The organism is Streptomyces sp. NPDC048275, assembly GCF_040652275.1.
Classification (GTDB): Bacteria; Actinomycetota; Actinomycetes; order Streptomycetales; family Streptomycetaceae; genus Streptomyces.
In genome coordinates, this window is sequence record NZ_JBEZLR010000020.1 from 1 (window position 1) to 55,859 (window position 55,859).

Annotated in this window: 56 protein-coding genes, 1 tRNA gene, 1 rRNA gene, 1 pseudogene and 1 riboswitch (1 of these 60 running past the window's edge); of the genes and pseudogenes, 18 read left to right on the plus strand and 41 right to left on the minus strand. The window is 70.1% G+C overall.

Annotation, left to right across the window (positions count from 1 at the left end; genetic code table 11):
• Both AB0D57_RS14655 and AB0D57_RS14660 read right to left on the minus strand, forming a co-directional pair.
• Nucleotides 1–84 (minus strand): 16S ribosomal RNA (locus tag AB0D57_RS14655); the annotation flags it as partial.
• Nucleotides 85–748: 664 nt separating this feature from the next.
• Entirely contained in the window at nt 749–1,297 is a 549-nt protein-coding gene (locus AB0D57_RS14660) for a MarR family transcriptional regulator (protein WP_362071615.1), read from the minus strand.
• Nucleotides 1,298–1,448: 151 nt separating this feature from the next.
• On the opposite strand from AB0D57_RS14660, the gene AB0D57_RS14665 reads away from it, so the two are divergent.
• Entirely contained in the window at nt 1,449–2,723 is a 1,275-nt protein-coding gene (locus AB0D57_RS14665) for an MFS transporter (protein ID WP_362071617.1), read from the plus strand.
• 78 nt (nt 2,724–2,801) lie between these two features.
• On the opposite strand, the gene AB0D57_RS14670 is transcribed toward AB0D57_RS14665, so the two are convergent.
• The 3 genes from AB0D57_RS14670 to AB0D57_RS14680 form a co-directional block, all read right to left on the minus strand.
• Nucleotides 2,802–3,617: a methyltransferase domain-containing protein gene (locus tag AB0D57_RS14670; RefSeq protein ID WP_362071619.1), complete on the minus strand. Its 816-nt coding sequence runs from the start codon at nt 3,615–3,617 to the stop codon at nt 2,802–2,804.
• 311 nt (nt 3,618–3,928) lie between these two features.
• A complete protein-coding gene (locus tag AB0D57_RS14675; protein WP_362071621.1) occupies nt 3,929–5,590 on the minus strand; it encodes a SpoIIE family protein phosphatase in 1,662 nt (553 codons plus the stop codon).
• 298 nt (nt 5,591–5,888) lie between these two features.
• Nucleotides 5,889–7,268 (minus strand): NAD(P)/FAD-dependent oxidoreductase, encoded by a 1,380-nt coding sequence (locus AB0D57_RS14680; protein ID WP_362071623.1) that lies wholly within the window; start codon nt 7,266–7,268, stop codon nt 5,889–5,891.
• 374 nt (nt 7,269–7,642) lie between these two features.
• Here AB0D57_RS14680 and AB0D57_RS14685 point away from each other — a divergent pair, with 374 nt between their 5' ends.
• The gene (locus tag AB0D57_RS14685) at nt 7,643–8,422 is read left to right on the plus strand and encodes a helix-turn-helix domain-containing protein (protein WP_362071625.1); all 780 of its coding nucleotides are present in this window, start codon (nt 7,643–7,645) and stop codon (nt 8,420–8,422) included.
• 414 nt (nt 8,423–8,836) lie between these two features.
• Nucleotides 8,837–10,870 (plus strand): sigma-70 family RNA polymerase sigma factor, encoded by a 2,034-nt coding sequence (locus AB0D57_RS14690; protein WP_362071627.1) that lies wholly within the window; start codon nt 8,837–8,839, stop codon nt 10,868–10,870.
• Nucleotides 10,871–10,885: 15 nt separating this feature from the next.
• On the opposite strand, the gene AB0D57_RS14695 is transcribed toward AB0D57_RS14690, so the two are convergent.
• Both AB0D57_RS14695 and AB0D57_RS14700 read right to left on the minus strand, forming a co-directional pair.
• Nucleotides 10,886–14,326, minus strand: a complete 3,441-nt coding sequence (locus AB0D57_RS14695) for a BTAD domain-containing putative transcriptional regulator (protein WP_362071629.1) — start codon at nt 14,324–14,326, stop codon at nt 10,886–10,888.
• A gap of 132 nt (nt 14,327–14,458) precedes the next feature.
• Nucleotides 14,459–16,555, minus strand: a complete 2,097-nt coding sequence (locus AB0D57_RS14700) for an asparagine synthase-related protein (protein ID WP_362071631.1) — start codon at nt 16,553–16,555, stop codon at nt 14,459–14,461.
• Nucleotides 16,556–17,315: 760 nt separating this feature from the next.
• Between AB0D57_RS14700 and AB0D57_RS14705 the strand changes: the two genes are divergently transcribed.
• From AB0D57_RS14705 to AB0D57_RS14720, 4 genes are all read left to right on the plus strand, one after another.
• On the plus strand, nt 17,316–18,740 hold the full coding sequence (locus tag AB0D57_RS14705; protein WP_362071633.1) for an MFS transporter: 1,425 nt from the start codon (nt 17,316–17,318) through the stop codon (nt 18,738–18,740).
• 108 nt (nt 18,741–18,848) lie between these two features.
• The gene (lhgO, locus tag AB0D57_RS14710; RefSeq protein WP_362071635.1) at nt 18,849–20,102 is read left to right on the plus strand and encodes an L-2-hydroxyglutarate oxidase; all 1,254 of its coding nucleotides are present in this window, start codon (nt 18,849–18,851) and stop codon (nt 20,100–20,102) included.
• A 243-nt stretch (nt 20,103–20,345) separates the two neighbouring features.
• On the plus strand, nt 20,346–21,194 hold the full coding sequence (gene trmB / locus AB0D57_RS14715) for a tRNA (guanosine(46)-N7)-methyltransferase TrmB (protein WP_362071637.1): 849 nt from the start codon (nt 20,346–20,348) through the stop codon (nt 21,192–21,194).
• 63 nt (nt 21,195–21,257) lie between these two features.
• Nucleotides 21,258–22,619 carry a PrsW family intramembrane metalloprotease gene (locus AB0D57_RS14720; RefSeq protein WP_362071639.1) on the plus strand — a complete coding sequence of 454 codons (1,362 nt, stop codon included), beginning with the start codon at nt 21,258–21,260 and terminating at the stop codon, nt 22,617–22,619.
• Between the two features lie 31 nt (nt 22,620–22,650).
• Here AB0D57_RS14720 and AB0D57_RS14725 read toward each other — a convergent pair whose 3' ends face one another.
• From AB0D57_RS14725 to AB0D57_RS14745, 5 genes are all read right to left on the minus strand, one after another.
• Complete coding sequence (locus AB0D57_RS14725) at nt 22,651–23,595, minus strand: aldo/keto reductase (protein ID WP_362071641.1); 945 nt, start codon at nt 23,593–23,595, stop codon at nt 22,651–22,653.
• A 104-nt stretch (nt 23,596–23,699) separates the two neighbouring features.
• Nucleotides 23,700–24,743 carry a M23 family metallopeptidase gene (locus tag AB0D57_RS14730; protein ID WP_362071643.1) on the minus strand — a complete coding sequence of 348 codons (1,044 nt, stop codon included), beginning with the start codon at nt 24,741–24,743 and terminating at the stop codon, nt 23,700–23,702.
• A gap of 11 nt (nt 24,744–24,754) precedes the next feature.
• Nucleotides 24,755–24,910: riboswitch (cyclic di-AMP (ydaO/yuaA leader) on the minus strand.
• Between the two features lie 254 nt (nt 24,911–25,164).
• Nucleotides 25,165–26,229 (minus strand): PP2C family protein-serine/threonine phosphatase, encoded by a 1,065-nt coding sequence (locus tag AB0D57_RS14735; RefSeq protein WP_362071645.1) that lies wholly within the window; start codon nt 26,227–26,229, stop codon nt 25,165–25,167.
• A 438-nt stretch (nt 26,230–26,667) separates the two neighbouring features.
• Nucleotides 26,668–26,741 (minus strand) — tRNA-Met (locus AB0D57_RS14740).
• An 86-nt stretch (nt 26,742–26,827) separates the two neighbouring features.
• The gene (locus AB0D57_RS14745) at nt 26,828–27,970 is read right to left on the minus strand and encodes a dihydrofolate reductase family protein (RefSeq protein WP_362071647.1); all 1,143 of its coding nucleotides are present in this window, start codon (nt 27,968–27,970) and stop codon (nt 26,828–26,830) included.
• A gap of 69 nt (nt 27,971–28,039) precedes the next feature.
• Here AB0D57_RS14745 and AB0D57_RS14750 point away from each other — a divergent pair, with 69 nt between their 5' ends.
• The 3 genes from AB0D57_RS14750 (at nt 28,040) to AB0D57_RS14760 (ending at nt 30,525) form a co-directional block, all read left to right on the plus strand.
• Entirely contained in the window at nt 28,040–28,549 is a 510-nt protein-coding gene (locus AB0D57_RS14750) for a MarR family transcriptional regulator (RefSeq protein ID WP_362071649.1), read from the plus strand.
• Nucleotides 28,550–28,708: 159 nt separating this feature from the next.
• Nucleotides 28,709–29,335, plus strand: a complete 627-nt coding sequence (gene ribA / locus AB0D57_RS14755) for a GTP cyclohydrolase II (RefSeq protein WP_362071651.1) — start codon at nt 28,709–28,711, stop codon at nt 29,333–29,335.
• 965 nt (nt 29,336–30,300) lie between these two features.
• Entirely contained in the window at nt 30,301–30,525 is a 225-nt protein-coding gene (locus tag AB0D57_RS14760) for a hypothetical protein (protein ID WP_362071653.1), read from the plus strand.
• Here the strand turns inward: AB0D57_RS14760 and AB0D57_RS14765 are convergent.
• Nucleotides 30,522–30,824, minus strand: a pseudogene (locus AB0D57_RS14765) (IS200/IS605 family accessory protein TnpB-related protein); the annotation flags it as partial. The gene AB0D57_RS14760 and the pseudogene AB0D57_RS14765 sit on opposite strands and share 4 nt — an antisense overlap.
• A gap of 108 nt (nt 30,825–30,932) precedes the next feature.
• Here AB0D57_RS14765 and AB0D57_RS14770 point away from each other — a divergent pair.
• Both AB0D57_RS14770 and AB0D57_RS14775 read left to right on the plus strand, forming a co-directional pair.
• Nucleotides 30,933–31,478, plus strand: a complete 546-nt coding sequence (locus AB0D57_RS14770) for a sigma-70 family RNA polymerase sigma factor (protein WP_362071655.1) — start codon at nt 30,933–30,935, stop codon at nt 31,476–31,478.
• The gene (locus AB0D57_RS14775) at nt 31,459–32,466 is read left to right on the plus strand and encodes a CU044_5270 family protein (RefSeq protein ID WP_362071657.1); all 1,008 of its coding nucleotides are present in this window, start codon (nt 31,459–31,461) and stop codon (nt 32,464–32,466) included. Before AB0D57_RS14770 ends, AB0D57_RS14775 begins: the two co-directional genes overlap by 20 nt.
• Nucleotides 32,467–32,534: 68 nt before the next feature.
• On the opposite strand, the gene AB0D57_RS14780 is transcribed toward AB0D57_RS14775, so the two are convergent.
• Entirely contained in the window at nt 32,535–32,753 is a 219-nt protein-coding gene (locus AB0D57_RS14780) for a hypothetical protein (RefSeq protein WP_362071659.1), read from the minus strand.
• Nucleotides 32,754–32,818: 65 nt separating this feature from the next.
• On the opposite strand from AB0D57_RS14780, the gene AB0D57_RS14785 reads away from it, so the two are divergent.
• Entirely contained in the window at nt 32,819–33,061 is a 243-nt protein-coding gene (locus AB0D57_RS14785) for a hypothetical protein (RefSeq protein ID WP_362071661.1), read from the plus strand.
• Between the two features lie 107 nt (nt 33,062–33,168).
• Here AB0D57_RS14785 and AB0D57_RS14790 read toward each other — a convergent pair whose 3' ends face one another.
• Together AB0D57_RS14790 and AB0D57_RS14795 are read right to left on the minus strand one after the other, a co-directional pair.
• Nucleotides 33,169–33,312 carry a hypothetical protein gene (locus AB0D57_RS14790; RefSeq protein ID WP_362071663.1) on the minus strand — a complete coding sequence of 48 codons (144 nt, stop codon included), beginning with the start codon at nt 33,310–33,312 and terminating at the stop codon, nt 33,169–33,171.
• 226 nt (nt 33,313–33,538) lie between these two features.
• The gene (locus AB0D57_RS14795) at nt 33,539–34,300 is read right to left on the minus strand and encodes a helix-turn-helix transcriptional regulator (RefSeq protein WP_362071665.1); all 762 of its coding nucleotides are present in this window, start codon (nt 34,298–34,300) and stop codon (nt 33,539–33,541) included.
• Between the two features lie 117 nt (nt 34,301–34,417).
• On the opposite strand from AB0D57_RS14795, the gene AB0D57_RS14800 reads away from it, so the two are divergent.
• The 4 genes from AB0D57_RS14800 to AB0D57_RS14815 all read left to right on the plus strand — a co-directional run bounded on the left by AB0D57_RS14800 (nt 34,418) and on the right by AB0D57_RS14815 (nt 36,120).
• Nucleotides 34,418–34,606, plus strand: coding sequence for a hypothetical protein (locus AB0D57_RS14800; RefSeq protein WP_362071667.1), 189 nt, complete (start codon nt 34,418–34,420; stop codon nt 34,604–34,606).
• On the plus strand, nt 34,603–34,809 hold the full coding sequence (locus AB0D57_RS14805) for a hypothetical protein (protein WP_362071669.1): 207 nt from the start codon (nt 34,603–34,605) through the stop codon (nt 34,807–34,809). Before AB0D57_RS14800 ends, AB0D57_RS14805 begins: the two co-directional genes overlap by 4 nt.
• 80 nt (nt 34,810–34,889) lie before the next feature.
• A complete protein-coding gene (locus tag AB0D57_RS14810) occupies nt 34,890–35,390 on the plus strand; it encodes a hypothetical protein (RefSeq protein WP_362071671.1) in 501 nt (166 codons plus the stop codon).
• 76 nt (nt 35,391–35,466) lie between these two features.
• Nucleotides 35,467–36,120 carry a class I SAM-dependent methyltransferase gene (locus AB0D57_RS14815; RefSeq protein ID WP_362071673.1) on the plus strand — a complete coding sequence of 218 codons (654 nt, stop codon included), beginning with the start codon at nt 35,467–35,469 and terminating at the stop codon, nt 36,118–36,120.
• Between the two features lie 503 nt (nt 36,121–36,623).
• On the opposite strand, the gene AB0D57_RS14820 is transcribed toward AB0D57_RS14815, so the two are convergent.
• Nucleotides 36,624–36,764, minus strand: coding sequence for a hypothetical protein (locus tag AB0D57_RS14820; protein ID WP_362071675.1), 141 nt, complete (start codon nt 36,762–36,764; stop codon nt 36,624–36,626).
• A gap of 534 nt (nt 36,765–37,298) precedes the next feature.
• On the opposite strand from AB0D57_RS14820, the gene AB0D57_RS14825 reads away from it, so the two are divergent.
• Nucleotides 37,299–37,535 carry a winged helix-turn-helix domain-containing protein gene (locus AB0D57_RS14825; RefSeq protein ID WP_362071677.1) on the plus strand — a complete coding sequence of 79 codons (237 nt, stop codon included), beginning with the start codon at nt 37,299–37,301 and terminating at the stop codon, nt 37,533–37,535.
• Between the two features lie 88 nt (nt 37,536–37,623).
• Here AB0D57_RS14825 and AB0D57_RS14830 read toward each other — a convergent pair whose 3' ends face one another.
• From AB0D57_RS14830 to AB0D57_RS14945, 24 genes are all read right to left on the minus strand, one after another.
• Nucleotides 37,624–38,271: a collagen-like protein gene (locus tag AB0D57_RS14830; protein WP_362071679.1), complete on the minus strand. Its 648-nt coding sequence runs from the start codon at nt 38,269–38,271 to the stop codon at nt 37,624–37,626.
• Entirely contained in the window at nt 38,268–38,534 is a 267-nt protein-coding gene (locus AB0D57_RS14835) for a hypothetical protein (RefSeq protein WP_362071681.1), read from the minus strand. Before AB0D57_RS14835 ends, AB0D57_RS14830 begins: the two co-directional genes overlap by 4 nt.
• Nucleotides 38,535–38,543: 9 nt before the next feature.
• Entirely contained in the window at nt 38,544–38,738 is a 195-nt protein-coding gene (locus AB0D57_RS14840) for a hypothetical protein (protein ID WP_362071683.1), read from the minus strand.
• Between the two features lie 2 nt (nt 38,739–38,740).
• Entirely contained in the window at nt 38,741–39,466 is a 726-nt protein-coding gene (locus AB0D57_RS14845) for an N-acetylmuramoyl-L-alanine amidase (RefSeq protein WP_362071815.1), read from the minus strand.
• Nucleotides 39,467–39,532: 66 nt separating this feature from the next.
• Nucleotides 39,533–39,964 (minus strand): hypothetical protein, encoded by a 432-nt coding sequence (locus tag AB0D57_RS14850; protein ID WP_362071685.1) that lies wholly within the window; start codon nt 39,962–39,964, stop codon nt 39,533–39,535.
• A 10-nt stretch (nt 39,965–39,974) separates the two neighbouring features.
• On the minus strand, nt 39,975–43,301 hold the full coding sequence (locus AB0D57_RS14855; RefSeq protein ID WP_362071687.1) for a hypothetical protein: 3,327 nt from the start codon (nt 43,299–43,301) through the stop codon (nt 39,975–39,977).
• 13 nt (nt 43,302–43,314) lie between these two features.
• Entirely contained in the window at nt 43,315–45,588 is a 2,274-nt protein-coding gene (locus AB0D57_RS14860; protein WP_362071689.1) for a phage tail tape measure protein, read from the minus strand.
• 167 nt (nt 45,589–45,755) lie between these two features.
• Complete coding sequence (locus tag AB0D57_RS14865; protein ID WP_362071691.1) at nt 45,756–46,145, minus strand: hypothetical protein; 390 nt, start codon at nt 46,143–46,145, stop codon at nt 45,756–45,758.
• A 22-nt stretch (nt 46,146–46,167) separates the two neighbouring features.
• Entirely contained in the window at nt 46,168–46,674 is a 507-nt protein-coding gene (locus AB0D57_RS14870) for a hypothetical protein (protein WP_362071693.1), read from the minus strand.
• A gap of 10 nt (nt 46,675–46,684) precedes the next feature.
• A complete protein-coding gene (locus AB0D57_RS14875) occupies nt 46,685–47,086 on the minus strand; it encodes a phage tail tube protein (protein ID WP_362071817.1) in 402 nt (133 codons plus the stop codon).
• A gap of 75 nt (nt 47,087–47,161) precedes the next feature.
• Nucleotides 47,162–47,899, minus strand: a complete 738-nt coding sequence (locus tag AB0D57_RS14880) for a hypothetical protein (protein WP_362071695.1) — start codon at nt 47,897–47,899, stop codon at nt 47,162–47,164.
• The gene (locus AB0D57_RS14885; protein WP_362071697.1) at nt 47,892–48,089 is read right to left on the minus strand and encodes a hypothetical protein; all 198 of its coding nucleotides are present in this window, start codon (nt 48,087–48,089) and stop codon (nt 47,892–47,894) included. The genes AB0D57_RS14880 and AB0D57_RS14885 overlap by 8 nt, the downstream gene beginning before the upstream one ends.
• Nucleotides 48,086–48,535 carry a hypothetical protein gene (locus tag AB0D57_RS14890; RefSeq protein WP_362071699.1) on the minus strand — a complete coding sequence of 150 codons (450 nt, stop codon included), beginning with the start codon at nt 48,533–48,535 and terminating at the stop codon, nt 48,086–48,088. Before AB0D57_RS14890 ends, AB0D57_RS14885 begins: the two co-directional genes overlap by 4 nt.
• 10 nt (nt 48,536–48,545) lie before the next feature.
• Nucleotides 48,546–49,139, minus strand: a complete 594-nt coding sequence (locus AB0D57_RS14895) for a phage gp6-like head-tail connector protein (RefSeq protein ID WP_362071701.1) — start codon at nt 49,137–49,139, stop codon at nt 48,546–48,548.
• A 1-nt stretch (nt 49,140) separates the two neighbouring features.
• Complete coding sequence (locus AB0D57_RS14900; RefSeq protein WP_362071704.1) at nt 49,141–49,350, minus strand: hypothetical protein; 210 nt, start codon at nt 49,348–49,350, stop codon at nt 49,141–49,143.
• Between the two features lie 79 nt (nt 49,351–49,429).
• The gene (locus AB0D57_RS14905) at nt 49,430–50,815 is read right to left on the minus strand and encodes a hypothetical protein (protein ID WP_362071706.1); all 1,386 of its coding nucleotides are present in this window, start codon (nt 50,813–50,815) and stop codon (nt 49,430–49,432) included.
• Between the two features lie 137 nt (nt 50,816–50,952).
• Nucleotides 50,953–51,624: an HK97 family phage prohead protease gene (locus AB0D57_RS14910; RefSeq protein ID WP_362071708.1), complete on the minus strand. Its 672-nt coding sequence runs from the start codon at nt 51,622–51,624 to the stop codon at nt 50,953–50,955.
• Nucleotides 51,621–52,835 carry a phage portal protein gene (locus AB0D57_RS14915; RefSeq protein WP_362071710.1) on the minus strand — a complete coding sequence of 405 codons (1,215 nt, stop codon included), beginning with the start codon at nt 52,833–52,835 and terminating at the stop codon, nt 51,621–51,623. Before AB0D57_RS14915 ends, AB0D57_RS14910 begins: the two co-directional genes overlap by 4 nt.
• Before the next feature lie 13 nt (nt 52,836–52,848).
• A complete protein-coding gene (locus AB0D57_RS14920; RefSeq protein WP_362071712.1) occupies nt 52,849–54,414 on the minus strand; it encodes a terminase family protein in 1,566 nt (521 codons plus the stop codon).
• On the minus strand, nt 54,377–54,673 hold the full coding sequence (locus AB0D57_RS14925; RefSeq protein ID WP_362071714.1) for a hypothetical protein: 297 nt from the start codon (nt 54,671–54,673) through the stop codon (nt 54,377–54,379). The genes AB0D57_RS14920 and AB0D57_RS14925 overlap by 38 nt, the downstream gene beginning before the upstream one ends.
• A 147-nt stretch (nt 54,674–54,820) precedes the next feature.
• A complete protein-coding gene (locus AB0D57_RS14930; protein ID WP_362071716.1) occupies nt 54,821–55,051 on the minus strand; it encodes a hypothetical protein in 231 nt (76 codons plus the stop codon).
• Nucleotides 55,048–55,314, minus strand: a complete 267-nt coding sequence (locus AB0D57_RS14935) for a hypothetical protein (RefSeq protein ID WP_362071718.1) — start codon at nt 55,312–55,314, stop codon at nt 55,048–55,050. The genes AB0D57_RS14930 and AB0D57_RS14935 overlap by 4 nt, the downstream gene beginning before the upstream one ends.
• A 10-nt stretch (nt 55,315–55,324) precedes the next feature.
• Nucleotides 55,325–55,615: an HNH endonuclease gene (locus AB0D57_RS14940; protein WP_362071720.1), complete on the minus strand. Its 291-nt coding sequence runs from the start codon at nt 55,613–55,615 to the stop codon at nt 55,325–55,327.
• 124 nt (nt 55,616–55,739) lie between these two features.
• Nucleotides 55,740–55,859, minus strand: the 3' portion of a protein-coding gene (locus tag AB0D57_RS14945) for a hypothetical protein (protein ID WP_362071722.1). The gene runs 81 nt beyond the window's last position; the window shows 120 of its 201 coding nt (coding positions 82–201); the start codon falls outside the window, past its right edge; its stop codon occupies nt 55,740–55,742.

Consider the following 55,859-nt stretch of genomic DNA (forward strand, 5'->3'; position numbering starts at 1 on the left):
CCCCGAAGGGCTTCATCGTTCGACTTGCATGTGTTAAGCACGCCGCCAGCGTTCGTCCTGAGCCAGGATCAAACTCTCCGTGAATGTTTTCCCGTAATCGGGACGACACCACGAGAGCGGAACCAAGAAGAGGAATAATCCCCTCGGTTCACAGCGTCCTCGCTGTGCGCCTACCGGAACCATGCCCGGCAGGACTTTTTCAAAGGAACCTCGTCCCGGCCGATCGGCCGGAGACGGGGCATCAACAAATCTGGCGTTGATTTTTGGCACGCTGTTGAGTTCTCAAGGAACGGACGCTTCCTTTGTACTCACCCGAGAGACTCTCTCAGGCTTTCCTCCGGGCGCTTCCCTTCGGTCTTGCGTTTCCGACTCTATCAGACCGTTTCCCGATCCGATTTCCTCGGCGCTTTCCAGGTTTCCGCTTTCGCGTTTCCCTTTCCGGCGGCTCCGACTCTATCAGATCCTTTCGGGCCTGACTCCCAGTCAGCGGGTGTTGCCTTCGCGGCTGTTGGGCCGTTCCGACGTTCCAAACTTTAGCGGATCCTCTCGGCAGTTCCCAATCGGGCTGCCGTGTCCCAATCGAATTGAATCCGGGCACGCCGAATTCACCCCGGTTGGGGGATCGTGCTGGTGTTTTGGGTGCCGCTGCTGCGGCGGAGGTGCTACTGCAGAACCGTTACGGCTCTGTGGCAACTCGGAGAACACTACGGATCCCGTAGGGGGATGTCAATCCATCCTGTCAAGATCTTTAATCGAGGTCGCTGAGTCGGCCACCCGCGTCCGGCTGGGCGTGCTCCACGCGTCGGAGGAGACGGGTCAGGACGTCACCCAGCGCGCCCCGTTCGTCCGCGGAGAGGTCCTGGAGGAGGTCCTCCTCGAACACCATCGCGAGGCGCATCGCCTCCAGCCACTTCTCACGGCCCTCGTCGGTCAGCTCGACGATGACGCGTACGCGATTCGACTCATCGCGTTCGCGCGTGACGAGGCCCTCCGCCAACATGCGGTCGATCCGGTGGGTCATCGCGGCCGGCGTCAGACCCAGCCGCTTGGCGAGGTCGCTCGGGCCCATGCGATACGGAGGGCCGGACAGGACGAGGGCCTTGAGGACCTCCCACTCGGCGTTGCTGATGCCGAGGGTGGCGGTCTGGCGGCCGTAGGCGACGTTCATACGGCGGTTGAGACGGCCGAGGGCCGACACGATCTTCTCGACCTGGGGGTCGAGGTCCTGGAATTCGCGCTGGTAGGCGGCGATCTGTTCTTCGAGTGTCGGCTCACTGACGCCGGGGGTGTCGCCCATGGCCGCAGTATGGCACGGCATCGCTTGGCGTCGAAGTCCTTCACTGTGTAGAGTTCAACTTCTAATTTTAGCTTCGAAATCTTCAGGCCTGCATCCTTGAACGTTGCGCCTGAAGGCTTCACGACCAAGGCAGGTGAAAGTGACCAGGGCGATGGGCGCAGCGATGCGCCGGATCCACGTGGGCAACGCACTCAGCGCGTTCGGGCTCGGCTTTACCGTCCCCTTCCTCTACGTCTATGTGGCGCAGGTGCGGGGACTCGGCTCCATGACGGCGGGCATCGTGCTCGCCGTCTTCGCCGTGGCCGCTCTCGTCGTACTGCCGTTCGCCGGGCGAGTCATCGTCCGGCGCGGTCCGCTGCCGGTCCTGCTCACGGCTCTGGTCACCGCCGCCATCGGAGCGCTGAGCCTGGGGCTCGCGAACAACGCGACGACGGTGCTGTTGTCGGCGGCGGCGCTCGGCGCCGGACAGGCCGTGATGCAGCCGGCCCTGGCGACGATGATCGTGGACTGCTCCTCGGCCGAGACGCGGTCGCGCGCCTTCGCCACCCAGTTCTTCCTGCAGAACCTCGGGCTCGGTGTCGGAGGTCTGATCGGCGGACACATCGTCGACACGAGCCGGGCGAGCTCCTTCACTCTGCTGTTCGCGATCGAGGCGGCGATGTTCCTGCTGCTCGTCGTGATCATGGCGACCGTGCGGATGCCGCACGCGCCGCGGATCCACGGTGACGCGCCGCAGGCCAAGGGCGGCAGCTGGAAGCAGCTGCTCGGCAACCGGGCCATGGTTCAGCTGTCCGTGCTGGGTTTCGTACTGTTCTTCGCCTGCTATGGACAGTTCGAGTCGGGCCTCTCCGCGTACGGTGTCGAGGCCGCCGGGATCTCCACCTCCGCCTTGGGTACGGCGATGGCGGCGAACACCGCGATGATCGTGGTCGCTCAGTTCGCGGTGCTCAAGTTCGTCGAGCGCCGGAAGCGGTCCCGGGTGATCGCGTCGGTCGGGCTCATCTGGGCCGTCGCGTGGGTCGCGGCCGGGTATGCGGGGCTCGGGCACGGAAGCCGGACCATGGCGACCGCCGCGTTCATCTCCACGTACGCGCTCTTCGGGCTCGGCGAGGCGATGCTCTCGCCGACGGTCGCGCCGCTGGTGGCCGACCTGGCGCCGACGGGCCTGGCGGGGCAGTACAACTCCGCCTTCGCCCTGGTGAAGCAGCTCGCGCTGGCCGTCGGTCCGGCGGTGGGAGGTCCGATGGGGGCCTCGCTGCACGGGCCGTACGTCGTGACGTTCCTGCTGTTCTCGCTGGGCATCACGTTCCTGGCTCTGCGGCTGGGGCGGCAGCTCAGCCCCGTACAGGATCAGCCGTGGCTGGCGAAGAGCCGGGTGGTCGCTCAGGGTGGGGCGTCGGCGGAGCCGGTGCGGGCCGGCGCCTGACGGGCGCACGAATGAACTGAATGAATGGACGCCGGGACGGCCGCCACCACGATCCTTGTGGTGGCGGCCGTCTTCGTGTCAGCGGACCGCCGTCACCAGGTTGGCGGTGAACGGGAGTGTCGCGCTGCCGTCGGGGGCGGTGCGGTCCGCGAGGTGGGTGTGGATCGCGTGGCCTGCCTGTACGAGGGCGTCCTGGCCGGCGTTGTCGACGATCTCCTGGCCCCAGGACAACGACGAGAGCTGGTTCCGGGCGTAGTCGGCGAGGGGCGGGAGGGTGATGCCGAAGGTGACCTCGTGGGCGGTGACGTCGTGGAAGCCGGCGGCGCGGAGGGCGGTGGTGAGGCGGGCGGCGGTGCCGGAGAAGGCGGCCTCGTAGCTCGTGGCGATCTCCCGGCCGCCGTACTCCTTGATGGCCTCGTACTGGGCCACGAAGTACGGGAGGAGGTTTCTGTCGGCCCAGGCGGTGGCCGCGAAACGGCCCCCTTCGCGGGTGACTCGGGCCGTCTCCGCCAAGGCCGCGTCCAGGTCGGGGAAGAACTGGACTCCTTGCTGGCAGACGACCGCGTCGAAGGTGGCGTCCGGGTAGGGGAGTTTGTCCGCGGGGGCTGTGGTGAACTCGATGTCCGGGTACAGGCGGGGGGCGTGTGCCGCAGCCACCCTGAGCATGCCCTCGTTGACGTCCGCGGCCGAGATGCGGCCCGCGGGGCCGACGCGGGCGGCTGCCGCGCGGGCCGCGAAGCCTGTGCCGCAGGCCAGGTCCAGGACCGTGGCCCCGGGGAACAGGTCGACTGCGTCGAGGACCGCGTCGACGAAAGGCGCCATGAACGGCGCGGCGTACTGCTCGTAGCGCTCGGGAGCGCTGCCTTTGAGTTGAAAGCCCGATTCGTCTGCCATGGGTGAGCTACTAGCACCGGGTGGGGTGGGCCGCTAGGTGACGCGCGGAGGTGCGCGGAGGTGAGTCCGGCCGGGTTGTCTCGCCCCCGCCGCCCTTACCCGTCCCATCCCTGGGGGCTCCGCCCCCAGCCCCCCGCCAGGAGCGCTGCGCCCCCTGGACCCCCGCCATCGCCCGAAGGGCTCGTCCTCAAACGCCGGACGGGCTGACATACCCACGACGAGGCCGTTCAGACCGAAGCGGGGGTCTGCGGGCAGCAGCCCCCAGGTACGGACCGGGACGGGTAGGGGCGGCGGGGGCGAGACCTAATTGCTCAGCCCTCCTCCCGCGGCAACGCGAACTCGCACCACACCGCCTTCCCGCCCCCAGGCGTCCGCCGCGACCCCCAGCCGGAGGCGATCGTCGCGACGATGGCGATGCCTCGGCCCGCCTCGTCGGCGGGTTCGGCGCGGCGGCGGCGTGGAAGGTGGTCGTCGCCGTCGGTGACCTCGATGATCAGGCGGCGGTCGGTTCGGCGTAGACGCAGGCGCATGGGCGGGGTGCCGTGCTGGAGGGAGTTGGCGACCAGCTCGCTGGTGGCGAGGACGCCGAGGTCGTGGAGGTCCGGAGGGAACCGCCAACTCGTCAGCACGCCGGAGGCGAAGGCACGCGCGCGTGGGGCCGCTTCGACACCGCCCAACAGCTCCAGGGCGGCGTTGCGGAAGAGCTCGCTGTCCGGGCCCGTGCGGGCGGGGTGCTGGAGGACCAGGACGGCCACGTCGTCGTCGTGGTCGGCCGTCACGCCGGCGGAGCGGACGAGGCGGTCGCAGACCACCTGGGGGGTGCCTGTGGCGCCCGCGAGGGCGCGCTCCAGCGCGGCGATACCTTCGTCGAGGTCCTCGTCCCGACGCTCGACCAGGCCGTCGGTGTAGAGGACGGCCGTAGAGCCGGGTCCCAGCGGTACCGAGCCCGAGGAGTGCATCCAGCCGCCGGTGCCGAGCGGCGGTCCGGTGGGTTCGTCGGCGCGCACGACGGTGCCGTTCTCGTCGCGGACGAGGATCGGGAGGTGGCCGGCGGACGCGTACACGAGGCGGCCCTCGTTGGGGTCGTGGACGGCGTACGCACACGTGGCGATCTGGTTGGCGTCGATCTCCGTGGCGAGGCCGTCGAGGAGCTGGAGGACCTCGTGCGGGGGCAGGTCGAGGCGGGCGTACGCGCGTACGGCGGTGCGCAACTGGCCCATGACCGCCGCGGCCCGCACCCCGCGGCCCATGACGTCGCCGATGACGAGCGCCGTGCGGCCGCCGCCGAGGGTGATCACGTCGTACCAGTCGCCGCCGACCGCGGCCTCGGTGCCGCCGGGCTGGTAGGTGGCGGCGACGCGCAGGTCGTCGGGCTCCTCCAGCTCCTGGGGGAGCAGGGAGCGCTGGAGGGTGACAGCGGTCTCGCGCTGACGGCGCTCGCTGGCGCGCAGTCGCTCGGCGGCCTCGGCGTGGTCGGTGACGTCGGTGGCGAAGATCAGTACGCCGCCGCCCTGGCCCTCCGCTTTCGGGGAGGTGTCCACGGGCGTGCAGGTGAACGTGTACGAGCGGCCGCTGGGCGCCTTGCGGGACTTGACCGTGCGTGGCTTGGCGCTGCGCAGCACCTGGTCGAGGAGCGGGAACAGGCCGAGTTCGTCCAGCTCCGGCAGCGCCGCGCGCGCGGGCTCGCCGACGGGGCGTACGCCGAAGGCCGCCGCATAGGCGTCGTTGACGTACGCGACGCGGTGCTCGCGGCCGTGTACGAGGGCGACGAGGGCCGGGACACGGTCGAGGACCTCGCGCACCGGCAGGTCGTCGACTGCGGGGACGGGCGGCGGGTCGTCGGTCAGCTGCTCGGCGCGGGCCGCGGGCACAGAGCCTTCCCCTCGCCGGTCCGGGGAGGCCGTGTGCTCGGTTCGCGCTGCGGCGCGGCGCTGCGTTCCGGGGAGCCGGGCGCTCCAGCGGGTGAAATTCACCGAATCCTTGCCTCGTGATTGTCGTCTCCGGTCGGCTCCGGATCCGGCCGGGGGGCCGGCCCGCGGCCGGAGCCGCTGGGGCACTGCGTCCCCGGGAGGAATCCGATCGAGTCCGGTCGACGTCCGGGCGACGTCCGGGCGATGTCCGGTCGGAATCCTGGGGAATGCGGCGCTTGGGAAGAAGCCTCGTGGGGTTCGAAGAGCGAGCGGTCGGCCCGCCCAAGGTCGGGGACCAGTCTGGCCGACCGGACCGACATCCGTCAGACGCCTTCCTGATCCCTGGAGTTCCTGGGTCCGGTCAGGACGACCCCTTCGGGTCGAGCTTCGGGTCGAGAGGAGGCTTTCCACCGGCCGCGAGTTCGAACTCCGCTCGGGGATGTTCGAGCGAACCGAGGGACACGATCTCCCTCTTGAAGAGCCCCGCCAAGGTCCATTCGGCGAGCACACGGGCCTTGCGGTTGAAGGTCGGGACCCTGCTCAGGTGGTAGACGCGGTGCATGAACCAGGCAGGATAGCCCTTCAGTTTGCGCCCGTAGACGTGTGCGACGCCCTTGTGCAGCCCCAGGGACGCGACCGAGCCGACGTACTTGTGGGAGTACGTCTCCAGGGGCTCACCACGCAGGGAGTGCGCGATGTTGTCGCCGAGGACCCTGGCCTGGCGCACCGCGTGCTGGGCGTTGGGCGCGGTCTCCTTGCCCGGCTGCTCGGCGGTGACGTCGGGTACGGCGGCGGCGTCTCCCGCGGCCCACGCGTGCGTGGTGCCGTCGACGGTCAGCTGGGGGGTGCAATTGAGGCGGCCGCGCTCGTTCAAGGCGAGATCGGTTGCGGCGAGGATCGGGTGCGGTTTCACGCCGGCGGTCCACACGACCGTACGCGTGGGGAAGCGGGCGCCGTCGCTGAGGACGGCGATCCGGTCCGCGCAGGAGTCGAGGCGGGTGTGGAGGCGTACGTCGATGTTGCGGCGGCGCAGCTCGGTGACCGTGTACTTGCCCATCTCCTCGCCGACCTCGGGGAGGATACGGTCCGAGGCCTCGACGAGGATCCACTTCATGTCCTCGGCCTTGACGTTGTGGTAGTAGCGCGCGGTGTAGCGAGCCATGTCCTCGAGTTCGCCGAGCGCCTCGACGCCCGCGTAACCGCCTCCTACGAAGACGAAGGTCAGGGCGGCGTCGCGGATCGCGGGGTCGCGGGTGGAGGAGGCGATGTCCATCTGTTCGATGACGTGGTTACGCAGGCCGATGGCCTCCTCGACGGTCTTGAAGCCGATGGCGTAGTCGGCGAGACCCGGGATCGGGAGGGCACGCGAGATCGAGCCGGGGGCGAGGACGAGTTCGTCATACGTGATCTGTGCCGCGCCCGTGCCTTCCTCGTCGGTGGCGAGCGTGGTGAGGGTCGCGGTGCGCTTGGCGTGGTCGATCGCGCGGGCCTCACCGATGACGACCCGGCACTGGTCGAGGACCCGGCGCAGCGGGACGACCACATGGCGCGGCGAGATCGAGCCCGCGGCGGCCTCGGGAAGGAACGGCTGATACGTCATGTAGGGGTCCGGCGAGACGATCGTGATCTCGACCTCGCCCCGCTTAAGTTCCGGCTTCAACTTCCGCTGAAGGCGCAGAGCGGTGTACATCCCGACGTAGCCGCCACCGACGATGAGAATGCGCACTGGTTCCTTCACCATCCCATGACGCACCCAGCTCTGGCGTTTGTCCACAGGCTCGACAATTTGTGTGACTGGTCGCGGAGGGCTCCAGGGGGTGGCCGGTTTGCCGGGGTGCAGGATGAATGTGCAGGTCAGAGTGGGTGATCGTGAGGTTCGGAGGGGGCGTAATCGGGAGGTAACCGACCCGTACTCCGATCGGGGGGCGCTCCGTGCGGAACCTGCCCCTTCTGAATTGACCCCCTCTCAACTATGTTCGTGTGTCGACGGGGTGTAGGGGGATGCGCTCGACGGGTCCGTACGGCGGGCACGTGAAACAAGCTTGTTCCGCGCGCTCCGGCTTCCAATGGCGGGGAGAGTCTCCGGGGGGAGACGTCATTACCGGGGGAACGCTTATGCATATTCAGGACACTCATTGGTCTTCCGCGTCTGCCATCGCATCCGGTGGCAGGGTCGGCGCGGCAGCGGGCGGCAATGGACGCGGTCCGGGAGACGGGTCGCGGACGACGCCGCTGCGTGTGGACGCACAGCGCAATCTGGAGCACGTGCTGCGCGCGGCACGCGAGGTCTTCGGCGAGCTGGGGTACGGCGCGCCGATGGAGGACGTGGCACGGCGCGCTCGGGTCGGTGTCGGCACGGTGTACCGGCGCTTCCCGAGCAAGGACGTTCTGGTCCGCCGGATAGCCGAGGAGGAGACCTCCCGGCTGACCGACCAGGCGCGCGCGGCGCTCGGCCAGGAGGACGAGCCGTGGTCGGCACTCTCGCGCTTCCTGCGCACGTCGGTGGCCTCGGGGGCCGGGCGGCTGCTGCCGCCGCAGGTGCTGCGGGTCGGCGTCGCGGAGGACGGGGACGTCGCGGACGAGGCACGGGTGCCGCAGCAGCGATCCCAACTCACTCCCGAGCTGCGGCTCGTCGAGCAGCGGTCGGTGCCCGAGGAGGAGACGGTCACCGCGTTGGCCGACGACACCGGTGCGGCCGCGCTGCTCGAGGTGGTGGGCCGGCTGGTGGACCGGGCGCGTGCGTCCGGCGAGCTGCGGGCGGATGTGACCGTCGCGGACGTCCTGCTGGTGATAGCCACGGCGGCGCCCTCGCTGCCGGATGCCGCCCAGCAGGCCGCGGCCTCGGCCCGGCTGCTGGACATCCTGCTGGAGGGGCTGCGCTCGCGTCCGGCGTGAGCGGTTTCCCGGCCTTTTCCGGAGTGCGGAGGCAGGTGCGGGTGCGGCGGGGCGCGGCCTCGGTGAGCGGATCCGGAGCGAGCGGTCGGTGACTCCGGAGGTCGGCGACTCCGGTGGTTTGCGACACCGGCGATTTCGGGGGCGTGCGGTTTCGGGGGACGGCGGTCCGTGACGCGGGTGTCGCTCCACCCGCTCACGGGCGGGTCGGATCATATCGATATATTCCGACCATGGCGTCAACTCCGTTGCGGGGAGCATTGATTGACTATTCCCCAGACGAGTGACCGCTAGTGCTGTCGTGTGGCAAATCCCCCCGGACGAGTGGTTGGTCCGTGGGGCGGAGTCCCGTCCCTGGAGCGTGTGGCACTCTGTCCCGGTATTCGGGTCCGAGTGTGCAGGCGGGGGCTTTCCGCGATGAGCGTTGACGGGCGGGACGAGTCACTCGGTGACGGTGGCGCGGAGGCCGGCGGGCCGCCCTCGCAGCAGGTGCCGAGTCAGGGCGGGCCGTCCGGGCGCGCGCCGGGGCCTTCTGGCAGCGCGGGGCCTTGGGGCACCCCGGGGGATCCCAGTGTTCCGGCACAGCGCGACCGGCTCGATCGGCGTGACGGGTACGAGTGGCACAAGGGGCGTGAGGGGCGCAGGGAGCGTGAGAGCAGCGCCCTGTCGGCTCCGGCCGAACTGCCGCCCTCCGACGCCGATCTGATCGAACGGATGCGCTCGGGCGACGACACGGCGTACGAGGAGCTGTACCGCCGCCACGCGGAAGCCGTCCGTCGGTATGCCCGCACCTGCTGCCGGGACGGGCACACCGCCGACGACCTCACCGCCGAGGTGTTCGCCCGCATGCTCCAGGCGGTGCGCGGCGGCCACGGCCCCGAGCACGCCGTACGCGCCTATCTGCTCACGACCGTCCGCCGCGTCGCCGCCAACTGGACCAAGTCCGCCAAAAGGGAGCAACTGGTCGACGACTTCGCGGTGTTCGCCGCGCAGGCCGTCCGTACCTCCGAAGTGTCGGACGACACTGCGTCCATCGGCTCCTTCGGAGCGGGCCTCGACCTGGGCGCCGACGTACGGGCGATGCGGGAGGCCGAGCAGTCGATGGCCATGCAGGCGTTCCTCTCGCTGCCGGAGCGGTGGCAGGCCGTGCTGTGGCACACGGAGGTCGAGGACGAGTCGCCGAGTGAGGTCGCCACGCTCTTCGGGCTCGATGCCAACGGCACGCGGGTGCTCGCCAGCCGTGCCCGTGAAGGACTCAAGCAGGCCTACCTCCAGGCGCATGTGAGCGCGACGCTCACCATGGACGAGGAGTGCGCGCGCTACGCCGACCGGCTCGGCGCGTACGCCCGCGGCGGGCTGCGCACCCGGGCTGAACGCGGGCTGCGCAAGCACCTGGAGGAGTGCGCCAAGTGTCGGCTGGCCGCGGGCCAGATCAAGGAAGTCGCCAGCGGGATCCCCGCGGTCGTGCCGGTCGCGGTCATCGGTTGGTTCGGTGCCGCCGGGTACGCGAAGGTCGTCGCGCTCATCGCTGGTGGCGCCGGAGCCGGGGCGGCGGGCGCGGCAGCGACGGGTGGCAGCTCCGGCGGGGCAAGCGCCGGGGGCGGCGCGGCGGCTTCCGAGGGGCTGGGGGCGCCGGTCAAGGCCGGGATCGCTGCGGGAGTCGTCGCGGTGGCCGCCACGGCGGTGGCGCTCGCCCTGGCGGGCAATGACATCCCGGCCCAGAAGTCCGAGGCCAAGCCCGCCACCTCATCCGCCGTCGAAGTGCCCCAACAGGCGCCGACACCGACACCGACACCGACAGCACCGAAGAAGCCCGCGCCGAAGCCTCCGGTGGTGGCTCACGCGCCGACGCCCATCCCGACGCCCATCCCGACGCCGACGCCGGCCCCGACTCCGCCGCCCAGCCCGAAGCCCACGCCCAAGCCGTCCCCCACCCCGACGAAGGCGAAGCCGAAACCCACGCCGACGCCGACGCCCACCCCGACACCCCCTCCCACCCCGACGCCGCCGCCCGCGCCGGTCGTCTACCAGTGGAACGAGCTGCAGTACGGCCTCACCGGTGACCACACCAAGCCCGAGATGCGGCTCGGTGAGAGCAGTTGGGTGTGGCAGCGCTGGGGGGTGTCGATCGCGGACCAGGAGTACGCGCATGGTGTGACCGTCCATGGTGCGTCCTCCGTCACCATCGACCTCAACCGCAGCTGCTCGGCCTACGACGCGCTGGTCGGCGTCGACGACCTGACGGTGGGCCTCGGCCAGGTGAGCTTCTCCGTGTACGCCGACGGGTCGCGCCTGTGGCAGTCGCCGCTGGTCAAGGGCGGTGACCGCGCGATCCCCGTCCATGTGAACCTCACCGGGCGCAAGACGATCCGGCTGGTCGTCGAACCGCACACGCCGTTCGACGCGGCGGCACTGGCGGACTGGGCGGAGTCGAAGTTCCAGTGCCAGTGAGTCGGCGCCGACCTGTCAGTCGGCGGGGTGCTCCTTCAGCGCCTCCGCCAGGTCTCCCAGGGCGTCGTCCGTGGTGAAGCCCGTCCCCCGCGTGCACTCGGACGCGTAGCGGCCTGGTCCGAGTGCCGTGCGTGCGGCGGCCTCGGCTCGGTCGGCGTCGGCGCACTCCGATACGGGACGGGGGTGGGCACCGCGCCACCGCGTACCGGCGGCGAGCAGGCGGACCGCGCGAGGATGGTCGCCGAGCTTCGACAGGAGGGTCGCCGCGCTCTCGACGAGACCCGCCATCACCACATCGGAGCACTCCCCCGCCACTGCCGCCAGCATGGCGTCCACCATCTTCTGCAGACCGCGCTCCGGGCCGGACTCGGCGGTCGTGATGAGCGCCTCGATCCAGTTCAGCGCCACCGTGAACTGCGGCGGCGGGCTGCCGTGAGAACTCTCCACGCACGCCTGCTTCCACAGTTCGCGCGCCAAGCCGACCTCGCCGTCGTCCAGGGCCAGCTGGGCGCGCAGCATGCGGATGAACGCGCGGGCGTCCGTCACCCCGTACCGGTCGGCCGCGGCGCTCGCTTCGTCCAGGGCGGTCAGTGCCTGCGCCCGCTCGCCCTCGCGGCAGGCGATCTCGGCCAGCCGCGCCAGGAGGAAGGGAGTCTCGGCGTACGCCCCCACCTCGAAGGCGAGCCGCAGCGCCTCCCCGTACTCGGCCTTCGCCTCGTCGTGGAGACTGCGCGCCATGGCCGCCTCCCCGGCGGCGCTGCACACCTGGGCGCGCATCCAGCGGTCGCCCACTCGCTTGCTGAGCACGCGCAGCTCCACCAGGTCGTCGTCCACACCGGGCATGCCGCCCGGAGCGTCGACGACCCTGTGCGTACGGAACATCAGCGTGGCACCGATCTCCCACTCTCCGCCGTACAGGCGGCAGTTGGCGACCGCGGCGTCCATCACCGAACGCACGTCGTGCGAACCGCTCAGGAAGAAGGAGGCCATCGGCCAGATGATGCCCGGCACACTCGCCGCGTCCGGACCGCCCCTCTCGAAGAAGTCCCGCACCTGGGTGATGTACTCCCGCAGACGCGGGTGCACCCGTCCGTCCAGCGGCTCGAGCTCCACCAGCATGAACAAGTGCAGCATGCGCACCCTCATCCGCATGCGATGCAGCGGATGGGACTCCTGCCGATCGGGGGCGTCCAGGAAGGCCGTCAGCGGGTCGAAGCGGTCCAGCCCGGCAAGCTGGACGGTGCCGTCGGCACGGTCGGCTCTGTCAGCGCGGTCGGCGCCGTGTGTCACGCTCTCCCCGAGCACGCCGGTGGTCGTATCGAGCGCCACGCCCAACCGCAGTACACGATCCGTCCATTCCACGCCCTCACGGCGGAAGTTGCGCAGCCACCAGAACCAGCCCATGGCGAGGACGAGGGCACCGGCATCTTCCTCGGCGCCCGCCACGACCGTGCGATGGAGTGCGGCCCGGATGTTGTCGAGTTCGGTCTCCAGGCGGCGGATCCAGGGCAGTTGCTCGGCGGAGCGCAGCAGCGGGTCGGCCTCCTCGACGAGGCCGCGCACCCACGCGCGGTGGCGCAGTTCGGCCGCGGCGCGCAGCTCGGGGATCTCGGCGGCGCGCTCCGTGGCGTACTCGTGGATCGTCTCCAGCATGCGGTATCGCATGCCGGCGCCAGTGCCACCCCCGTCACCCCCGTCGTACGGGGTCGCGACGACCAGGGACTTGTCGACGAGTGCGCCGACGAGGTCGGTGGCCGGGCCGGTGCATACGGCCTCCGCGGCGGCGAGGTCCCAGCTGCCCGCGAAGACGGATGCCTCGCGCAGCACGGTCCGCTCCTGCTCGTCGAGCAGGTCCCAGGACCAGTCGACGACGGCGCGCAGGGTCTGCTGGCGGGGCAGCACGGTGCGGCTTCCGGAGGTGAGGAGCCGGAAGCGGTCGTCGAGCCGGTCGGCGATCTGGCGAGGCGTCAGCAGCCGCAGGCGCGCGGCGGCCAGCTCGATGGCCAGAGGAAGACCGTCGAGCCGCCGGCAGATCTCGTCCACCGCCCCGAAGTCGCGGAACGCGGCATCGTGAGCCACGTCGGGACGCACGGCCACCGCCCGCTCCAGGAAGAGCCGGCGTGCGGGGTCGGGCAGCAGGGGCTCGACCGGGCGCACCGCCTCGCCGGGCACGCCGAGGGGTTCACGGCTGGTGGCGAGAATCGTGAGCCCCGGGCAGCGGGTGAGCAGTGTCTCGGCCAGGTCGGCGGCGGCGCCGATGACATGTTCGCAATTGTCAAGGATCAGGAGCTGGCTGCGCGGGGCGCAGTACTCGACGAGCAGGGTGAGCGGGTCGGCCTGGCCCGCCACCATCTCGTTGCTGATCAGCACGGTCTCGCGCAGACCGAGGGCGCTGACCACCGCGCCCGGGACCGCCTCGGGCCGGTCGAGCGGGGCCAGCTCGACCAGCCACGCCTGCGGAAGCCCGGCGGCGGCTTCCTCGGCGAGGCGGGTCTTTCCCGAACCGCCCGGTCCGGTCAGCGTGACCAGGCGTGACCTCTGCACATCCGAACGGATGGCCTCGAGTTCGGGTTCCCGACCGACGAAGGAGTTCAGACGGGGACGAATGTTGCCGTTTCGCTCCGGTGGGGTGGTGGGTTGCGGCGTGGGGGCGGGCGGGGTCGTGCGCGCGGTGTTCCGCCGGAGCCGCGCGGCCCCTCCCGCCGGTCCGTCCGGTCCGTCCGGTCCATCCGGTCCGGGCCGCTGGTCCAGCAACTCCGCGTGCAGTGCGCGAAGTTCCCCTCCCGGATCCGTGCCAAGACCGTCCAGCAGGGCGCGGCGCACGCTCTCGTAGGCGGCCAGCGCGTCGGCGCCGCGGCCCGCGTCACGCAGGGCGCGGATGAGCAGGGCGTGCAGCGCCTCGTCGTACGGGTGTGCCGCCGTCAACTCCTTCAGCTCCGGTACGACGTCGGGGGCGCGGCCCAGTCGCAGGTCCGCCTCGATGCGGGAGCGGGTCGCCTCCAGGCGGAGCGCCTCCGGGCGGGTTGCCGCGCTGCGGTCGGGGAGGTCCGCGAGGGCCGGGCCGCGCCACAGGGCGAGCGCTTCGCGCAGCTTGCGAGCGGCGGTCGGTGCGTCTTCGTGGTCGAGGGCTACCCTGCCCTCCCGTACGAGTCGCTCGAAGACGAACAGGTCCACGTCCGCCTCGGTGGCCCGTAGGCGGTAGCCGCCTGCCTCCGATGTGACCGCGTTCCTGCCGATCGCGCGGCGCAGGCGGCCGACCAGGGCCTGCAGCGCGGCCTGGGCGTCCAGTGGTGGATCGTCCGCCCACACCTCGTCGATCAGGGTCTCCGGGGCGGCGGTGTGGTCCGCCCGCTGGGCCAGGGCCGTGAGCAGGGTGCGGACTCGGGGGCCGCCCACCGGCATGGGGGTGCCCTGTTCATCCTCCGCCTGGGCGATCCCCAGGATTCTGTACCGCACTCGCCCATTCTCGCCGGGGTCGGTGTGCGGGAGCACGGGGTTTCCTCGGCAAGTCGTGACGGTGTCGGGGGTGTGGTGGGTTTTGTTCGCCCCCGCGAGGAAGCCGTAGGCCGCCCTTCCGCTCACCCCCGGCTAGCCTCGCCGCGCGGCCCCGGCCCCCAGTGCCCGTCCTTGCGGCACGATCCCCGCGGGTACGGCCCGCTGGCGGGCGGGCGTTCCTGTCCAGCATGTCCCGCGGCGCGCCAACAACCGGCGCAACCACAGCTCCAGGGAGACGAGGTCGGCCAGCCCGTCCAGGGGAAGTGGCTCACCGGCCGCGGCCGCCCGGAGGGCCTTGCGGACGACGCGCGCCTCGACCAACCCGGCCTGCGCGAGCAGCGGCGTGTCGAAGAGGGCGATCAAGGAGTCCGCGGCAACCCGCAACCCGGTACGCGCCGCCGCCGCCGAGGACGCGTGGGACGGCGCGCCCCAGCCGGGCGGCAGGTCGGCCACCCCGGCCCCCTCCAGCACCGTACGCAGGATCGCCGCGCGAGCCCCGGGCTGGACGCGCAATGCCTCGGGGAGGGCGCGGCAGGCGCGGACGACCTGGTTGTCCAGGAACGGCGCGTGCAGCCGCTGGAAGCGGATCTCGGCGGCCTGTTCGAGGACGCGGAGATCGGCGGCATGGCGGGCGAGTGCCGCACGGGCCCGGAAGTCACCCGGTCGCTGCCCGATGCCGACCCCCGGCCGACCTGCGACTTCTTGCAGGCGAACCGATACTTCAGCTAGCGCCTCACCGGTCAGCCAACGCGCCGCGGGCCCGGGCCTGGCCCAGGTGAGTGCGGCGAGCGACGCCCCCACGGCACCGCCGGGTTCCTCGAACCGCCGGTGCAGCAGCCGGTCGGCGAGGACGTCGACGCCGGCCCTGTACGGCGTGCGGGCCAGTCTGCGCGCCGCGCCGTACACGCGCGCGGGGACCATGACGGACCCGTCGGCCTTGGCCAACGCGGCGACGGGCTTGACCAGATGGCGTCTCTTACGGTCCATCAGCAGGTCGGCGAGGCGGGCCGGGTGCGCGTCCAGGACCTGCCGGGCCCCGTATCCGGTGAAGTGGTCCGCGCTGCCCGAGGAGAGCCGCGCGCGGTGCCGGGCCGCCGTCACCAGCGAGGGGCCGGGCTCGTCGGTCAGCGGGCCCTCCAGGTCGGCGTACGGGAGCACCTCTTCGCCGCCGGCCACGACCACATGGTGCAGCCGCGGGTTGGCGGCGAGCGTCCCGGCCCGGTCCAGTTCAGCTTCCCGGCCGCTGACGGCGAGGTCGTTGAAGGTGACGGCGAGGAGGCGCTCGCCGGCGCCGGTGCCGTGTCCGAGGACCGTCCCGGGTGCTCCGGGAAGCCCGGCGGCGAGCAGGGCCAGCGTGCCCGAGGCGGGTCCTCCGGAGAGGTCGGCGCCGATGCCGGGCACGGGCATCCCGCGCGCGGCGCGCCGTTCGGCGGGGCCCATCCCGGGTACCGGCCCGGGGTCGATGTCCGTGCCGGGGACGTGCCGGGGAGCGGCGAGGCGGGCTCGTACGGCCTCCACCAGCGCATCCCGTACGCCGTCCACCGCGCTGGCGGGATCGGCGGAGGGTGCGGCGACGGCGAGGGAGGCGACGGGCTCGTAGCCGGCGATCTCGCGGGCGCCCGTGCGCAGGACCAGCGCGTGCCCCGGCGGAATGCGCCGCACGCCTTCGTAGGGGGTCGAGTCGTGGACCGCGGCCGGTACGTCGGGGGCGGCGAGCAGGGCCGCCAGGTGCCCGAAGTCGAGGTTGGCCTCGATGAGGTCGGCGAGCGGCAGCGCCGCGGTCGCGTACGCCGTACCGCTCGCCCAGGGGGTGTAGAACACGGGCCGCGCGCCCGCGAGATCACCCGCAACGGTGACGCGGCGGCCGGCCTGGACGACGGCGGTGTAGCTGCCGGACCAGGCGGTGAGATGACGAAGTGCCCCTCCGCGCGCGGCGAAGAGGCCGACCCGGAGTTCCTCGTCGGTCGCCCCGCAGGTGCCGAGCACCGCGATCCGGTTCTGTGCGTCGGCCTTCACGACGCGCACCTCGTCGGGGCGCCAGTCGCCGACCGCCCAGAGCGGATCGGGATCGCCCCACAGGAGTTGGGAGCCCACCGGGTGCACGGTCTCGCCGTCGTTTCCGGTGGCGCCCGCCGAGCCGATCTCGGGCGCTCTGGTGGCGGTACTGCTCCACCCCACCAACCACCGCATCGCCGCCTCCACAGGCTGTGGACAACCAGTGCACCGTACGAACTCGGCACCATGCTGCCACGAAGAGTGCGCGTGGGAGAGCCGCTGCGACGGCTTGCGCTCCCTGGAGTGCGCCCCCGCGAATATGTTCGCGCCGCTGTGAAGCCACTGCAAAGCCGTTGCGTCGCCGATGCGAAGGCGATCCAGGACACCTGCGAACACCCGCTCGAAGCAAGGTGCTCGCGGGCGAGCGAGAGACTGGTGGGGGTGGATCTGCGACGCGAATGCGCCCCCGATACGCTCCCCGAAAACACCCTACGCGCCGTCAAGTGACGTGGTAGGAGCGTTAATTGCCCCTGAGGGGTACCGTCGATTTTCGGCCAATTCGGCCACGGATGGACAGGCTCGCGCACGCTCCGTACAGGCCTTGCGCACGGCTCCGACAACGCACAGTCCGGGAGGCGGAGTTCGCCCCCCGGACCGGTCCGCCGCCCGCGGGGATGTAGGCGGCGGTGTCCCCCAGCCCACTGGATCCAGTACAGCGGGCCGACCCACGCACGATCCATGGAAGCGCTCCCCCCGGTGGCCGGAGAAGAGCGCACGGACGGGCGCACGGCCACACAGCGGGAGCACAGCGCAACCGTCCGTACTTCCGTACGGACCACATTCCCGCCATCCGGAACAACGCCCCTTAACGCTTGGGATGCGGCGAACTACGCTGGGTTTACGAATGCCGCATGGTTATGCCAGTGCGGCAGCCGTCTGTGTCGAGGGGTGGCGCATGTCCAGGGAGCAACGCGGGCCGAACGAAAAACTCGGCGCCGTTCTCGCCCTCGCGGGAATCAGCAACGCAGGGCTCGCGCGGCGCGTCAACGATCTTGGTGCTCAACGCGGGTTGACTCTTCGCTACGACAAGACGTCCGTGGCGCGCTGGGTGTCGAAGGGAATGGTGCCGCAAGGTGCGGCGCCGCACCTCATCGCGGCCGCCATCGGACAGAAGCTCGGCCGCCCGGTGCCGCTCCACGAGATCGGCCTGGCGGACGCGGACCCCGCGCCCGAAGTGGGCCTCGCCTTCCCCCGTGACGTCGGACAGGCGGTGCGGTCGGCCACCGAGCTGTACCGCCTCGACCTCGCCGGGCGCCGGGCGGGCGGCGGTGGCATATGGCAGTCGCTGGCCGGATCATTCGCAGTGAGCGCTTACGCAACGCCCGCTTCACGGTGGCTGATAACCCCGGCCGACAGTTCGGTGGCACGCGACGCGAGCCCTGCGGAGGGCTCCGGAGCGGCGCTGAAAGTCGGCCACAGCGATGTACAGAAGCTCCGCGAGGCAGCCGAGGACGCCAGGCGCTGGGACTCCAAGTACGGGGGCGGCGACTGGCGTTCGTCCATGGTGCCGGAGTGTCTGCGGGTCGAGGCGGCGCCGCTGCTGCTCGGCTCGTACTCGGACGAGGTCGGCAGAGCGCTCTTCGGCGCGAGCGCCGAACTCACCCGGCTCGCCGGGTGGATGGCCTTCGACACGGGCCAGCAGGAGGCCGCCCAGCGCTACTACATCCAGGCGCTGCGCCTGGCCCGAGCGGCCGCGGACGTCCCCCTGGGGGGCTATGTGCTCGCGTCGATGTCGTTGCAGGCGACATACCGGGGCTTCGGCGACGAGGGCGTCGACCTCGCCCAGGCCGCCCTGGAGCGCAACCGGGGCCTGGCCACGGCCCGCACCATGAGCTTCTTCCGCCTCGTCGAGGCACGGGCCCACGCGCGCGCGGGTGACGCACAGGCGGCCGGCGGAGCCCTGAAGGCCGCCGAGGGCTGGCTGGAGCGGGCCCGGGACGGCGACCACGACCCGACGTGGCTCGGCTTCTACTCGTACGACCGTTTCGCCGCCGACGCGGCCGAGTGCTACCGCGACCTCAAGGCGCCGCGTCAGGTCCGCCGCTTCACCGAGCAGGCCCTGTCGAAGCCGACGGAGGAGTTCGTACGCTCCCACGGTCTGCGCCTGGTGGTGTCGGCGGTCGCCGAGCTCGAATCGGGCAATCTGGACGCGGCATGCGAGCAGGGCGTACGGGCGGTGGAGGTCGCCGGGCGCATCTCCTCGGCGCGCACCACCGAGTACGTGAAGGATCTTCTGCACCGGCTGGAGCCGTACGGCGACGAACCGCGCGTGGTGGAGTTGCGGGAGCGGGCACGACCGCTGCTGATGACCCCGGCGTAGGCGCTCCGCGCCCTGTGAAGGGCGCGGCACGGCACTGCTTCCGGTGCCGGTGGTGCATTCCGGCGCTTCCTGGTACCTCCTGGGTTTGAGGGCATTGTCAGTGGCGCAGTGCACTATCGAAGCCGGGAGGTGGAGCAGGTGCGGATCGTTTACGACTGCGATGTGCTGGTGATCGGCGGCGGGATCGTCGGCCTGTCCGCGGCGTATGCGATCACACGCGCCGCGCCGGGCACGCAGGTGACGGTGCTGGAGAAGGAGCGGGGGCCGGCCCGCCACCAGACAGGGCGCAACAGTGGAGTGATCCACAGCGGGATCTACTACCGGCCGGGCTCCCTGAAGGCGCGGTACGCGGTGCGGGGAGCCGCCGAGCTGGTCAAGTTCTGCGCGGAATACGACATCGCGCACGCCATCACCGGCAAGCTGATCGTCGCCACGGAAAAGGCGGAGCTGCCCCGGTTGCACGGTCTGGTGCAGCGCGGGCGGGAGAACGGAATTCCGGTGCGGGAGCTGGGCCCCGCCCAGATGGCGGAGCACGAGCCGGAGGTGCGCGGGCTCGCCGCGATCCATGTCGGCACGACCGGCGTCTGCGACTTCGTCGCCGTCGCCCGGCAGCTCGCGGAGGCCTCCGGGGCCGAGATCCGATACGGGGCCGAGGTCGTCCGCATCGATCGGCGTCCCACGCTCGGAGTCGCCGTCCGCACGGCTGCCGGAGCGGTCGTCCGCGCGCGCGTGCTGGTCAACTGCGCGGGGCTGCACTCCGACGAGGTCGCCCGGCTCGCGGGGGACGAGCCCGGGATGCGGATCGTGCCCTTCCGGGGCGAGTACTACTCGCTGGCGCGTCCCGAGCTGGTCCGCGGACTGGTCTATCCGGTGCCGGACCCCGCCTTCCCGTTCCTCGGAGTGCATCTCACCCGGGGGATCGACGGGGGTGTCCACATCGGACCCAACGCGGTGCCCGCGCTCGCCCGGGAGGGATACGGGTGGGGTGTCGTCCGCCCTCGCGAGGTGGGCGCGGCCCTCGCCTGGCCCGGCTCCTGGCGAATGGCTCGGCGGCACTGGCGGTACGGGGCGGGGGAGCTGCGGCGGTCGGTGTCCAAGGCGGCCTTCACCGGGGCCGTGCAGCGGCTGCTGCCCGCGGTGACGGCGGACGACCTCGTGCCGGCCGCGGCGGGGGTGCGGGCGCAGGCGGTGCTGCGGGACGGGACGCTGGTGGACGACTTCCTGATCAAGGAGGGGGAGCGGACGGTGCATGTGCTGAACGCGCCGTCGCCTGCCGCTACGGCTTCGCTGCCGATCGGGAGGGAGGTTGCCCGGCGGGCGCTGAGGGCGTTGGGGGCGTTGGGGTCGTTGGTGGGGGTGTGACGGGCGGTCCGGTGCGGGTGGCGGCCGGGGTGAGTTTTTTCGCCCCCGCCGCCCCTACCCGTCCCACCCTTGGGGGCTCCGCCCCCAAGCCCCCGCCAGGCATCCCAGCCCGTCCGGCGATTGAGGACGAGGCCGTCCAGGCCGAAGCGGGGTCTGGGGGCGGAGCCCCCAGGAACGGGATGGGACGGGTAAGGGCGGCGGGGGCGAAACCCACAACCCCAGCCCCGTAAAATCGACCCCACTGTGTCTGACTCCCTTGACTCCCCCGAAGAACCCCAGGCCGCTCCCGTCGCCGGAGGCTCCCCGCGTCGTGTCCGTGCCAAGGGCGAGCCCCGGTTCCCCGATGGGCCGAAGGCCGATCCGGCCGGGTCGCACTTCGAGCGGCGGATCCGGAGTTTTCAGCCCCGGCGGAGCCGGGTGACGACGGGGCAGGCGGACGCGTTGCAGCGGCTGTGGCCCAAGTGGGGGCTGGACATCGACGGACAGCGGGTCATCGATCTGGCGGAGTTGTTCGGGGGCGACCGTCCCGTCGTACTCGAAATCGGCTTCGGGATGGGCGAGGCCACCGCGCAGATGGCGGCCGAGGACCCGGAGACCGGAATCCTGGCCGTCGACGTGCACACACCGGGCCAGGGCAACCTGCTGAACCTCGCGGACCAGAGCGGCCTGACCAACATCCGGGTCGGCAACGGCGACGCGATCATCCTGCTCAGGGAGATGCTCAAGCCCGACTCACTCGACGGCCTGCGCGTGTACTTCCCCGACCCGTGGCCCAAGAAGCGGCATCACAAGCGGCGGCTCATCCAGCCGGAGTTCCTCACCCTCGCCGCGACCCGCCTCAAGCCCGGCGCCCTCGTGCACTGCGCGACCGACTGGGAGCCGTACGCCGAGGAGATGCTGCACGTACTGAGCACGCACCCGGACTTCGAGAACACCCAGCCGGACGGCGGTTACGCGCCACGTCCGGAGTTCCGGCCACTGACCCGTTTCGAGGGCCAGGGACTGGACAAGGGTCATGTGGTGAACGACCTCCTCTTCCGCCGCGTACAGCACCGAGACCAGCAAAAAGACCAGCACGCCTCGGGCGGCTGAAACCCCTGCGGGCCGCACCGGGACCGTCGCGGGCAGCGCCCCTCCCTCGTTAGGGTCAATGCCGTGGCGACCTTTCCCGCGTACCCGACATACCCCAGCGGTCCTGCCGGGGGTGCGGCCGACGGTCCGGCCGACGGTGCGCTGCGGCACGCACACTGGTGGCAGCGCAAGTGGGTGCGCTACGGCGCGCTGATCTCCCTGCTCGCGCTCTCCGGACTCGTCATCCTGGCCCTGGTCCGCCAACAGACCGGCACCGAGGGCTTCCTGGTGGGGCTCGGCCTCGCCGTACTGCCCGTCCCGCTCCTCATCGCCGCGTTCCGCTGGCTGGACCGGGTCGAGCCCGGCCCCTGGCGGAATCTGCTCTTCGCGTTCGCCTGGGGGGCGTGCGCGGCGGCGCTGATAGCGATCGTCGCGAACAGCTTCGCGACCCGGTGGATAGCGACCGCCACCGCCGACCCGTCCAGCGCCGACACGCTGGGCGCGACCGTCATAGCCCCGATCGTCGAGGAGTCCGCGAAGGCGGCGGCCGTCCTGCTGCTCTTTCTCTTCCGCAGACGGGACTTCACCGGGATCGTCGACGGGGTCGTCATCGCCGGAGTCACGGCGACCGGCTTCGCCTTCACCGAGAACACCCTCTACCTCGGCAACGCCTTCGGCACGGACCAGCTCAGCGGCGACCGCGGACTGGCCTCCGTCACCGCCGCGACCTTCTTCGTCCGGGTCGTGATGTCGCCCTTCGCGCACCCGCTGTTCACCGTGCTCACCGGCATCGGCTTCGGTATCGCGGCGCTGTCCGCCGACCGCCGGCGCCTGCGCCGCGGCCTGCTGCCCCTCGCCGGGCTGCTGCTCGCGATGGGCATGCACGCCGTCTGGAACGGCTCGTCGAACTTCGGGGAGTACGGGTTCTTCGCGGTGTACGGCGCGTTCATGGTGCCGGCGTTCGGACTGCTCACCTTCCTCGTCATCTGGACGCGGCAGCGGGAGCTGAAGACCGTGCGGACCGAACTTCCGGCGTACACCGCCGCCGGGTGGCTGACCGCGCCCGAGCCGTACGCGCTCGGATCGATGCGGGCACGGCGGCTCGCCCGCGAATACGCCGCCCGTCGCTTCGGCAAGGCCGCGGCGCGCTCGGTCGCCCAGTACGAGGCGTACGCGACCTCGCTCGCGTTTCTGCGGCACCGGGGGCGGCTCGGCCGGGCCGACGCCGACTTCGTCGTACGGGAGCGGGAGTTGCTGCACGAGCTGTGGCGCCGCCGGGAGGTCGCCCGCCCCTGCCTCGCGTACGCGGCACGTGCGACGGCCCCGGTCGTGCCGGTACCGGCACCGGCCCCGTGGCCCGGGTACGGCTACGGCGGCAACTACGGCTACGGCCACCCGCCGGCGCCGTATCCCGCCTACAGCCCTTACAACCCGTATCAGTCGTAAGGGCCCGTACGCGGAATGCGGTACGGCGGCCTCAGGCCGACGCCCCCGTCAGTTTCGCCAGCTCCGCGTCCGTGAGCACCAGGTCCGCCACCCCGAGCAGCGCCGGGAGCTGGTCGACCGTGCGGGCCGAGGCGATGGGGGCCGCGACCGTCGGCTGGGCCGCGAGCCAGGCCAGCGCGACCGTGGCAACGGGAACGTCGTGGGCCTGGGCGGCCTCGTCGAGGGCGGCCAGGACCCGGATGCCCCGCTCGGTCTCGAGGTGCTTGGCCGCGCCCTCGGCACGCGCCGAGTCGACCGTCGTACCCGGGCGGTACTTGCCGGTGAGGAAGCCGGACGCGAGGGCGAAGTACGGGACGGCGGCCAGGCCGGTCCGGGAGGCGATCTCCTGGAGCGGGCCCTCATAGGTGTCGCGCGAGACAAGGTTGTAGTGGGGCTGGAGGGCCACGTAGCGCGCGAGACCCTCGCGGTCGGAGAACTCCAGGGACTCCGAGAGCCGTTCGGGAGAGATGTTGGAGGCGGCGATCTCACGGACCTTGCCGGCCCGTACCAGCTCGTCGAGCGCGCCGATGATCTCCTCGACCGGGACCGAGATGTCGTCGAAGTGGGTGTAGTACAGGTCGATGTAGTCCGTGTCCAGGCGGCGCAGCGAGGCGTCGGCAGCGGCCTTGATGTTCGCCGGGGCCAGCCCCTTGTACTCGGGGTGGCTGCTGACCTTGGTGGCGAGGACGACGTCGGAGCGGTTGCCGCGGGCGGCGAACCACTGGCCGATGATCGTCTCCGACTCGCCGCCCGAGTTGCCGGGAATCCAGGCGGAGTAGCCGTCGGCGGTGTCCACGAAGTTGCCGCCCGCCGCGGCATACGCGTCGAGGACGGCGAAGGACTGCGCCTCGTCGGCGGTCCAGCCGAAGACGTTGCCGCCGAGGGCGAGCGGGAAGACCTCGAGGTCGGAGGAGCCGAGCTTGCGAAGAGAAGTCATGCTCAACTTCAACACGCATACCGGACGCACGTATTCCGCACGCAAGCCGGCCCCACCGGAGAGATCAGAGCCGAGAAATCAGAGCCGAGAGATCAGAGCTGAGATCAGGGGGTCAGGCCCTTGCTCCGCAGCCACGCCATCGGGTCGATCCCGGTGGCGCTGCCGCCGGCGTGAACCTCCAGGTGGAGGTGCGCCCCGGTGACGTTGCCGGTCGCGCCCACGCGTCCGATGACGTCACCCGTGTTGACCTTCTGCCCGACACTGACGCCGATCGAGGACTGGTGGGCGTACCACAGCTCCGTACCGTCGTCGAGGGTGAGGATCGTGCGGTAGCCGTACGAGCCGGACCAGCCCGCCTCGGTGATCGTGCCGCTGTGGACCGCCTTGATCGGCGTGCCCGTGGGCGCGGCGAAGTCGAGGCCGGTGTGGTAGCCGGAGGACCACAGGGAGCCGGCCTGACCGAAGGTCGAGGTGAGGGTGTACGAGGAGGTGGGCAGCGCAAAGCTCTTGGCGAGCTCGGCGAGGCGCGCGGCCTCGGCCTTCTCCTTGGCCTCCTGCTCCGCCTTCTCCTTCGCGGCGGCGGCCTTGGCCTCGGCCGCCTCCTCCGCCTTGGCAGCCTGATCGGCGGCCTTCTTCGCGGCGGCGGCCTGGGCGGCGGCCTGGGCCGCCTTGTCGACCTGGTCCTGCTGCGACTCCGCCTGCTGGATGATGCGGGCACGCAGTGCCTCGCCCGCGTCCTGGTTACCCTCCGAGGCGTCGGCGCTGGTCAGGCCGGCGCTGGTGAGCGGGGTGGCGGAGCCCTTGGGTGCGCTGGAGCCGCCGTCGTCGGATATCAGGGCCTTGGCCGAGTCGGTGACCGACGACAGATCGGGCAGCGAGATCGACACCGGCGGCTTGCCGGGCGCCGCGGTGGCCATGCCGCCCGCACCGACGGCGGCTATGACACCGACGCCCAGTACCGTGGAGCTGCGCGCGAGTCCGCCCCCGCGCTGCTTGGAGACGCGGTGCCGGCCGCGGACGGGACGGACGGAATCCGCGGTGGGATTCCACTCCTCCCAGGGGCCCTCGTCTTTGCCGTATGCGTAGCCAAAAGTCTGAGTGTCGTTCGGCGCGAACGAAGTGGGCTGGGCGGGCCGGTTGGACGCCACGTGGGCGTGCTCCTTTCCTTCCTTCTCGCCTACCGGGTTAGCTGACGGGTTCGGAGCAGGAAGGTCTCCTACGCGCGTCAACCGCGGTATCTCACCGCGAAAGACGCTCGATTCACCCCAAGTTGGTGGTTCCCCGGTTCCCTTGCAGGATTCGGCGCGTGCGCACGGAGCCATCTCTTGTGACGGCTGGGACGACCGCGCTGCGTTATCGAACGTTAATAGACTCGGGCACCGGATTCCAAGCTGTTCCGACTGATCGTTAACAGCTTTTGGCCAGGACTTACGGGCGATGACCGGCGAAAACCGGGCGAGTTGACCACACCTCACCGAAACACGATCACTTGACAGTGTGTCAGTTGTCATGCGGAGAGGCGTCGACCGATCACCCCTGGTAACAACGATCAAGAACGGCGCGCAACAGTCACGGACGCCGTACGGCGAGCAGCGCCATGTCGTCCGTCAGGGCGCCGCCCGTATGCCGGCGGACCTCCTCGGCGAGCGTGGCCAGCAGCGCGTCCGGACCGCCGAAGACCCGCCCCGCCAGACGCGCCGCCGGATCGTAGAAGTTCCCGTGCCGGTCGCGGGCCTCGGACAGTCCGTCCGTGTAGAAGAGGAGCATGGCCCCGCGCGGGAAGTCCGTCTCCTCCCCACGGTCCGGCCAGGTGCCCAACTCGCCCATGCCGAGCGGCAGTGCGGGGTCCTCGGCGGCGAGCTCGACCAGCGAACCGTCCTCGCGCAGGAGCAGCGGCGGCGGGTGACCGCGGCTGACGGTCCGTACGACGTCGCCTCCGTGCGGGATCTCCGCGAGGACGGCCGTGGCGAACCCCTCGGAGATCTCGATGCTGTCGCGCCGGGTGGCCTCGCGCGCCAGCGCCCGCTCAAGGCGCCCCGCGATCGCCTCCAGCGTCGCCTCCTGCTCGGCGGCCTCCCGGAACGACCCGATGACCACCGCCACGGCGCCCACCGCGCCCATACCCTTCCCGCGTACGTCGCCCACCAGCAGCCGTACGCCGTGCGGGGAGTCCTGCACCGCGTACAGATCGCCGCCGATGAACGCGCCGGCCTGCGCGGCCTCGTACCGCGCCGCGACCTCGAGCCCGCCGATCCGCTCCTCGGGCTCCGGCAGCACGGCACGCTGGGCCGCCTCGGCGATCTCGCGGGCCGAGGCGAGCCGTTCGCCGCCGCGGCGTACAAGGATGTTGATGAGCACGGCCAACGCGGAGACCGTCGCCACCGTGACCGTCTCGGTGATCGCGTCCACGGTGAAGGCGACGCCGAGCCAAAGGTGGATCGCGACCACCACGACGACCGCCGCGACGCCGGTCAGCACCGTGCCGCGCAGCGAGAACAGCGGCGCGGCCACGAGCGGTGCCGCCGTGAAGAGGGGGCCGCCGGTGTACGCCGTCGGCGTGAAGTACTCGTAGAACGCCCCGGCGACGACGAGCAGCGCAGGCAGCACCCGGGCGAAGGTTCGCGCGTGCGACATCTTCCGCCGCTTCCCTTCGGTGGGGCACAAAGCCGGCTCGCGCTGCGGCCCCGGATCGGACACGGAGTGCCTGGGCACCTTCCGGCCCGCCCGGTCGTCGGACCCTCCAGCCCGCTGCGCACCTCCTCGCTGCCCCACCCGTCCAGGTTTCCCGGAGCGGGGGCGGGGGGCGAGCGGTGGGGGCCGACCGAGGGATGCGTGAACAGCGGAAAGCCCCCGCACCGGGCCCTCCTCGGCGACCGCCCCCACGGCGAGCAACAAGGCGGGCACCGGTCCGCGCCGCTCCATCCAGCGAAGGCAACTCATGGTGAACGCAAAACTACCGACCGTGGAGGCGGGAGAAAGTGGCGCGGAAAAGCGGCATGCACGCGGATGCGGAAAGCCAAAAAAACCGAGGGCCGGAACTCAAGAATCTGAGTTCCGGCCCTCGGCCTTCAGTAGCGGGGACAGGATTTGAACCTGCGACCTCTGGGTTATGAGCCCAGCGAGCTACCGAGCTGCTCCACCCCGCGTCGTTGAAATTAGTGTACGCCATCCGCGGGGTCCGAAGCACACGCGTTTACGCGCACCCCTCCTGCCGTTCATCCGGGCAGGTTCCTCACGGGGAAAGAAGGTGCCGGTTGGGTGCCACAGCCCGCTCCTCGTACTCCGGCAGTACGACGACATCCGCACCCGCGGCCACCAGCAACCCGGTCCCGTCAGCCGCCGCCACGAACGTGTCGGGCTCGCGCCACGCGGTGACGACCCGCCGTACTCCCGCGTCGAGGATCAGCCGGGCGCAGGGAGTGGGCCGGGAGGCGCGGCGGGCGCACGGTTCGAGGCTGCTGTAGACGGTGGCGGAGCGAAGGCGCGGATCCGCGGGATCAATCTTGGCGAGGGCCGCCTCCTCCGCGTGTACGACGGCATCGCTCCCCTCCCGGGAGTACCCACGGGCAAGCTCGGCCCCGTCGGCCGCCACCACGACCGCTCCCACGCTGAACGCGGTCCGCGACGGCGGGCACAGTTCCGCCAGCTCGCACGCGAGCCGCAGCCAGTGCCGGTCCGCGGCGGAGGCGAGAGTGCCGACGCCGGGGGCCGTGGGGGCGTACCGGATGAGGACGACGTCGCCGACCGGCCGCGTCTCCACCAGCCGCATCCGGCCGGGTGGGTACCCACCGGGCCCGAAGAGCCGCGGCGCGTCCGGCTCCCCCACGAAGAGGGGCGCGACGGCGAGCTGCACCTCGTCGGCCAGCCCCTGCCGCATCAGCTGGGTGTGGACCCGGCCGCCGCCCTCGACCATGAGGCGCCGCACCCCTCGTACGTCATGAAGGTGCTCGAGCACGGCGCGCCAGTCCAGTTCGGCGCCCGTCGGGACGACGTCGACCTGGTCCAGTCCGCGCAGGGCGTCGGCGGCCCGTACGGCCCCCTTGTCCGTCGTGTAGACGACCTTCTCGCCGCCCGTGTGCCAGAACTGCGCCTCCGGGTCGAGGTCGCCGGATCCGCTGACCGTGACCTTCAGCGGGTACTCCGGGCGCCCGGCGGCGACCCGTGCGGCGCGTCGCTCGGCGGAGTTGACCAGGAGCCGAGGGTTGTCCGCGCGGAGCGTGCCCGCGCCGACCAGGATCGCGTCGCTGGACGCCCGCACCTCGTCGACCCGGTCGAAGTCGGCCGGGCCCGAGAGCAGCAGCCGCTCGGGGCCCGTGTCGTCCAGGAAGCCGTCGAGGGAGACGGCGGCGGACAACAGGACGTAGGGGTGGGGCATGGGGCACGGCCTCCGGATCTCGACACCTCTCGGTGGTTCAATTTTTAAACAATACCTAGACTGAACGGCATGACGACCCGCTGGCTCACCCCCACCGAACAACGCGCCTGGCGCTCGTACATCGCCGCCTCCTCGCTCCTCGAGGACGCGCTCGACCGGCAACTCCAGGCCGAGGCCGGCATGCCCCACCTTTACTACTCCATCCTGGCCAGGCTGTCCGATGCACCGGACCGACGGCTGCGGATGACCGATCTCGCGGAGATCCTGAAGATCACCCGCAGTCGGCTGACGTACTGCGTGAGCCGGCTGGAGAAGGACGGCCTGGTGCGCCGCGAGGGCTGCCCCAGCGACAGGCGCAGCCATGTCACGGTCCTCACGGACGAGGGGATGGCCGTACTGGAAAGGACGGCGCCCGGCCATGTGGAACAGGTGCGGAGGGCACTCTTCGATCATCTGACGCCCGAGCAGGTGGGGCAGCTGGAGGAGATCTGCGGGAGCATCACGCGGGCGATCCAGGGCGAGAATCCCGGTGGCGGCGGGGAAGATCTTCCCTGGCGGCGGCGTTCCTGTACATCGTGAGGCGTGAGCCGGGTGGGCCGCGAGCCGGGTGAGCCGCGACACGCAAGAAGAACGGCGCGCACACGAAAACACATTGCTTGAAATTTAAAGCAGCATGTAGTGTCTGCTTCGAGGATGTGCTTCAAATCTGAAGCACTGACCTGAAGCCGGAGAGACAACATGCGCGACTTCCCGACCGCCACGGTGCGCACCCGCGTCGCTGTGCCCCTGCATTTTGGCGACGGCTACTCGGTCGACGCGGACCTGGTCACCTTCCACGGCCTGGCCGACGGCAAGGAACACCTCGCCGTCGTGCTCGGCGAGCCCGGAGCGACGCCGCTGGTGCGACTGCACTCCGAGTGCCTGACCGGCGACGTCTTCGGCTCGGCCCGCTGCGACTGCGGCCCGCAGCTGCGCGAGGCGGTGGAGCGGATCGCGGAGCGGGGCGGCGTGCTCCTGTACCTCCGTCAGGAGGGCCGCGGCATCGGCCTCTACAACAAGCTCGACGCGTACGCCCTCCAGGACCAGGGTCTCGACACCTACGCCGCCAACGCCGCGCTGGGCCTGCCCGAGGACGGCCGCGACTACACGGCGGCGGCGCAGATGCTCCAGGCCCTCGGCATCGACGACCTGGACCTGCTCTCCAACAACCCCGACAAGGCCGACCAGCTCCGTGACCTGGGCGTCACGGTCTCCCACCGGGTGCCCACGGGCGTCTTCACCACCGCCCACAACGTCCATTACCTGCGCGCGAAGGTCCTCCAGACCCAGCACACGCTGCCCCTGCCGGAACTCATGGCGCGCTGACGCCCTCGCCCTCACCGATCAGCGCCCGCAGCCGCCGGACCTCCGCGACGAGCCGGGGCACCGCCTCGCGCGCCATGGCGATGAACGCCGCGTTCTCGTCCCAGAGTTCGTCCGCTTCGATCCTCGGACAGGCTCAGCAGTAGCGCCGTTCGGCCCGGACAAACCCGTCGCTGAAGCCATTGGCGTAGCCACGGGTGTAGTCGCGGTTCTTGCCGCGGAAGTCTCCCCCGCGCCGGTCCCGTCGGCAGTCCTTTCTGGCATCCGCCCAGCCATCCCGGAAGCCGTCCCTGTAGCCCCGCCGGTAGTCCTCTCGGCTGGAAACAGCCGTAGACGCACTCGCGTGGGTCTCGCTCGGCGCGGCCGCCGAAGCCTGCTGCAGGCCAACCGGCGTAAGAGCAAGGATGAGGGCCGAGCTCAAGACGACGGATCGCTTCCAATGGCAAGCATTCATGGCCATGCCCCTTAGCCATATAGGTTACATACGGTTAATTCCGCTCTAATCACCCGAATGGGCCTTGCAACTTGCCGCACGTCAGGGTGAGTAGGCACCAGCCGCGCACCAGTCCTCACCGTGGAACCTTCTGCCAGAACCGGTGCATCGAGCCTGCACGCCCCGCGGGGCCACCTCACCGCTCACCGCAACCGCACGCTTGCTCGGGATAGGCCTCGACGGCCTCGACCAGCCTCCGCAAGCTCGTCCGACGCGGCCGGCTGAAGCGGTCCGGCGGCAGTCCACGACGGCCCTGGTACGCCGTCGAGAAGTCGCCGCCCTCGACGCCGAACGCCGTGCCCACAACGCCGCTTGACCGCGGGTCAGCCACGTGTCGCGATCCCGGTGAACACCTGCGCCTGGTGCCATGCCGGAGGCTGAGTGGGCCATCAGGTGGTGACGGTGAACCAGAGGGCGGGAGTCAGATACCACGTAGCGGATGATGTCCCCTCAGGCACAGCATCCCAGGGGGATCATGCGCATCCGCACCACCATTGCGGCCGTCACCGCCGTACTCGCCGTCACCCTCGTCGGCTACGGCAGCGAGGACAAGGCCGAGCCCACCAAAAGCAGCTCGCCGAAGGCGACACAGTCCGTCGACCACAGCGAGGCAGAGAAGGCCGCCGGCATCCCGGCCGAGCCCGACGCGGCGACACGCACCGCACTCGTCGAGGTCCTCAAAGCCATCAACCGTTCCTAAAGACTGAGCGCGAGTGAGTCCTGTTGCCAGGGCCCGTGCTCAGCCGCGTGCCCCGAACGGTGTTGGGCACACTGGTCCCCCGCTTTCGCTCCGCATGCGGCGCGCACGGATCGGGTCCGTGGTCCGGGAATGCGGGGGCGGGTTCCCTCACGCCCGGGGATGCCCGGTCGGGCCTGGACGGTCCGATGCCCCTGCTCATCGCTCCGGTGAGCAGGGGGCGGTGCCGTCCGTCGCCGGATCGGATATCCCTGAGCGCGCCTTCCGATTGCCACGGCAGCCGCGTCGTGGCGGGTCACTCGCGGCTGCTTGAGCGGATGCATCGCACTGCCGTCGGCCCATCTCGAAATTTCTGCCTCAGCGAAAGTAAGGATCCGGGGCCGCCGGACACTTACACGGTTGGAGGGGATGTGGACACACGACATGAGCAAGACTTCACCGCGCTGTACCGCGCGCACCATCCAGCCGTGGAAGCGTACGTACGAAGGCGTCTGAGCGATGCCGAAGATTGCGATGATGTGGTCGCCGAAGTCTTCCTCACAGCATGGCGTCGGCTTGATGAGGTGCCGCGCGCAGCGGTACTGCCCTGGCTGTACACGACAGCTCGCAAGATCCTGGCGAACACGCATCGTTCTGAACGGCGGCGCCGGATGCTGGCGGAGACTGCGGCGCAGCAGCGGCAGGGCCTCATACACGATCCAGCTGAGGACATCGCTGGAGCGCAGGCCGTCGCCATGGCTTTTGACTCGCTCAGTGACAGCGACAGGGAAGTCCTGCGTCTCGCCTTGTGGGAAGAGTTGCCGGCCCGTCATGCGGCCATGGTGATCGGATGCACAACCGCGACATTCCATGTGCGGCTTCATCGCGCTCGCAGACGGCTACGCGAGCACCTCGATCGCCCCGCCGCCAGCCCGTCCCGGCGGACATCATCGATTCTTGGAGGAGCAGATGCGTGACATCGATCAGGCGTTGCAGCGGCTCAACCCGGTACAAAACGGCGCCTCAGCTGATACCGAGAGGCTGAAGAACATCCTTGCCATGCCACGACCTGATATGTCCGCAGCGCGTCCGCGTCTGCTGAGGCGGTTGTCCGTTGCCACGGTGGCGGTCGCAGCTGCTGCGGCAGTGGCGTACACCGTCGTTGACCCCTTCGGGACCTCGGCCCAGCCCGCGCTTGCTGCGACTCCCCGGCCTTTGAACTATCACTCTGGCAGTCCCTCGGCCGCACAGGTGCTGAGGGACACCGCGGCCCGGGTGGAAAGGCTGCAGGATGATCGCCCGACAGCCTGGAAGACGGAGCACTTCGTCTGGAACGCATGGTCCCTCTCCACACGCATTGACGGTACGAACGTCACCTCGGCTGTCATCCCAGAACACAGGGAGAGATGGCAGAAGCGCGACGGCTCGGCACACTGGAAGACCCGCACGCTACCCCCGGTGTTCCCGAGCGACTCTCAGCGTGAAGCATGGGAGAAGGCCGGCTCGATCGGAGCCGAGTCCGTGGTGTCCCAAGATTCCAGTGGGCCAACTCCTGGGCAAACAGCCACAGAACCGCCCACTACAGTGGCGGGGATGACGAAGTGGCTGGCCAATGGCCACGCTGAAATCACGCCAGGACTCCTATACGAGGTCTTGCCCGAGCGAGTCCAAGACCACGTGTTTTCGCCTGCCCAGCGTGCTGCGGTGCTCCGGGTCCTAGCGGAGACCGAAGGGGTGCGCTACGAGGGCACAGTCAGGGATCGGGCCGATCGTATTGGGCAGGCGTTCTCTCTCACAGATGGGTCAGGCGGCTTGCCTACCAAGCGCGTTCTCATCTTCGACCCGCAGACCGGAAAGCTGCTCGCTGACGAAGAGCAGATTCTCGGTGACACAGGAAAACTCCAGGTTGCTCCCTACTCTGTGATCGGCTACATCACGTTCCTGACTTCGGAGCGCCAGCCGTAAATAGGTGGAGCACGGCCGCAGTACCTGTTCGGCGAAGTCAAGCCGGGGCGGGCGGCCGCGCTCGACCTTTAGGGCTGGAAGTCTCGTTCTTCCCGTACCCGAGCCGCTTGATCACGCAGTGTGGCCACTGAGGTGGCAGTCTCCTCGCGCAGACGAGCAGCTTCTTGGCGCAGCGTGGCCAGGACGTCGGAGGTCTGCTCTTCGAGCCTACTGGCTACAGACTCCAGCAACTGGTCCAGCGGCGCTTCGACTACGTCGGCCTGCAGTTCCCGCTCATCCTCACTCATTCGTCACCGCTCCCTGTTCGTCATCAGGTCCACCTGTCTGCCTGAATCGACAGACCATCGGCAGCGTGATCGCGCTCGTCGGGGTGCTGTCCGGCTCGGTGGTGGCGCACCTCGGCAAGCGGGGCGAGAACGCAAACACCCGCCTGAACAGCACGATTGACCACATCCAGGAAGAGCGGGACGGGCTGCGCAAAGAACTCTCCGAGCGGGACACCCGGATCACGGCGCTCCTCGAACAGCGGGTCACCGACCAAGTGGAGATCGCCCGACTCCGCGTCAAAGTCATCGAGATGGGAGGCGATCCGTGACCCGCACCGAACGGGCGCTCGCCGGACACTGGCGATGGATCGCCACCCTGTGCTGGCTCCTCGCGCTCTCCGGAGCGATGGTCATCGACTGATCCTGGTACAGCCAGCTAGCCGACGAGGCGGACCGGCGGGGCGTCGCCGTCGGCACCCTCGCCGGGGACGTGCGTGTCCTGCGCGCGCAGGTACAGGCTGCGGGCGAGGTGCCGAAGGCACCCGACCCGAGCGAGGCAGTCGAGGACCTGCCCGCCCACGAGCAGGTGCCCGTGCCCATCCCCGGACCGGTCGGGCCGAGAGGCGAGCCGGGATCCCCCTGCCCGTCTGGCTCGCCAGGCGAGGACGGGCAGAACGGTGTCGGCGGGAACGGGCCGCTCTCCGCGGCCCTCGATCCGCAGCGCCGCCAGTACCCATGGCCCGACAACACCACGCCCCCTGCACGGTCATGACGGCCGTGCAGAGGGCGTTTCGTCGCGTCTGGGGTCAGGCCTCGGGGCGCCGGTCGTAGGCGGCGAGCGTCGCCTTGTTCGTCGATGCGTCCTGGAAGACGAGCTCCCACGGGCCGGTGTTGACGTCGAACTCCTTGCCGAAGCCCACCCACTTGCCGGTCATACGACGTCCGGTCGGCTCGACGATCAGCTGGATCGCCCCGTGGTAGCGGGCCCCTCGGTAGTAGCCCTCGGATGCTGTCTGTTCCGTCCACGTGCCGGTGGCGACGTGGCCGTCCACTTCCAGGTCCATCGTCAGCGGCGAGTCCGACGAGCCGGGCAGCGAGCGCACGGTGAGCCGGTTGCCGTGCTGCAGCACCACCACGTAGTGCAGGCCGGTGAAGGCGGAGTCGCGGCCGCTGGAGAAGTACTCGTACCGCGACAGCCACACCCCGGAGTAGTTGCGCGACGAGGTCTGTGGCACGCCCTGCGGCGCGCTCACCGCGGGGGCGACGCCGTTGACCCCGGCTTCCATGTCGTGCCCGCCATGGCCGTCGTCGGAGACTCGCGCCATGGGCACGCTGAGGGTGAAGCCGAGGGATTCGATGGGCAGGCCGGTGACATCTTCGAGGGCGCGGGCGTAGACGGGGCGGGGCGCGGCTGTGGTGCCGGATTCCCAGCGCTGTACGAGCCGCTTGTTCGCATCGTTGGGGACGCCTACGCGGGCGCCGGCCTCACGGACCGCGCGGGCGAAGTCGTCTTGGGACATGAGCAGGCCCATGCGGACCGCTCGCAGTGCGCTGTTCGGTGTGGCCATGCGGTCACGGTAGCCCTCGGGCAGACGTAATGACACCGAATTGACGCCCCCCATGTCGCCGGTTTGACGCCTGCACTGACGCCGCGGAACTCACCGTGACCGGGCCACCGTAAATCTGTGACCGACACAGGCAGCGTCCCTACACACCCCGGTCTGACGATCAAGGTCTACCGGGTCAACCCCGAGACGATGGAGCGCACTCCCGTCTGCTCCCGCTCGCTCCCACCCGCCGACGAAGCCGCGTTCAGCATGGCCTTCCCGCCGTGCTGCTGCCCTCGCTGCACGAAGGGCGGGCTGACCGGATGAGCCCCATATGGGACAACGAGCCCGAGCACGCGGAAGGGGTCTGCGTCGCCTGCGGTGTCCACACCAACCACGGCATAGTCCGCTGGCTGCCCCGCATCTCCGGCCCTGACGTCCGCCTGATCGTTCACGCCGAGGCGCAGGACTGCACGCCGCCTCAGCCCGTCGGGAACTTCCGGCTGAGCAGGCACGGCTCCGGTCTCTGAGACTCCCGCCCGCTCCTGCAGCTCGGGAGCGGACGGGCCATCACCCCAACAGGGGCATCCGTCCGCAACAGGAGGAAGACGTGACCGTCGCGTTAGAGCGTTCCACCACAACCCGAACCCGCGACCCGCAAGAGCTACTCAACGCGGTCGCTCCGCACATCACGGAGCTGACCGTCAACATCTTCGACTCCGGTATGAGCATCTGGGACCGCGAGATCGCGCTGCTCCTGCGCGATCACACGATGGTCCGCGACATGGCCGAACGGATCCTCGGCAACGCCGTCATGTACGTCATGGGTTCGATCGAGAACCCGGACGTGCACTGCGGTGTCGGCAAGCTCGTCGACATCGGCGTCCACCAACTGATCCTCGACACACCCGTCTGGTGGGGCATCTGCCGCCTCTACAACGGCGGCCGGTTCAAGCACCACGCCCCGTTCATCGAGCGCCGCCGCGACGGCCTGTGCCTGCGCACCGGCGATTTCTTGAAGAGCCAGGGCTGGGCGATCGACGAAGAGCTGTGGGCCATCGACGGCACGGACTGCTCACCGTGCGACGACAAGGTCCCCGACAGTCACTGAGCCCGCTACAGTCGCCCCCGTCCTCACGGCTCCCGAGGGCGGGGGCTCCCGCATCCCAAAGACCAGAGGAACATCCGTGCCCGTGCCCCACGACATCCCCGCCGAGACCGAACTATGGGACGCCTTCGCCGAGTCTGCCTTCAAGGACGACGCCGAGCCCACGTTCTGCTGGACCCAGTACGCCGGACACGGCCCCGGCCCCGAACTGCTCGACACCCCGAAATCAGCGCTGGAGATCGGCTGCGGCACCGGCCGCGCCCTCGCCCATCTCGCACAGCAGGGCGTCAAGGCCTGCGGTGTCGACCTCTCACCCCGCATGGTGGAACGCGCCGGGGAGAAGTGGGCGCCGCTCGGTGTGCGGATCGAGCAGGGCGAGATCCTCGAGTGGCTTGCCGCCGACGAGGCCCGCTACGACGCGGTGTACTCCATCTTCGGCGCGGCCTGGTTCACCGATCCGTCGCGCCTGTTCCCGCTCGTCCGGGAGCGCCTGGTGCCGGGCGGCGTGTTCGTGTTCTCCCAGCCGCCGGCCATCCCGGGCGCCTACGGCCCGCAGGGCATGTACAAGGGCGGGTTCGCGGGCAAGGCCATGTTCACCTACCGGTACAGCTACAAGCCCGCGGTGTGGGAGCGGCACCTGCTCCGGGCCGGCTTCGCCACCGCGAATGCCCGGATGGTGGAGGCTCCGAAGGAGGGCCACATCGGCACCCTCATCGTCGGAGCCCGCGCCTGACCCGACGTCCGCGGCCCCGGTCGACACCCCCTCGTCGGCCGGGGCCGCCCCATGTCTTGATCGTTTGCGCTTCGTCCGAGCATTGGCCGAGCTAGCGATCATTGAGCCTCCGAAAAACAGCTGGGCCCCCACCTCACATCGCCTGTGAGCTGGGGGCCCTTACGTAGACCCTGTGGGACTCGAACCCACAACCAATGGATTAAAAGTCCTGGGGTTTCACTCTGGCTCACTCCGGAGGGCTCCGACCGGTCTACGTTTTCCCTGGTCGGTAGGGTCCAGCGCTCCCGCTCACTCCGGTAATTCTGGCCCTCTTTGGGACGCCCGCTCACGCACCGCTCACGCAATCCGGAGGTTCCGCGGGTGCCCTGAACTGGGCCTATCCATTGTCTCGCGGACCCCTACCGCCGCGCAACGTCCGGACATAGAGCGGCCCCGGCCGGATCGGCGTCCGGCCGGGGCCTGGTCCCGCCCGCCCCCTGGGCACGGGGTACGGGGCGGGCGGTCTACCAACTGGTCTTGCTGTACGCGTGCCAGTGCTTCCCCTTGTGCCCGACCGGGTCGGTGCAGTGGACCTTCGTGCGCGGGTGCTCTTCCCAGCAGTAGCCGCCGAGCCCACGCTTACGGGGCAGAGACGAGACGCTCATCGTGTGCTCCTCGCGGGGATGATCTGGCGACACACGGCCCGCCACTTCCGGCGCAGGACCCCGGCTCGAGGACACTCGCGCTCCGGGACCGAGCGACACAAGCGGCAGTCCGTGCAGTGGCTCAGCAGCGCCTCGTACTCTGCGGGCGCGATCGGCTGTACGGATCGGGGGCTCACGACTGCACACCCCTCACGAGCGGGGCCAGGGCGCGCTGTTCGCGGCACGGGGCGCACGCGTACAGCCGGATGGGCGACGCGCTACTGCGCTCGGCTGTGTCGACCAGCACCGCGGTCTCTGACGGGCCTTTGTGCCAGTGGCACCAGCCGGTATCCGGCGCCTGGTCTGTGCTGCGGGACGGGGTGTGCGTAGGCTCTAACACGTCGACTCCAACCAGTCGTCCACACCCCGGGGCCGTTTGCGCGGCCGCCGGGGTCTTCTACGTCCTCGCAGCGTAGTGCTAGGTAGCTAGGGTAGCTAGGCGTGTCAGGCAATCTCGTCTCGCCGGGTGAGCCTGTCATCCCTAGCGTCGAGATCATGGACTGGAAGCCGGACATCCCACGGTGGCAGCAGGTGTACGAGGTCATCGAAGCGCGCATCGCTGACGGGACGTATCCGCCGGGCGCGCAACTGCCTGGCGTACTGGCGCTGCACGGCGAGTTCGGGATCGCGCAGATGACCGCGCGCCGAGTGCTGACCGAGCTGAGGGAAGCAGGCCTGGCGCAGATGCAGCCCGGCATCGGAACGTTCGTCACCGAGCTGCCCAAGCCGTAGAGGGCGGGTGCTGCCGCTCACCTCCGGGCATGACGAAGCGCCCCCAACCACGGCCGTGGTGACCGTGGTTGGGGGCGCTGTCGTTGGGCTACGGGTACTGCCGTCGGCTCGGGTCGAGGCCTGCGGAGAGCAGCCCGTTCCCGTTGCCGGGCTCCGGGTCGGGGGCTCCGTCGCGCCTGCAGACGAGGGCATCGGGGTCATACGACGGGGCCTGCATGCTGTAGCCGTCGGGGCAGGTCTGCCCGTCGCGGCCGGCGGCCCCGTCCTCGCCCGCGGGTCCTGGTTCACCCTGGGGTCCTGCCGGTCCGGGCTCGCCCTGGGGTCCGGGCGGCCCGGCAACTCCGTCAATCCCGGGGGCGCCGGACTCGCCGGGCTCGCCGACACCGTTCTGCCCGTCCTCGCCTGGCGAGCCTGACGGGCCGGGGGATCCCGGTTCGCCTCTCGGTCCGACCGGTCCGGGGATGGGTACGGGCACCTGCTCGCGGGCGGGCAGGTCCTCGACTGCGTTGCTCGGGTCGGGTGCCTTCGGTACTTCGCCAGCGGCCTGCACCTGCGCGCGCAGGACGCGGACGTCTCCGGCGAGGGTGCCGACGGCGACGCCCCGCCGGTCGGCCTCGTCGGCCAGCTGGCTGTACCAGGACCACCCGATGACCATCGCTCCGGAGAGCGCGAGGAGCCAGCACAGGGTGGCGATCCATCGCCAGTGTCCGGCGAGCGCCCGTTGGGTGCGGGTCACGGATCGCCTCCCATCTCGATGACTTTGACGCGGAGTCGGGCGATCTCCACCTGGTCGGTGACGCGTTGCTCAAGCAGCGCCGTGATCCGGGTGTCCCGCTCGGCGAGCTCCTTGCGCAGCCCGTCCCGCTCTTCCTGGATTTGGTCCATCGTGCTGTTCATGCGGGCGGTTGCGTTCTCGCCCCGCTTGCCGAGGTACGCCACCACCGAACCGGACAGCACCCCGACGAGCGCGATCACGCTGCCGATGGTGGTGACGTCCAAGGGGGCTCCCTACAGGTCGCGCGGGATGGTGCCGTCCTGCCGGTTGGGCACGGCCCACGTGAAGCCGAGCGCGGCGAGGACAGCCAGCCCGGCCGCCCATCCCTCGGCCGCAGTGATGGTGTCGTCGGCGACGGCGACGGACACAGAGCCCGCGCCCGCGGCCAGCGCGGACACGGCCGCCTTCGCGTACTTCGAGATCCTCATGGTCAGCTCTCCTTTTCGAGCGCGGTGACGCGCTTCTCCAGTGAGGTGAGCCGCTCCTCGGTGGTGGGCGGCTTGGGCTTCGGGGGAGCCGGGGTGGGCGTGCCGGGCGACCAGCTGGCGGGATGCTTCAGCCGCTCGGCGACACGGGCGCGGATGTCAGGCATCGACACCCCGGGCCCGCGCGGGTCGACCTTGCCGGGCTGCCACTCCTTGTGACCGATCACGGACGTGGTGCCGTCCTTGCCCCAGCCGTGCGCCCGGCACAGGGCGGCGGCCGTGCGGACCATCGCTTCGACCTGGACGGCGGGCCAGGGGTCCTTGTTGTCGCCGAGGTTCTCGCACTCGAAGCCGTAGAAGGAGCGGTTGCCGTCGGTGTTGGCCTCGTTCGCGGCTGGCAGCGTCTTCTCTGCGATGACTGCCTTGAGTACGTCGTCGTCGCCGAGGCCGGCGTGGTTGGCGCGGCCGTAGCCGACGAGGTGCACGGTGCCGTCCTTGGCGACGACGCCATGGCACAGCGGGCCGGGCAGCGTGCTGTGCCCGTCGCGGCAGATCTTCACCGTGGCGGCGGTGCCCTTGGTGACGGTGTGGTGGACCATCACCCCGTGCACGGGGCCCCAGGCGCCCTTGCTGTTGCGGTTGTGGGTACGCCAGTTGCCGACCTCGGCAATCTTCACGCCCTCGGCCCTCAGCGCGGCCAGGAACTTGGCGGCGGACAGCGGATCGGCCATGAGGTCTCCAGACATGAGAAAGGCCCCGGCCATCGGGCGCGGGGCGGCAAGTGGGGCGAGGGGCTGCTAGTCGTCGATGATGAAGTCGGCGTGGAGCCGCAGGTTGCGGCCGTTGCCCGTGGGCGCGGTGGCGTCGCCACGGATCAGTTCGCCGTTGCTGGTCCGCATGGTGCAGATGCCGTCCGTGCCGATGACGAAGCCGCCCTCGGCGACGCCGTCGTCCCAGGTTCCGTTAATCGTTCCGCTGGTCGGGCGCCACCCGTCCGGGGCGGTGCAGGTCTGGGTGTCGGCGATGTTGCCGGTGCCGGTGATCGGGATGTCCACCCCAGTGCGGTGCACGTACATGTCCAGCGTGATGTTCCGGCCGCACCGGTAGCCGCGGAAGTCGATGACCGAGAAGCCGGTGGCCGCCACCAGACCGGAGTTGGTGGTGGTGACCGGCGGGCCGTCGTTGAGACGGCCCGCGGTGATGGTCATGCCGGGCTGCCACAGGGTCACGAGGTCCTCCTTACAGGGCGACGATGGCCGGGGTGGCGAGCCGCACGTCCGTGCCTGCGGTCTGCGCCTTGACGATGCCGTTCTCGGACCGCGTCACCGTGAAGGTCTGCGGGTTGATCACGTCGAAGTTGTCGTAACGGATCTGCACGGTGGCCGCGTTGGTGTTGCCGGTGACCCGGATGCTCCGCGTCCCGATCTGGTGGGCGGCGGTGATTGAGGAGTCGGTGCCCTCGATGTGCCACGACGAGGGCTCGGCCGCAGACGCCAGCCAGGCCTTGGCCCGCAGCGTGCTGCCGGTGCCCTGGAAGCGGAAGCGGACGAACGTCCCGGCGACGTGCGTGAACGGCAGTGTGTAGGTGCTGCCGACCTGCGTGTTGACGTCCGCGAGCAGTTTCCTGATGTGCACGACGATCGTGTTCGTCGTGGTGAACTCGGCCCGGACCATGTACATGTTGCCGGAGTCCTGCATGCGCGCGGTGACCGCGCCGTAGAGGCTGTCGCCGGTGGCGAGGGCGGACGTGGTGATGTCGGCGTAGACGTCGAAGTCCGGGTGCACGGCGGTGACCGCGGTACGCCGGGAGACGTCCACCGTGGACAGCACTTGCACGGCATACGAGCCGTTGACGCTGTAGTCGGTCGCCGGTCCGCCGCCCACCGTGGACCAGGCGGGCCCGGCGTCCGGGGTGCCCCACCCGCTGGAGACGCTGCGGGTGCAGGTGTCGCGCAGCCAGGACGAGGTGGCGGACACGCCCATGACTTCGCCGCCGCACCGGACGTCGAACGGCATCTCCGCGCCGTCCGTCGTCCACACGTTCCCGACGGTGGTCAGGACGTTGACGGCGGTGGCGGTGCTGGTAGCCGCGGTGGCGAGGACACTGCCGTCGGTGTCGGCCTTCCCCAGCACGGTGTCGTCGGTGACCGCGATGGTCCACGGCCCGGCCGGGGTGCAGTTGAATGTGATGTCCCAGTCGTAGGTGCCGATCGTCTCGGCGTAGCCGCGGTTGATCAGGTCGGCGCCGCCGGGCGGAAGCCAGGCGGGCAGGTTGGCGATGGTGAGGCGGTCGCCGATGTCGATGGCGGTCGCCTCGTCGATGAGGTGGGGTGCTGCCGCCAGGTCGACGTGCACGGAGGGGTAGCGGGCCTCGTCCCAGGTGCCCAGGTGCATGCGCCAGTAGGCGATCGGCTCGGTCTGGACGTCGTCGAAGACGTTGAGGGTGAGGGACTCGTCGTAGATGCCGACCCCGGCGGGCGGCGGGTTGACCGAGAGAGGGCCCACGGTCTGGATGGCGCGGGCCGAGGATCCGCCGTCGCGGGTCACGGTGACGTCGTTGCGGGTCATCTGGTCGTCGTCGACCGGTTCCAGCGGTGGCGCCACCTCGCCCTGGGCGAGGTAGTCGAGGGCGAGGGCCGGGGTCTGGTTGTAGAGGCCGGCGCGGGTGCGGTAGGCGACGGCATCCGTATCGCGGGGTTCGTAGAAGACTCCGCCGTCGGCGTCGGCGGCTTCCTGGAGCAGGTCCAGGAGCGCGGCCGGTCGCTGCGGCCCGACCTGCTGGGTGTCGGCGTCCTCGCCGTAGAAGGCGAGCGGCAGGGCTTCCTCGCTGGACAGGCGCAGCATGCGGGCGGCCGCGGTCTCGCCTGCGAACCCGATGTCTCCTTGGTTGTAGGCGGTCGAGCCCGCGACGGGCAGGACGCTGATGTGCCCGATCGTGACCCCGGCCAGATCTGCGTGGGGGGTTGAGTTGAGGCGGGAGATGCGGCCCACGCTGCCCGCGTAGCTGCCGGTGAGCTCCAGCCCGGACTCGCCGACGATCGTCCACAGGATCGTGTAATTGACGTTGCCGCCGCTCTGCGTGGCGGACAGCTTCCAGCGGAACCAGGTGCCGAAAATCTGGGGCACCGCGACCAGCCTGGTGATGAGCTCGGTTCCGTCGTTGTCGTAGCCGTGGATCTGGCAGCCGCCGGAGTCGATCATCAGCCGCCACCACGTGATGGTGCCCGTGCCGTACCAGTTCATGAGGGTGCGGGTGGTGGTGGGCCCGGCGTCGAGGTAGCACATGAACTCGGTGTGCCACTGGGTCAGTGCGGTGGCCGGTGCGGGCACCGACCCGGACAGGCTCGAGTCTGCTCTGATCACGGGCAGAGGGTTCGATCCGGCCAGGGTGTCGGTGGCGGCCATGTCGAATCCGGAGACCTTCAGTGGGGGCACGCCGTCGATCGGCGAGTAGCACTGGGTGGCGTTCTTGCCTTCCTCCAGCGGCCAGTACGCCAGCGGCGAGAACGTGGGGATCCGGCGGCGCAGCGTACTGGCCAGTTCCTTCGCGCCCTGCCCGAGGCGGCGGGTGATTCCCCCGGCTTCCACGGGCACGTACACGTCCTTGCCGGACACGTCCCACCGTGAGGGCCACGACGAGATCGCGCCGGTGAAGCGGGTGCGCCGGTTGGTGATTGCCGCCGGGGCGGCGACGGACCAGGTGCGGCCGGCGCTGTCGGTGAAGCCGGTGGTGCCCGCGGTCTGGGCCGTGAAGGTGGGGCTGGCGACGAGGGTCCCGCCGATGCCGTTGTAGACCTCGGCCCGGTAGACGGCGCCGCCCATGTTGAAGAACCGGTTCCCGAATCCGCTGCCGACGTCGAGCACGGTGGTGGAGTTGAAGATGGCCGTGGTGCCGCTGGTGGTGTTGGTGGCGAGCAGCGTCCAGGGGCCGCTGAGGGTGGGGGCGGTGAAGAACTGGACAGTCTTGCCGCCCGCACCGTTGTTGACGTCGATGGTCGCGCGCAGGGCGAGGCGCCCGGTGGGCGGCACGGCGAGCTTGGTGACCGAGCGGGTCTGGTGCTCGGCTGTGCCGTCGGCGCTCGTGTAGAGCCACAGTTCCCGCTGGTACACGAACATCATCCATGACCGCTGGTTGACCGCCTCGTTCCACTTGGCGAGCACTACCTGTGGCTGGGAGTTGGCCTGCCAGTCGTCGAGGCGGACCTCGGCGCGCACGTCGAGGTCGCCGGTGATGTCGAGGGCGGCGGCGTCGGGGGTGCTGGCGGTGACACTGTTGCCCGCGGGCACGTCCAGGAAGGTGCTGCCCGCGTGCACGGACACCCGAACGGGGGTGTTGCGGCCGATCTGCCCGTACAGCGGCGAGAGCGGGTTCCGCGGGCTGTACTTTCCGTGCCGGTTGTTCAGGGTGAGCGTGCAGCTGCTGGGGTCGGTGCGCGGTGACTCGTCCTTGCCTCCGCGCCCGATGCTGATCGGGTTGCGGAGGTAGGCGTCGGGGGTGATGTCCGTCCAGGTCCCGGACAGGCCGAGCGCGATACGGACATCCAGGGGGGTCTGGGGGAACGCCACAGCGGGGGTCTCCTTACTGCCCGAAGGCGGTCTGGACGTTGCCGCGTCCCTTGACGCGGGTGATCTTCCGCATGAGGCGGTGGAACTCGTCTTCGGCGCCGGCCATCTCGAAGCGCACCAGGACGGCGCCGCCTCCGGCCTGGGAGCCCAGGAGTGGGGCCGTGCCGGAGCGGAGGGGGGCGGAGGGCATGGCGAGCTGCGGGTCGACGAGGCCTTGCATGGTCGTGTCGAGGACGCCGCGGTTGTCCTCGGCTCCCTGGGCGATACCCGGCGGCAGCCAGTGGCCGATCGCGGACGCCATGAGCTTGGACGGCGACCCGATGTGCAGGAACGACGCGGCCGCGTCGACCACGTTGGTGCTGACGAACGATCTGATCTTGTTCCACAGCCATCCGCCCATGCCGGAGATCCCGTTCCACAGGCCGCGCACGACGTCGGCACCCTTGCTGTGGAGCAGTCCGCCCAGGCCGCCGATCGCGTTGGAGATGCGGCCTGGGATGCCGCGGCTCCACGTCATGAACGCTGTGGCCTTGGTCGCGGACGCGTCCCTGAAGCGCTGCCAGCCCGCGTGCGCCGAGGACGCCAGCCTGTTGCCGAGGCCACCCAGAGCGGCCGCCGTCCGGCCCGGCAGGGTGCCGACGCTGCCGATGAAGCTTCCCCACTGTCGGCTGACCGGGCCGGAGATGTAGCGGTTCCACAGTCCGGAGAACCAGATGCCGACGGCGGTGCCGAGGACGGTGAAGACCTGGCCCGCCTGGCCTGCCTTGGCGGAGACCCAGCCGGTGAACGCGGCCCACCAGCGGGGAATGTTTTCGTTCAGCGCGGACAGCATCCGCGACACGAAGCCCACCATCATCGACACCGCGGCCGCGGAGATTGCGACGGCGATCAGCGCGGGCAGCGCGCCGAAGGCGATGACGAGCGCCGTACCGATCGCCATGATCTTGAAGACGGCCACGGGGTTCGACATGACGTAGGACGCCATTTTCTGGCCGAGCCCGCCGATCGCGGCCGCGGCCTTCGGAGCGAACTCCCCGATCTTGGTGACGATCGTCTGGCCGAGGATCTGCACGAACGCGGCGATCCTGTTTGCGCCCTCCGTACCGCCCTGGCCAGCCTCGTCCCAGATGCCGCCGAACTCCTCCTGAAAGCGCGACTTGAAGTCGACGACCGCTGGGATCACGCTGCCGCCGAGGAAGTCGATGACGTTCTGCTGCACGCCCCGCTTGAAGGATTCCATCTTCATCGCCGGGCTGTCTTCGAGCTTCTTGACGACCTTGTCGGCGGCCCCTGCCACGTTGTCGAAGCCGCCCGCGGCGGCCGCGGATGCCGGGTCGAGGGCGAACAGGGCGTCCGCCTGCGTGTTGGCGAGATCCCCGAACAGCACCTGTGACGCGGCCAGGCGGACCGTCTCGTCGTCGGTGCCGCGCAGGGCGTCCATGGTGTCCTGCAATGCCTGCGTGGCCGTGTCGCCACCGGCCCGCATCTTCCTGCCGATGTCCTCGCCGTTCAGGCCGATCGACGCGAACGCGTCGTTGACCTTCTTGCCCCCGGCGAGGGCCATCTCGCTGAAGATGCCGATGGAGTCAGCGACCGCGTCGGCGTCCCGGGCGCCGGCCTCCAGGCCCTGGCTGATCAGGCCCATGGCGGTGGCGCCGTCCAGGCCGACACGGCGGAACTGCGTGGAGTACTCGTTGAACGTGTCGAGCAAGTCTTCGCTCTTGTTGGCGACGCTGCCCAGACCGGCGGCCAGGAGGTCCATCGCCTCCTCGAAGCTGTCCGCCATGCCGGTCTTGACCATCTGTCCGGCCGCCGCCGTGGCCGTGTTGACCTCGCCGTTGAAGACGTCGGCCAGGGCCATCGCCTTCTTCGTCATGTCTTCCAGGCCCTGCTGGTTGCCGGTGAACTCGTCCATGTTCAAGGTCACGGACTTGATCGCGTCGCCGACCTCGGTGGCCGACTCGCCCCAGCCGTCGGTGAAGACAGCGGTCATGGCGTCCGTGGCCGCGCTCACGTCGGCCGTCGTGTTGGCCAGCTGGGCTTCCAGACGGGTGGTCGCCTCGGACATGTCCATCGCCTGCGCCAATGTGGACATGATCGCGGCACCCGCGAGGGCGCCGGCCGCAGCGCCCGCCGCGGCCAGGGCCGCGCCCATCTTGGAGCCGTTGGAGGCGGCGGCGTCCGCCATCCCGTCCGTCTCGGTCTCGACCGTCTGGCGAGCCGAGCGCATCCCGGGACCGGTGTTGTCCCGGGCGGACAGGGCGAAGACGAGGCTCGTGTCCGACACGTCGGCCCCCCTTTCAGTCGAGGGTCAGCGCGCGGACTGGGCGGCTTTCTCCAGCTGCGCGAGGTAGTCGTCCAGCCAGTCCAGGAGGTGATCCGTCTCTTCGACGGTGAGCTGGTCCCAGTCGCGGGGGCTCATGTGCAGCACGTGCGCGGCGGTGCCCAGGTGGCTCAGACGGCGAAGGGCAGCCGGGCTTTTCCCTCATCCTCCGGCGCGTCGTCGAAGTCCTTGAGCATGCCGTCGATGAGCGCCTCGTCGCCCTTCTTCTCGCGAAGCCTTTCCACGGCGAGCTCGATCTCTCCCTTGGTCATCTCGACCTTGAACTCGTCCCAGCAGAAATCGACGTCGTCGAAGCGGAGCGTCGGATGCTGCCGCTTGAGCAGGACGTGCAGCAGCGCCCTGCGGCACAGTGCGTTGCCCCGCAAGACGCCCATGGCGAAGTCGTTGAAGCTCATGCCGGTGCGCTTTTCCAGGGCTTCACGCTCGGCCGACATGAGCTTGTTCGGGTTGTAGTTGAAGACCTGCTCTTCGTTGTCTTCGGGGGTGTAGGTGACCTTCAACGTGACCGCCTAGGTGATGAGTTCATTCGGATCGGGACGCGATGCGGTTGACCATGTCGGCCAGCGCGAACTGAACGGCCCGCGTGTAGTGGCCTTCCTGGCCTTCGAAGGCGTGGTCGAACCACTTGGTCTTGCCGTGCTGCTGGATCCACACCTCGCGGTTGCCGTAGACCGGGTGCCGCCAGCCGCTCGCCCTGTTGGTGCGCTTGGCCGCGTTGGCGAAGCCGCGCACGTTCGGCGTCTTCATGGCTTTGATCTTGGCGCCGGGGAACTTCCCGCTGATGCGGACCTCGGGCCGGATCCTCCGCGCGATCGACGACTTCAGTGCCGGGCCGCCGTGCGGTGTCGCGGACGCCATCGACATGATGGCGCTCTTCGCGTCGGCGGCCCCCGGCTTGAGCGCGTCGCGCATGTTGCGGGTCAGTTCCTTGCGCAGCTGCTTGCCGTCCTCCTCGGCGCGCAGAGCGCGGGAGATCTCCCGCAGGTTCTGCGGGGTGAGCTCCAGACCGAGCGACGCAGTGGACGCCATCAGAGCCTCCTTACGCGGTAGCCCGGACCACGGCCCCGGACGTGGGGAAGCCCTGCGAGACGGTGGCCTCGTCGCCGACGCTGCCGGTGAGCGGGCTCCATCCGTTGATCAGGATGTTCCCAGTCCACTTCGGGTTGGACGTCGACACGGCGGTCTGGTCGGCGCGCACCTCGAACGGCACGACGGTGCCGAGCAGCGGCCACATGATCGCGTCGAGTTCCGCAGCGGTGAAGGACTGCAGGAACTCGCAGCCCAGCTCCGCGGACTTGAGCCCGCCGAGGACTTCCTTCCAGCCGAGCGACGCGAACGTGGTGATGTCCTTGTCCTCGACCTCGATCGTCAGCTCGGCCTTCTTGGTGTAGGTGTTCAGGACGTTGGCGTTGATGGACAGGTACTGGGCGAGCAGAACCATCTTGGGCACGGCGGGCCCCCCTTTCAGGGCATGACGAACGGGCCCGCTGCGGGGCCTGCTGGGTGGGGTGAGCGGCTACTGGATGCCGAGAGAGGCGACGAACAGGAACGACGGCGTGGTGCCGGAAATGGTCCAGGCCACCCGCCACCACGTATCCGTGATCGCGGTGCCGTCGCTGCGCAGGATCTGCCCGACCACGCCGGTGGCCGCGTTGAACGACAGCCGCGTGGTGGGCGCGCTGAAGGTGTTGTCCACGCTGGACTCGACGCGGGCGGTGAGGCTCGGCGTGGTGCCGGCCACCGACAGAACATGCAGCGCGGCGTGCACCCGCTTGCCCGCAGCGACGGCGCCCAGTTGCAGCCCGGTGCCGTTGCCGGACGCGGTACGTGCGGTGCCGGGCGGGTGGGCGAACTGGCCGCGGACCAGCGGCCACGCCGACTTGGCGGTGCCGGTCCACGGTGCGACCTCGCCGACCGCGTCGAACATTTTGTAGTCCGAGCGCATCGCCCTCGTGAAGTACACCAGGCCGCCCACGCTGGCGTCGTTGTTGCCGCTGATCGACCAAGGCCCGACCCCGCCGAGGGCCGCCCAGGACGCGTCATCGACCTTGCTCGGGTCGCCCGCCTCCCACTGCCCCTCTGCGGAGATCTCGGCCGACGCGATCCCGCCGATGACCTCCTTCCAGCCCTGGCTGGCGTAGTTGGTGGAGTCCTTGTCTTCCACCTCGGCCGACAGCTCGACCTTGTTCGACGCGGAGGTGAGATCAGCGGCGACCGCGAACGTGCGGACGTTGGTCAGGATCGTCTTAGCCATCGTCGGCTCCCTTTGCCCGGGTCTTGCGGGTGGGCTTGGGCGGTGCGTCGGTGACTTCCTCGGCGACCCCGGACGCGACCAGGTGCGCGGCCTCAGCAGTCGGCAGATCGGCCAACTCGCCCTTGGGCGGCCACGGCTCTCCGTTGCGGGTCGCGCCGTCGGGCATCTCGACCAGCATGCGGATCCTCATGCGTTCCCCTCTCCGATGACTTTGATCATCAGCTCGGCGCCGACGTAGGTAGAGCTGGCGTGCTCGTACCAGCGGTAGCCCTGCACGCGCATGACGTGCAGGTCGTCGGCCAGGCCCCCGAGCGCGTACTCTCCGGGCGCCCCGCGGGCCAGCTCGATCGTCTGCTTCAGCGAGGCGGGGCCAGAGCCGGAGAGCATCGCGTCGAGCAGCTTCTGTGCGGCCTTGTCGTCGCCGCGTCCGACCAGCACCCGGGTAGTGAAGGTGAGCTCGTCCAGGCTCCGGGACATCCCTCTGTCGAAGACCTGCTCGTACTCGGCGACGAAGAAGTGCGGCGCGACCACGGCGTCGGGGACGTAGCCGGAGCACGTCAGTTTGGCCAGCCCCTCCGGCAGGACCACGGCTCGCGCAGCTTCGGCGATCGCCTCGCGGATGGCAGAGATCTGCATGGGGCGCTCCTCAGAATCCCGGGATGATGTACGGCTCGATCAGGTTCCAGACGTCCGGGTCCTTGCGGCTGAGGTTGCGCCCGCCCCACTCGGCCGAGCCGATGATCCCCTCCGGGCTGTCCTTGCGCTTGAACAGCCGCGATGCGAGGATCAGCGCCGCCTCGTGGATGTCGTCCGGTACGGCCGGCCACCCGAACTGGGCGGTCACCCGCAGCCGTGACGTGGTCGTGCCCCAGGTCCCGAGCACCCGCAGCAGCCCAGTGATCGGCTTGCCCTCGGCGAGCGCATTGTCCGGGCTGGTCTCGTAGCCGGTGACTGCCGACCAGGACGAGCCGGACCCGGTCTCGACGATCAGGCCGTCGGCGCTGCCGATGTCGTTGACGAGGAACAGCTCTCCGTCCGTCTCCCGGACGATCCGGCCGCGCGGGTTGAATGCTCGCTGCACCGGCTCCGGGTCCAGCCAGAAGCGGCGGCCCGTCGTCTTGTCGATGCTCCGTGAGGCGGACGCCCGGGCACGATTCAGCTCCGCGTCCCGGACGTCATCGTCCGGGACGACGCCGAACTGCACCTTCAGCTCTTCGAGGGTGACGTACTCGTTGGCCACGTCACGCCTGCTCGGGGCTCCGGGTTCGGCGCCCCTTCGGCGGCGTCGATTGTCCCGACGGTTGCCCGCCCTTGGCCGGCGGCTTGTAGCCGCGCAGGGCGAGCTGCTCGTCGACCTGGGCCACACGGTCCTTCAGGTCGCGCTGGACCAGGCCCTCGCGCTCACGCAGCAGGGCGGCGACCATCGGGTCTTCCGTCTGCGATTCGGTCATTGCTTCCTCCGAAGCCGGATGAGGTTGGGCGCACGTAGGGCCCGCGCCTGGTGTGGAGCGGGCCCTACGTGGCGGGGGATCAGAGGCCGGTGAACGTCGGCGCGATCAGGCCAGTACCCGCGATCTTCCGGGCGTGCGGGTAGCGGGCGAAGGTGTAGGCGTAGTAGCCGTACACGACCAGGACCACCCCGAGGCTGGCGACCTTGGTCTGCTCCGCCCGGATGTACATCGGGGCGTCCGGGTCCTCCCACAGGTGGCATTCCTGCCGGTCCGCGAGATAGATCTCGTCCTCGGTCCCGCCGCCGAGCGTCGTGGCGATGTTGTTGTCGACGATGACCGGGGTGCCGTTGGGCAGCAGGCCGCGCACCCCGCGCCCGTAGGTCTCGCCGTAGTTGACGCCGAGAGTCTGAGCGATGACGCCGGGCTGCGTGATGAGCGGCCACGTCGAGCCCATGGCGTTCTGCATCCAGTACCAGCGACGGGAGTGCATGACCGCGATGTTGTCGCCCGACGCCATGTCGAGCATCGCCGCCTCGACACCGGCCAGGCCCTCGATCGTCTTCGGGTACAGCTCGGCCACGGTCGGCGTGGCGTCGGTGTAGGCGACGGCGGTAGCCACGTTGGTCAGACCGTTGGTGGCCTGGTTGAGCAGCTTGCCGTCGAGGTTGGTCGAGTATCGGCGGAATAGGTCGTCCAGGACCACCGACTCGACGCCGGCGCCCCGCTCGATGGACTGCCGGGACAGCGTCTGCTGGCCCGCGGCCGTCTGCACCGGGATCGACATCAGCGTGTCGTCGATGTCCTGCTCGGCCACGGCCGCGTTCTCCGCGGACTGGTTATCGACGGAGGTCGACGTGGTGACCCGGGCGAGGTTGACCGTCATGCCCTGCGGGGGCAGGACGTGCGGGCGGCAGACGTCCGCGAACGGCCGCTTCGCTGCAGCCGCCGGAGCGTACAGCTCGGTCAGGTACTGCGGCACGACCAGGCCGGAGAACGCCCCGGTGCCCGCAGCGCGCAGCTGGTCGCCGCGATCCGTGCGCTCCTCGGCCATGTGCCGGGCGAGCCGGTCGCGGGCCTCGAAGTCGCCCATGAACGACGCGGCGACGTCCTGCTCGAACTGCGCGCCGCGGCGGTCCTGGTCGGGCCGGTAGGTGCGCTCCTCGGCGCCGACCCGGGCGACCCGGTCGTAGGCCGGGGCACGGGTGGCTGCGGGCGTGGTGCGGGCGGACAGGGCGGCGATCTCGTCCTCGCGGGCCTGCTCGCCGAGCAGCTCCTCGAGGGCCGTGTTCCGGCGGGTGACCTCGGCGTCCGCGGCGTCGCGGGTGGCGACCCGCGCCGTGACGGCGTCCTCGGTCAGGTCGGGGTCGGAGCGCAGCGCCACAAGGGCGTCCTGCTCCTGCTGTCGGGTGGCGATCGCCGTATCCAGCGCGGTGCGCGCCTGGGCGATCAGCTCGGCGAGAGTCATCTCGTCGGTCCTCTCTCTCGTAGATTCCAGGCGCCCCGGTCCAGGTCAGACGGCCACCCGAGGCATGGCGCCGGGCGGTCTCGTGCGCGCAGAGCGCAGGGCAGTAACTCCCGCCGGACGGCGGGAAACTCAAAGGGTCAGCGGGCGAGCGCGATCTCAAGGAGCGCGCGGGCCCGGCTGCTCGTCGGCGCGGACTCCTGCCGCAGACTGCCGACGGTGTGAGGGTTGGCGCCGTAGCCGACGATGGCCACGTCGCCGCGGTGGATGTCGTACCGGTTGATCCGATACTCCGTGTAGTCCGGGCTCCACTGCCCCGACTCGATGCGGAACGCGAACGACATCTCATCGACCAGGCCGGCCCGCAGCTTCGGCGCGATGTACGCGACGTCGTAGTCCGCAGGGTCGAGCTGCGGAGCGTGGACAGACAGGCCGTTGCCGTCCTCGGCGAGGAACAGCGTGCCGGTGGTCGTCCGGGCCAGGCGCCGCAGCTGGTCGTGGCCGAGGACGAGCGGCACGTCAAGGTCCGCGCGGGCCAGCGAATCGGATCCGGCGCCCTCGGTGACGATCTCGGTGTACGGGCCGAACATGTCCCACATCTCGTAGGCCTGCTCGTACACGGTGGCATGCCCGAGGAACTCCAGGGCGCCGCCGTCGCCCGCCTCGCGGACCTGGACACCGGACAGGGACGCGCGCACCGTGGCGCGGGCTCCGGTCTGCTCGGCACTGCGGCGCTGCGAGGGACGGTCGGCGCGCTGCCGAACGTTGTGGGCGCGGTCCGCCGCCGCGGCGGCGAGCGTGGATGCGGTCATGACGATGCTCCCGGTACGGCGGTCGTGGGTTGCGCGGGGACGGACCGCGAGCCGAACAGCCGGTCAAATTCGGCGAGCTGGTCCTCGGTGAAGGGCGGCAGGTTGTCCAGCGCCCGCGCCTCGGACGGGGCAAGCGTCCGGTTGGTGATGCGCGCGCCGATCGTGCGCGCGCGGGCCTCGGGATCCATGCGCAGCAGGGCGTCCGTGTTCAGCTTCACGAACCGCGGGCCGGGCACGAGCTTGCGGCTGAACGCGTCCTCGCGGCGGCCCACGGCCGGCCCCAAGTTCATGATCAGGAACTGCAGGTTGCGCTGCGTCATCGAGGCGTAGGTGATGCTGCTGCCCGACACCGCGACATCGATCAGGTCGCCGGGGCAGCCGAAGAACCGGGCGATATCGGAGGCCCCGTACTGCCGGGCCTCGAGGAACGAGGACTGCGAGGCTACGGCCTGGATCGGCTTGTACTCCCAGTCCATGCCGTGGACGAACAGGCCGGAGCTGTCGACGGCGGCGCGGAAGTTCTCGCGCGCGACCCGGGCGCCGTCCTTGTCCACGACCTTCGAGGTGTTCTTCAGCTCGGCCAGCGGCACAGCCCCACCAGCGAACCAGTCACGGGCGAACTGCTGCGCGGACAGGGTCTCTTCGATCGTCCACGCCGCGTAGGCCACGGGCGACAGACCCAGCGGCATGCCCGCCACGGTGTACTGCTTCTCGTGCCAGACCTCCCACGGCTCGTACTCCTTGCCGTGGATGACGAACTTGGTGATCGTCGAACCGTTCCCGCGGATCGTGACCGCGCCGAGCTCCACCAGATCGACACGGCCAGGCAGGCCCCGCCCATCCGGGCCAATGACCCCGGTCCGTTCGGTGACGATCCCGAAGCAGTTGCCCGCCCGGTCGAGGTCGAACTCGGTGGAGTACACCCACTCCTTGATGCCGACCTCGCTGCCGCCCGGAGCGACCAGGACGGGAGGCTTGGGCACCTCCACCTGGATCCCGTTGACGTACCGGTAGACGTCGATGGGGAAGCTGGACATCAGGTCCGCACGCAGCCGCAGACATGCCCACACCGCGGCGTTCCTCAGGGCTGTGTCGTTCGTTACGTGCACCCTGTTGGTGCGCCCCTCGCGGGCCCGCGCGAGCAAGTCCTCGGCGGAGGTGATCTGCGCTTCGCGGGTGAACGCGCCCTTCAGCTTGGACCAGGCGCCCATGCCCCGCCTCCCCTCACGCGAACGAGTCCGCGATGTCGTAGTCCTCGATCACGTGCGGGCCCCGGATAAGCAGCGCCCAGCGGGCGAACGTCGCCGCACACAGTGGGCTGATGTCCACCAGGGAGCTGGTCCGGTCGAGCGTCCACGCGTCCCCATTGCGGCGCGTGCGCGCGCCGTTCACGGCCGCGGTGAGCGGCACCTGGTCGAGGTGCTGCACGGTGCCCTGATTCATCGCGTCCGCCAGCTGCCCGCACGCCTCGACGATGTCCCCACTCCGCATCACGGCCAGGTCGCCGCGCTCCGGATGCTCCTTGTCCTTGGGCACGTCGATGCCCGCGGCCACCAGGTCGTCGATGAGCGAACTGGCCGGCGCACCCGACGCGGCGACAGCCACGGCCACCGGCTTCCACAGCCCGTGCAGTTTCACCATGGCGGGCACTACCCAGTCCGTACCCGGGCGGTGAGCGACGACCTCGACGTGCACCTTGCCGTCCGGCCTGCGGCATGCCGCAGCGATCGCTGCCCGCTTCCGGTCCTGCGACACGTCGATCGCGAACGCCACGTCGGCGTTCGCCTTGCTGCCCGCGTCGACCAGCGCAGGCCACGCCGCCTTCGGTACGTTCGGGTCCGTCGGCGGGGTCGGCTTCCGCGTCCGGTTCAGGTACGCGCGGTCGAAGCCGCTCGGGTCGTTGGCCATCTTTTCCAGCTCGGACCGGATGACCGCCTCGGTCACCGTGTGCCCCAGCGCGGGCAGCGTCGCCCGCCAGGTCGCCGGGTCCGAACGGTCCATGTCCTCCGGGGCGTACCACTCGAAGTACGCGGAGGATGGACGGAGGGCATCGGCGTCCTCAGCGAGCGCGGCGAACAGCGTCTCGATCAGTGCACGGCCCGTCTCCCGCTTCTTGTTCAGCCACGCCGACTTGGTCGTGCCGCCGGCCGATGCCCACCAGAGTTGGGCCATGGGCCGGGTCAGCATCGCCGGACTGAACGCCTGCTCCAAGCGATCGTCTTCGTGCGCGAACGCCTCGTCGATGAACCCGAGGTCGAGCGGAGGACCGTGGGCGGCGCGCTCCGTGTTCGCGGTGATGCCCATCCGGCTGCGCTTGCTGGGCCACAGGATCGCCTCGTTGCCGTTCGACTTCCGGATGCGGGCGTACTTCGCCATGGCCGAGCCGGAGATCTTCTCCCAGAACTCGTCTTCCCAGCGCTTCCGCGCATCGTTGCGGGTCTGGGCGGCGTAGACGATGTTCTGCCCAGGGAACGCCAGCGCCCGGTGGACCTGAGCGGCCAGGCACAGCTCCGTCTTGCCCTGCTGCCGCGACACGGACAGGCCCACCTCGCGGTGCGCGAACCGGCCCGTTGCCGGGTCCAGCTCCAACGCCACGTCACTGACGTACTTCTGCCACGGCATCGGCGGGGCCCCAAGCCGCTCCATCACCTTCCACAGCTTCGGCCCGAGCGACGGACGGTCCGGATGCCGCGGCGTTCCCCAACGCGGCGGGCACTCCAGGCCGTACCGCTCCTTGAGGTCCTCGGTGAACTCAGTCGGGGGAGCCCAGGTCTCCGAGGTCGTCGTCATCGTCAGCGGCCCGCCCCTCCAGCAGCTGGGCGAGCGTCTGCCGGAGCTCGCGGTTCAACTGGGGGAGCGACCGGCCGTCGTCCTGCGCGGGGACCTGCTCACCGCACGTCTCACACTCGGCGGTGCCGTCGATCTCGCGGGCCAGCCGATACGCCATCTCCGACAGCGACGGCTCGACACCGACGAGGTCGCCGAGCTGTTCAACGTCGCTGCGGACGGCCTGCTCCACGGGGCCCACGGCGCCTCCTTCCAAGATCATCCCCGGCTCATCGGCGCGGGGGGAGAAAAATAAAAGGGGGGCGCGGGGTTGCGATATGTCCGATTTCAAAAAATCCTGGAAGATCTCAGGTCATTTTGGATCTGATCAATCCGTTTGATCGAGATCGCAAGCCTTTGACCTGCACGTTTACAGACTGGGCGAGTGCTCGGCTGCCAGCTCTTCGGCTGGCCGCATCTGGCCGCGGTCGACGAGCCCGGTGTTGAGCCCGCACGAGCAGACGGCGATCACCTTGCCGGTGAGGCGTCGCTCCATCCAGCGCACGCCCTCAGTGTCGGCCGGGCCCAGGCGGGACTCGATCTGGTTCAGCACGTGCAGTCGGTGGTCCATGCTCCACGGCTCGGCGATGGAGTCGGTCACGTCCTGCCCTCCTCTTCAGCGGGCGGAGCCCAGCCCAGTGCGACCAGGGCTTTGGCCGTGCTCTCGGGGATGAGCAACTCGGTCTCTGGCGAGCTGATCCTGGTGACGTCGTGGACGCTGAGCTCCAGGGTCACGCGCGGACGGTCCCATGCATTGGCATGGACGGTGACGGCTGTCACTGCGCTGGAGACGTCCACGCCGTCAACCGTGACGCGTGCGCTGTTCCCTTGCCCTTCGAACTGGAACGAGTGCGTGGTGGTCATGGCGTCCTCTCTACGGTCCGGCGAACCAGTCGACCGAGGTGACGAGTTGCGTGACCTCAGACAGAGCCTTGTCGCCCTTCTCGTTGTTGCACTTGCGCAGGCACACGGGGCAGCCGGCGTTGCCGTGGATGGGGGCGAGGTTGTCGGGGTCTACCTTGGCGCCGCCCTTGCTGACGGGGTGGATGTGGTCGACGGCGTCGGCGGCGGCGTGGCCGCAGACGATGCACACGTCGGACTCGGCGAGGATGCGGGCGCGCACCTTGCGGTAGTCGTAGCTGACGAGCTCGCCGCGTCCAGCCATGCTCGCCTCCCTGTGACACGACGAAGCCCGGCCGGGGGGACCGAGCCGGGCTTCGTCGTGTGTCTGTGGTGCCGGTTGAGGGCACAGTTGTACACCCGGATCGTGACACGGCCCTGACCTGCGGTCAAGCCGCCTTGGTCTGCCTGCGCTTGGCGTCGAGGGCGGCGACGTCTGGGACGGCGTACCAGGGCTGTCGGGGTGTGCCGCCGGAGCGGGTGAGGTGGCCGCGCTGGACGAGCTTGCG

Coding starts and splice junctions, on each gene's coding strand:
- AB0D57_RS14660 (WP_362071615.1), bottom strand. CDS start 1,297: ATGGGCGACACCCCCGGCGTCAGTGAGCCGACACTCGAAGAACAGATC.
- AB0D57_RS14665 (WP_362071617.1), top strand. CDS start 1,449: ATGGGCGCAGCGATGCGCCGGATCCACGTGGGCAACGCACTCAGCGCG.
- AB0D57_RS14670 (WP_362071619.1), bottom strand. CDS start 3,617: ATGGCAGACGAATCGGGCTTTCAACTCAAAGGCAGCGCTCCCGAGCGC.
- AB0D57_RS14680 (WP_362071623.1), bottom strand. CDS start 7,268: ATGGTGAAGGAACCAGTGCGCATTCTCATCGTCGGTGGCGGCTACGTC.
- AB0D57_RS14685 (WP_362071625.1), top strand. CDS start 7,643: ATGCATATTCAGGACACTCATTGGTCTTCCGCGTCTGCCATCGCATCC.
- AB0D57_RS14690 (WP_362071627.1), top strand. CDS start 8,837: ATGAGCGTTGACGGGCGGGACGAGTCACTCGGTGACGGTGGCGCGGAG.
- AB0D57_RS14700 (WP_362071631.1), bottom strand. CDS start 16,555: ATGCGGTGGTTGGTGGGGTGGAGCAGTACCGCCACCAGAGCGCCCGAG.
- AB0D57_RS14705 (WP_362071633.1), top strand. CDS start 17,316: ATGTCCAGGGAGCAACGCGGGCCGAACGAAAAACTCGGCGCCGTTCTC.
- AB0D57_RS14725 (WP_362071641.1), bottom strand. CDS start 23,595: ATGACTTCTCTTCGCAAGCTCGGCTCCTCCGACCTCGAGGTCTTCCCG.
- AB0D57_RS14735 (WP_362071645.1), bottom strand. CDS start 26,229: ATGTCGCACGCGCGAACCTTCGCCCGGGTGCTGCCTGCGCTGCTCGTC.
- AB0D57_RS14745 (WP_362071647.1), bottom strand. CDS start 27,970: ATGCCCCACCCCTACGTCCTGTTGTCCGCCGCCGTCTCCCTCGACGGC.
- AB0D57_RS14750 (WP_362071649.1), top strand. CDS start 28,040: ATGACGACCCGCTGGCTCACCCCCACCGAACAACGCGCCTGGCGCTCG.
- ribA (WP_362071651.1), top strand. CDS start 28,709: ATGCGCGACTTCCCGACCGCCACGGTGCGCACCCGCGTCGCTGTGCCC.
- AB0D57_RS14760 (WP_362071653.1), top strand. CDS start 30,301: ATGCGCATCCGCACCACCATTGCGGCCGTCACCGCCGTACTCGCCGTC.
- AB0D57_RS14780 (WP_362071659.1), bottom strand. CDS start 32,753: ATGAGTGAGGATGAGCGGGAACTGCAGGCCGACGTAGTCGAAGCGCCG.
- AB0D57_RS14795 (WP_362071665.1), bottom strand. CDS start 34,300: ATGGCCACACCGAACAGCGCACTGCGAGCGGTCCGCATGGGCCTGCTC.
- AB0D57_RS14805 (WP_362071669.1), top strand. CDS start 34,603: ATGAGCCCCATATGGGACAACGAGCCCGAGCACGCGGAAGGGGTCTGC.
- AB0D57_RS14820 (WP_362071675.1), bottom strand. CDS start 36,764: ATGAGCGTCTCGTCTCTGCCCCGTAAGCGTGGGCTCGGCGGCTACTGC.
- AB0D57_RS14825 (WP_362071677.1), top strand. CDS start 37,299: ATGGACTGGAAGCCGGACATCCCACGGTGGCAGCAGGTGTACGAGGTC.
- AB0D57_RS14840 (WP_362071683.1), bottom strand. CDS start 38,738: ATGAGGATCTCGAAGTACGCGAAGGCGGCCGTGTCCGCGCTGGCCGCG.
- AB0D57_RS14845 (WP_362071815.1), bottom strand. CDS start 39,466: ATGGCCGATCCGCTGTCCGCCGCCAAGTTCCTGGCCGCGCTGAGGGCC.
- AB0D57_RS14870 (WP_362071693.1), bottom strand. CDS start 46,674: ATGGCGTCCACTGCGTCGCTCGGTCTGGAGCTCACCCCGCAGAACCTG.
- AB0D57_RS14875 (WP_362071817.1), bottom strand. CDS start 47,086: ATGGTTCTGCTCGCCCAGTACCTGTCCATCAACGCCAACGTCCTGAAC.
- AB0D57_RS14880 (WP_362071695.1), bottom strand. CDS start 47,899: ATGGCTAAGACGATCCTGACCAACGTCCGCACGTTCGCGGTCGCCGCT.
- AB0D57_RS14885 (WP_362071697.1), bottom strand. CDS start 48,089: ATGAGGATCCGCATGCTGGTCGAGATGCCCGACGGCGCGACCCGCAAC.
- AB0D57_RS14890 (WP_362071699.1), bottom strand. CDS start 48,535: ATGCAGATCTCTGCCATCCGCGAGGCGATCGCCGAAGCTGCGCGAGCC.
- AB0D57_RS14900 (WP_362071704.1), bottom strand. CDS start 49,350: ATGACCGAATCGCAGACGGAAGACCCGATGGTCGCCGCCCTGCTGCGT.
- AB0D57_RS14905 (WP_362071706.1), bottom strand. CDS start 50,815: ATGACTCTCGCCGAGCTGATCGCCCAGGCGCGCACCGCGCTGGATACG.
- AB0D57_RS14910 (WP_362071708.1), bottom strand. CDS start 51,624: ATGACCGCATCCACGCTCGCCGCCGCGGCGGCGGACCGCGCCCACAAC.
- AB0D57_RS14915 (WP_362071710.1), bottom strand. CDS start 52,835: ATGGGCGCCTGGTCCAAGCTGAAGGGCGCGTTCACCCGCGAAGCGCAG.
- AB0D57_RS14920 (WP_362071712.1), bottom strand. CDS start 54,414: ATGACGACGACCTCGGAGACCTGGGCTCCCCCGACTGAGTTCACCGAG.
- AB0D57_RS14925 (WP_362071714.1), bottom strand. CDS start 54,673: ATGATCTTGGAAGGAGGCGCCGTGGGCCCCGTGGAGCAGGCCGTCCGC.
- AB0D57_RS14935 (WP_362071718.1), bottom strand. CDS start 55,314: ATGACCACCACGCACTCGTTCCAGTTCGAAGGGCAAGGGAACAGCGCA.
- AB0D57_RS14940 (WP_362071720.1), bottom strand. CDS start 55,615: ATGGCTGGACGCGGCGAGCTCGTCAGCTACGACTACCGCAAGGTGCGC.